Genomic DNA, 45,552 nt, shown 5'->3' on the forward strand with positions numbered 1-45,552 from the left:
GATACTGCTATGACTTGTTTATTAAAAGTGCATAAAGACAGTCCTAAAAATGACCATTACTATAAGCTTATGGTTACTACAAGCTTATGGATTGCATATAAAGAATAGTGTTTACAGATTTTATGGGTTGCAATCAACTTGCATGAGTTAAATTCGCAAAAAGGAAGAGCTCTCAGTACCCTACATCTAGTTATAAAAGTCAGCAACGCGTCCGGGATAATTCTAGCAGGGTGACGGTCTTGTCTTGTATGGTGATCTACGTGTGAATATCCTCCCCGGGTGCGGGTGACTGCGTCTTTTTACGATGTGGCAGCTCACTACTTTATGAAGCGGAAAATTAGTAATAGAAGCATAACAAATAATACCGAATAAAGAGTGATATCCATCTAACAGGACTCTCGCGCAGTTGGGAAACTACAAACCGAGTAGGCCTATCCAATAACCGAAGATACTAATCACAAAAAATCCGGCAATAATCAACAACGAGTTCACCTTACGACGCAGTAGCCACATACATCCTAAGGTAAGCAGCAGTGGCACAACACCTGGCATCAGTTGATCGAGGATGGATTGTATTGTAGTGACATTGATTTTCCCAGTTTGGTCGGCGACGCGTGATACCACCACAGGAATATTGATGTGCGTCCACTTATTAACCAATGCACCCATCACAAATAATCCGAGAATTGAAGCGCCCTCTGTCAGTTTTTGCAAAAAACCGCCACTCATATCACTGACGATATTAATCCCCTTACGATAGCCATAAGTTAAACCGTAGTAGCGGGTGAGCAGACGCACCAGGTTAAATAAAATAAAGAATAATAGAGGGCCTAGCAGGCTACCTCTCATGGCAATTCCTGCGCCCAGAGCAGCAAAAACTGGACGAACTGTTCCCCAGAAAATCGGGTCGCCGACACCAGCTAATGGTCCCATCAGGCCTACTTTAATGCTGTTAATAGCACTATCATCAATCTTGGCACCGTTTGCACACTGTTCCTCCATCGCCATCGTTACACCTAGTATCGGTGCGGCTGCATAAGGCTGTGTATTAAAGAACTCTAGGTGGCGTTTAATTGCCTGTTTTCGAGCCTCGTTATTTTCCGGGTAGAGACGGCGTATTACAGGCACTATTGAAAAACAGAAACCCAGCGCCTGCATACGTTCAAAATTCCAAGAACCTTGGAAAAGGTTAGACCGTAAAAATACGCTACGCATGTCATGAGAATTAAGTTTTTTATGTATTGTTGTTTTATTAACCATGTTGTCATCCACTCCTTAGTCGAGCTCATCATCACGATCTTTATTTTCTGGGAGAGCTGTACGAGCTTCAGTTGTACAAGCTATACGGTTATATTTCGGCGATAATTGTATATAGAGCACCCCCATCACCACACCGATCACGCCTAACGCAACCAGGTTAAAGTTAGTGAATGCTGTGATGACGAATCCAAGATAGAAAAAAGGCATTAAGTAACTCGCGCGCATCATGTTAATGACCATTGCATAACCAACTACGACAATTATACCACCAGCAATATTCAGGCCACTAGTAACCACTTTAGGAATAGTGCTAAGCAGTAAGTGAACTTTGCTGGTACCGACGGAAAGCGCCACAATAAGTGCTGGAATGGTGATACGCATTGCCTGTAATACTAGTGCAGAGATATGGATCCAAGAAATCGCCGTCAGATTTCCTTTTTCCGCCGCCTTATCAGCAGCATGCTGAAAAGCCACAGTAATAGTACGCACGATAATAGTTAGTACTTGGCCTGCAGCAGCCAGTGGAATCGCCAAAGCGATACCAGCGCCGATGCTCTGCTTCCCAGCAATGACTAAAATAGTAGAAATAATTGAAGCGAGCGCCGCATCAGGAGCCACGGCAGCGCCTATGTTCATCCAGCCCAACGCGATCATTTCTAGTGTGCCGCCAATGATAATACCGGTTTCCATATCCCCTAGTACTGTACCAATAAGAGTGCACGCTACCAATGGACGGTGAAACTGAAATTCATCTAAAATCGAACCCATACCTGAAAGACAAGCTAAAAAGAATATTAGAATGAGTTGTAACGAGGTTATTTCTAACATATCCTTTCCTTTCTCCCTACTATCTAATAAGCGAGCGTTAAATAGTTCACAGACGTAGCTAGTGATGTTTCACGAGTTGACCTTTGCAATCAATTTTATGATGTCTAATTTTGGGTCATTAGAAACTTTCCGTACTTCTAGTTCTATATTAAGTTCGTTAAGCTTATGGAACGCGGCAATATCTTTTGCATCGACCGATATAGCATTATTTACTTGTATTTTGCCTTGGCAAAATGCCATACCTCCGATATTGACCGACTTTATTTCTACGCCCTGTTCAACGATACGCAGTACGTCAGTCGGATTTGTAAATAGCAGCATCACTCGGTCCTGGGAATACTTAGGGTTATTCCAGACTCGTACCATCTTGTCGATGTCTACCACATGCGCACTGACCCCGGGGGGGGCGACCTGACTTAACAGAGTTTTGCGCACCTGATCTTTGGCTACTTCATCGCTCACCACGATAATGCGTGAAACATTGGTCTCTCTGGTCCAACGCGTTGCTACTTGGCCATGAATCAGTCGGTCGTCGATACGGACCAGTACGATTTTCATATGCTCGTCCGGTGTTAATTGTGTTGAAAGCAACGGCTGGACTGGAGCCGTCGTGTCAGTAAACTGTTTTTTTTGTGTTTTAATACCTTCACGTCCAGTTTCAACAGCGATGGAGACTAACTTATCAAAGGTAGGATCATCATCGCGTGCCATTAGCGTTTCCAGTAGCATAGGGATATTCACTCCAGATATAACATCATGATTTTCTTTGCCTACAACAATATGACTGGCTGCGTTAAAGGGGCTTCCTCCCCAAGTATCGACTAAAAAGAGTATGCCTTTTAATATATCCAACTTCTTTATCTGTGTTTGATATTTTTTAATAAGTGTTTCAGTATTTTCCCCTGGTACAAAGTCAACCCATTCAATATTTTTTTGCTTGCCTAACAACATTTCTGCTGTTTTAAACAATTGCTCGGCTGCCAATCCGTGCATAGCAATTACTATAGCAATAGTCACTTGCTACCCTCCGTTCTAAAGAGATTCGTCTGAAACATACGAATTCTTCTTCTGATTTTTTGCCTAGGTTATTTTCTGACAAGCTCGGTTAAATAACGAAAATAATTACATCAAGCTTTTGATTTGATAAATTCATCATAAGATGGAGTTATTTTAGTGCGAGAAAAAATAATTTATGTGACAATCATCAGTAATCGAAAGGTTAAGGATAGTAGAATGTCATTTTTAATGAGATGTTAAAATCTACTTATTTGTGATTTTTTGGTGAAACATATTAACTATTATATTATAGTTACCGACAGTTCTAGGATAAAACTATTTAATTTTTTGTCAGTGTGTTGTTGTATAGTACTCTATGATGGATTTTTTCTTTGATTTCTCTCCCCTTTAACTACAACTAAATCAGTTTATTAACTCTTATTGTTATGATGCACTCGTGCTTGGTATCTCTAACTCGTCTACTTATTTACCACATATAATATTACGTATAACAACATTTTAATCACCAAGGGGTGCCTTATCAACCTTCTAAAGTGCTGGGGGGGGGACAATCTACTTTGCAGACATATATGCTCTGATGCTTATACAAATAGCGCATTAGCAATAAAGTAAGGCTTGCTTCAAGATAACAGATAGCAGCCATATTGACCTGGTGGTTGTCCGCCTGCTTGTAGAATCAAAACAAGCAATAGAGACTTTGTTTATGTTGAGTATTCTTATTTGATATACCTAGATAGTATAGGTAGAATCCGACTAACTTTGTGCAGCGTTTCTTGATATTCGGCCGTTAGCTCACTGTCCGCAACCAAACCGCCTCCTGCTGCACAAAAGAGCTTCTGTTGTTCAGCTATCAAAGTTCGGATGGCGATACTAGTATCCATACGACCGCATAGACTGAGATAACCAATACTGCCACACCATGCATTACGGCAATGCGGCTCTAGTTCTTCTATAATTTCCATTGCGCGAATCTTTGGTGCACCAGTAATGGAACCTCCAGGAAAACAGGCACGCAATAGATCACTAGCATGTAACGATTTTAGCAAGCGAGCACGTATCGTACTAACCAAATGATATACTGCCGGAAATGATTCCACTACAAATAACTCTGGCACACTTACCGAGCTTGGCACAGCGACTCTTCCTATATCATTGCGCATTAAGTCCACAATCATCAAATTCTCTGCGCGATCTTTCTCCGAAATCTCTAGCGATAGCGCCGCAATCCGATCAGCCTTTGCATCGTCAGAGCGTGGGCGGGTTCCTTTAATCGGTCGGGTTTCAATTTTATCTCCTTTGAGAGACACAAAGCGTTCCGGTGAGAAGCTCAGAATAGCGCTTTTTGGTAAACGCAAAAAAGCACTAAATGGCGCGCGATTCGTCACATTAAGACGACAAAACGCCTGCCACTCATCGCCTTGATAGGGCGCTTGAAACCGCTGGGATAGATTAACTTGATAACAATCGCCTGCCTGGATATAGCCTTGTACCTTCTGAAAGCGCTGTGCATAGTCACCGTAGCTTAAGTTTGATTGCCAGTCTCCGGTCAGAGAGAAGGGTATAACATCGCGCTGATTCCACTGAGAAAGCCATCGGAACCGCGCCTCTGTATCACCTAGCGATACTAACGTTAGACGGTGTAAGTGGTGGTCAGCAATCAGTGCCCAGTCATAGATGCCGATCGCCATGTCTGGTGTTTGTAAGTCATCTACAGCGAGCTGTGGTAGCGTTTCAAAGCGGCGACCCAAATCGTAGCCGAAAAGACCAAGTGCACCACCCTGAAAAGGTAGAGATTCCCGGCTAGATGGGTGTATGTCGAGTGCATCGCACTGCTGCTGTACGAGAAGCAATGGATCCTCTGATGAATGAATCACTAGGCCTTTCGCCTGAAGGGTCGTAATTGCGCCTTCAGTTAATAGAGTGGTGCATGGATCGGCGGTAAGAATATCGAATGTGTTATCAGCGTGATCGGCATTACCGGAGGTGAGCAGCATTGCCCAAGGCAAATGCGAAATTGGGCCAAAGTAATTAATAAGTGCATTCTGCGTATAGTGTAGACTGAGTGTTGAGATCATTAATCCAGCAAAACTAGCTAGCAAACAGGGCGCTAGCCTGACATATTTTTCCTCAATTTACACCTGTTTATTATGCAATAAGGTAAGGAGTAATACCTACTTTGCAAGTAGCGATGAATTATATCTACAGGTCTACTTGCATTTTCTGATACAGATCAGCATACCAAAGTGGACAAGCTATATACATATTATTAAAGTGATAAACTAAACTGTATTAGGGGGAAGTTGATATGAGGCGCTTTGAAGTGAACGAAAGATGCTAAAACTTATTTTTCCAAATCTCCTGATTATGAGATCACTTGAATCAAAGTACTATGGCTTGTAGTCTAGTAAATAAAAATCAGTTGATAGCAAAAAAAGCCGCTATCGTTAACCCAGTATAGAAAATAATGATACTATTATCGAGTTCTCAAAAATTGAGTACTTTAAGACAAAGCAATATTTTTAAGTTGTTTACTTCAACATAAGACGGTTTTATTGAAAGTGGGCAGTGAGCTTAATATTTAAATACTAGGAGTGATCGCATCGCGTACTCAATTGTTATAATTTACACAAACTTAATAGATATATACAGCATATGTCATCCAGTCGCGGCACGTTTAAAATAACCGGGTTAATGCTAAATATAGGGAAAAGCCAGACTGTATCGGTTGCTTAACTTATGTGTAGATATAGGTATAATGCAATCAGCAGTTTTTGTAAAGAAGTTGTTCAACTGATCACCCTTTAATGATATTCAGCAGTTACGATTGAGATGGTTACACGAGAGCAAATTTTCTAGAATTGATCGATATTACATATCGATATTTAATAGAGAGGGTAACACAGCTTTCTGGTAATATGTAGTACTTAGTGTTTTTACTTTATGGCACATTTTTCCTAAACAGACTATCGGATAATATGATAGTCCGCACTTACTCAATAAGTAAAAGAGTGATTTTCCCTTTAGTCCTCTTAAAATATTATGTTTTGAAGGTCGTTATGTGTTTCAGAATCTTAGCGTTAGACACTGCGACGGAAGCCTGTTCAGCAGCGTTGAACAACAAACAACAGGTCAGTGCTTGTTTTGAAATTACTCCCCGTGAGCATGCTCAGCGCATTCTTCCGCTGATAGACGGGCTGTTACATGCGCAGAATCTAGATTTGGCAGAGCTAGATGTACTAGCATTCGGTCGTGGTCCTGGTAGCTTTACTGGAGTACGTATCGGCATAGGAATCGCACAGGGCCTTGCGCTAGGCGCAAGGTTGCCAATGATTGGTATCTCAACACTAGTGACTTTGGCGCAAGGTGCTTACCGTTTACAGGGTGCTACACGTGTACTATCAGCTGTCAACGCACGAATGGGCGAAGTTTACTGGGCTGAATATCAGCGCGATGAGCAGGGTTTTTGGCAGGGAGAAATGAGCGAAAGCATCTTTTCAATCAAAACCGCACTATGCCGTATGCAGTCTCTAGAAGGAGAATGGTTTATCGCTGGAAGCGGCTGGCAGGTGTGGCCTTCACAGCTGCATAAGGAGCACTCTTTGATATTAAAGGCCAGCGGCGTAGAACTACCGACAGCTGAAGATATGCTACCTCTAGCACAACAAATGTGGCAGCATGGAAAAACTGTGTCACCGGAGGAGGCTTCTCCTTCCTATTTACGTAACAAAGTAGCCTGTAAAAAAAATCTCAGACGCGAATCTCTGCTTAACTTGGTTCAGTAAGCTTTTATCTAAAAAAATATATTTCGGGAAAATATTTATGTTCTTATTTCACAAGGAAATTTTAAGGGTATCGTTAATTTGTATGCTGTTGCTAAGCGGTTGTTCAACGGTACCGGACTCAATTAAAGGAAGCTCAGTGCCTCTACAGCAAGATCTAGTTCGCGTGATGAATAATCCGGCGCTCTATGTCGGTCAACAGTCTCGTTTTGGTGGTAAAGTAATGAAGGTGATGAACCTCAAAGACAAAACCCGTATAGAAATTGCTACTCAGCCATTAGATAACGGTGCGCGTCCACGCATTAAGAACAACTCGGTCGGACGTATCTATGCTGATATTAATAAATTTGTGGACCCAGTAGATCTGGATGGCCATTACGTTACCGTCCTAGGTACTATCAAAGGCACGGAGAAAAATACTATCGGCCAGTCCCTCTATAACTTTTTGGTCGTTGACATAAAATCCTATAAGCGTTGGCACACTACTCAAAGAGTGATTATGCCAGTGCAGTCGATGAATCCTTGGATGTTTTATAATCACCCGTATAATGAGAGTGGGAGCCGTTCAAATTATTGGATATTCGATCCTTACTGGACGATGAGCAAGGAATGTGATCAGGTGGTGGACACTATACTTACAAAATAATTTATATAGTAATATAGGTACTGTGCTACTCGTTCGAGTACATTCTTCTTGCACTGATGATAGTGAACTACCAGCTGTAGAAATAGCAGGCAGTTCGCGATCTATTGAACACAAATTTTTGCGATATCCTTAGTTTCGCGAGCTCGGTTCTAATTTTTTATTTAGATTCTATTAGTTACATCTCTGTAGTAATTAACCTATCTTAAATAACAAAAATTTTGAGAAATTCAATTTCTCAATGCTGTACCTTTCGGCAACGCGATAGTATGTAATAGTGCTGAAAACAGGAATATTTTTTTGAAAAATTTACAAGAAAAACCTGCTAAAGATATATAAATTAATAGTATATCGGTAAAATCTCGTCATATCATTCAAGTATACAGGCAGCGGCTAAACGCAGTAATGAGGTACTTAAGATAACAATCTTATTAAGATTAATATTGTTACCATTGATAATTAATGTTTTGTACAACTTATCGAGTGTAAAAGGATATTATATCCGTTTTGGTTTTAACGTGTATCCCCACAATACAGAAAAAATTTAAATGCGATACCCTAGTGTAAAAATGGTAACCGAGCTAAGATCGCTCTCACTCATCGCTGTTAAATAACATTTTCCTGAAATTATTTAGTGTCTTAATATGCCACATAAAAGTAACTGCGGGAAAATTTTACGATACGAACTACATGATGCGGTTAGGTGTGGAGCGCTGTGTACAATCTCTAGCGGTGAAAAAAAGACGTGAACTATTCCCTGATCGAACAAAATGATCAACTGGTAACTGTATGCCACCAAGCTAGCCAGCATACAGCTGTAGCACTAGATACAGAATTTGTCCGTATTCGTACTTACTATCCTCAGCTTGGCTTAATTCAGCTATTTGATGGCGAACAGCTAGCATTGATAGATCCGCTCAACATCAGTGATTGGACTCCGTTTATTTCTTTACTAAAAGATAAACAAGTAAAAAAACTTTTGCACGCAGGCGGTGAAGATCTTGAAGTTTTCTTGCATCGTTTTGGAGTACTGCCTCAGCCAATGATAGATACGCAGATTTTAGCAGCGTTTAGCGGTCAGACGGTATCATGGGGATTTGCTGCTATGGTTGCGCATTTTACTCAGAAAATTCTGGATAAGAGTGAAGCGCGCACTAACTGGCTGTCTCGACCACTGACACAACGTCAATGTGACTATGCGGCGGCTGACGTACATTACCTATTGCCAATCGCGCGGCAGCTGATAGTAATGACAGAAGAAGTAGGTAATATGGATGCAGCGCTCAGTGAGTGTGAGATACTATGCCAGCGTCGTCTCGACGTGCTGCAATCGCAGGAAGCTTGGCGTTATGTAACCAATGCCTGGCAGTTACGTCCTCGTCAATTGGCAGCACTGCAGTTACTGGCTGAATGGCGCCTTAATTTAGCACGTGAAAAAGATATAGCGCTTAATTTTGCCGTACGTGAAGAGAATTTATGGAAGGTGGCTCGTTTTTTGCCACAATCAATCAGCGAACTAAACCACTTGGGACTATCAAGCCACGAAATATGTTTCCACGGTAAAACTCTGCTCTCGCTAGTAGATAAGGCTAGATCGCTATCAGAATCGGTATTACCGCCATTGCTTGAAAACTTAGTAGATCATCCACATTATAAAAAAGTCTTTAAAGCTATTAAAGATCTATTGCGGCAGGTGAGTCAGGAAACCGGTTATAGTCATGAACTACTAGCGTCGCGTCGCCAAATAAATCAGGTACTAAGCCACCACTGGGGACTAAAACCGCAAACGCGTATACCGGAATTGTTGGCAGGATGGCGCGGCGACCTTTTCAAAGCACGGATTGAAGCTATATTAACAAAATTCTGAGCCGAATCTTTCCGTGATACAGGAAAATCATTTATTTGTGTCTTCCGTGTCAGGCAAAGTCACGTTTAGTTCTAGAATAGAAATATCATCGCCCTTCTGTTCAAGCTGAACCGTTACCATATCTGGATCAATCTTCACATATTTGCAAATCACTTCCAAAATATCTCGCTTAAGCTGCGGAAGATAGTGGGGTTCACTATCGCCCTTTCTACGCTCTGCTACGATAATTTGAAGCCTTTCTTTAGCAATATTAGCAGTGTTCTTCTTCTGGGATAAAAAAAAATCAAGTAATGCCATTGTTTATCCCCCGAATAGACGTTTTAGAAAACCCTTCTTTTCTTCTTCAATAAAGCGGAAGGGACGGTCTTCGCCGAGTAACCGATCTACGGTATCAGCGTAGGCTTTACCAGCATCAGAATTGCTATCTAGGATGATGGGCTCACCTTGGTTAGAGGCACGCAAGACTGACTGGTCTTCCGGGATAACACCTACCAGCGGAATACGCAGAATCTCAAGTACGTCTTCCATACTTAGCATATCGCCACGATTCACGCTGCCGGGGTTATAACGGGTTAACAGCAGATGCTCTTTAACCGGCTCATCGCTGTTTTCGGCGCGTTGAGACTTAGAAGCAATAATACCAAGAATACGGTCAGAATCGCGAACTGAAGATACCTCAGGATTAGTAGTAATAATAGCTTCATCAGCGAAGTAGAGAGCCATTAGAGCACCAGTTTCGATACCTGCAGGGGAGTCGCACACAATGAATTCAAAATCCATAGAGGCTAGATCTTTGAGCACTTTCTCTACACTTTTACGAATTAGCGCATCTTTATCGCGAGTCTGAGAGGCAGGTAAGATGTGCAGCATTTCGGTACGCTTATCTTTTATTAATGCTTGGTTCAGCGTGGCATCACCCTGAATTACATTGATAAAGTCATAAACTACGCGGCGTTCACAACCCATGATAAGATCAAGATTACGTAGGCCGATATCAAAATCAATCACGACTGTTTTTTTGCCTTTTTGTGATAAACCGGTCGCTATGGCCGCGCTTGACGTAGTTTTGCCTACGCCCCCTTTGCCAGATGTAACTACAATAATGCGTGCCATAATATTAACTTCCTTAACAGAATAAAGTAGCCTAATTGAGTATCTGAATGTTCAGCGCGCCTTCGGAAAGGTATAGATGGATAGCTTTACCAAAAAATTCCTTCGGTATTTGATCCATCATCCAGTATTCACCGGCGATTGAGACTAACTCTGCTATTAGATTGGTACAGAAAATCTGGCTGCTACTATCGCCGCTAGCACCTGCCAGCACTCGTCCTCTCATTACACCATAAATATGAATGTTGCCGTCGGCGACCAGTTCAGCACCAGCGCTAACGCTACTAGTAACTATTAGATCTGTATTGCGTGCATAGATCTGTTGGCCGGAGCGTACTGGCGTGCTGATAATCCGCGTTTTGCTGGCTAGCTGCTTAACGGGATGAACATTAATAAGGTTGGACATTATACTACTTGTTTTGTTTTCTTTACCTTCAAGCAATAATGGTAAACCAGAGCGGGTAATCATGTGCTTCAGTTCTGCATCTTTACAACCACTAACACCAACGACACGTAAACCAGTCGCGATGATCGCCTGCTGCATCTTTTTCCAATTAACACTACTGCTAAGTGCTGCTACATTAAGTACCACCGGGGCATTTTTTAAAAAATCCGGTGCTTGATCAATTTTGTCCTGCAGCGCCTTACGGATTACTTCAGGCTCAGGATGGTGTAAATGAACAACAGACAGTGTAAAATTACTGCCTTTTAGTTCGATTGGTGTTTTCGACATGACACTTGTCCTACTAAATCATGTTTTCTGCCTAAATGAATAAGCGTCGATAAAATGGTCATGTCAGTCCGTCCTTTGTATAATGAAAGTTCTACAAGTATGTTATATTTACCGCTATTTATAGGCAAGCTACTATCTAGGTTTATTCTAGTAGAAATTGGTTCTGATGAATTATAAAATATTAAGCTGTGACTAAATCTACCTTAGGTTGAGGAAATGAGTATTTCCCCGAGTTCCAAATTCTCTATTACAAGGTTTCGGTAATCACTATGGTCAATGGAGCTAAATCTCTTCTAGTAAGATGATAGATATAGCTAACATCTACATTATTATCCGTGTAGTGGGACTAGGTTTACTAAATAAAAACATCAACATTGAGATTACAGAATTCTTTTTGAGGAAGACCTGTTAAAGAACTTTTTCTCTAAAAACCCTTTACAGCGCTGCTCTTGTCATTTTAAAGTAAGCGAAAACAAAGCTTATATATTGAGAAGGCATTATAGGACCTACAACCTTAGGTAAGATTTATAACATCCTGTTCTACTCAGGATCGTCATGCTTTCTGGTGCTCTGAAAAACATCAACAGTTAAGAGGAATTAGGATGGGAATGCAGCATGTTACGCGATAGGATCATTACACCGCAATCTCTAGTATTAGAGATGTTAGAACAAATAGTAACTATGCTGTCAGTGTACGTAAAAATTATCTAAATATAGCAAAATTTTATTTTTTGCCGAACACTATAACAGTGGTTATATATCCTGTTATTAATTAATAGCAAGACAAACTACATAAGCAAATAGTAGCAAGAAAAATCAGGAATAACTTTTATATACCAATATTTGACTATTTAGGAAGTCAGATCTGTCTGTTTAATGCGCAGCATCCGGCCTGAATATTATTCAGGCGTTAATACAACTAGATCATAACAGACGATGATTAATGGCTAATAACATACTGTTATAGTATGTGCCTATATTGTCTCTATTCTCATTAGAAGCTTCTATATAATAACCCTCTGATCAGGTGATCTCCTTTAACACAAATTTAATGGGCTTGATTATTACAATGTTTAAAAGATTTTACACCTGAGATGGTAATAACTATTACTCCAATCTGGATGCCAGTTAAGTAAACTAAAAATCCGAACGGCATCAACTTTTTTAGTTTTTTAGCCTTTAGAGTGTATCGCCACGCATCGGGCAGACATTTAATATTTCAACGCTCCCATCCTCGTTCTGCTGCTCTAGAATTATTTTAAATCCCCATAATCGATGCACATGCTTTAAAACCTCACGACAGCTCTTATCAAGAGGTGTACGGTTCTGCGGTACATAGCGCAATGTCAATGAGCGATCACCACGTAAATCTACATTATATATCTGAATATTTGGCTCTAGATCACTCAAATTATATTGCGATGAGAGCTGCTGGCGAATAGCGCGATACCCCGCCTCATCATGAATAGATGTGATCTCTAGATAATTATTACGATCATCATCCAGCACAGTAAACATTCGGAAATCGCGTGTTACCTTTGGTGATAAAAATTGACTGATAAAGCTTTCATCCTTGAATTCACGCATTGCGAAATGCAAGGTTTCTAGCCAATCTGAACCAGCAATATTGGGGAACCAGTAGCGATCTTCTTCAGTTGGAAACTGACAAATACGCTTGATATCCTGAAATATCGCAAAACCTAGCGCATAAGAGTTAATCCCACTGTACCAAGGGCTATTATAAGAAGGCTGAAACACTACGTTAGTATGGTTGTGTAGAAATTCAATCATAAAGCGCTCAGACACCCTTCCCTCATCGTAGAGATGATTGATGATAGTATAATGCCAGAAAGTTGCCCATCCTTCGTTCATCACATGTGTCTGTTTCTGCGGATAGAAATATTGGCTTACTTTACGTACAATGCGCAAAATTTCACGTTGCCACGGCTCTAAAAGCGGCGCGTTCTTTTCCATAAAGTAGAGCAAATTCTCCTGCGGTTCTAACGGGTAACGGGTCTCCTTGACATGTACCGTCTCTTTCTCATTTCGCGGTAAGGTGCGCCATAGCGTATTAACTTGACTCTGTAAGTACTCTTCACGACTCTGCTGACGCATCCTCTCCTGCTGTAAAGAGATTTTTTGCGGACGCTTATAACGATCAACACCATAGTTTATTAGCGCGTGGCAAGAATCTAGCAGCTGCTCAACTTCCTCAACGCCGTGACTCTCTTCGCAATCGGAAATATATTTTTTTGCGAATAGCAGATAATCTACAATAGAGCTAGCGTCTGTCCAGCTACGGAATAGGTAGTTATTTTTGAAGAATGAATTATGACCGTAACAGGCGTGCGCCATGACTATTGCCTGCATAGTCATAGTGTTCTCTTCCATCAGGTAGGCGATACAGGGATTAGAGTTGATAACAATCTCATATGCTAAGCTTTGCTGTCCATGTTTGTAGCGCCGCTCAGTTTCTATGAACTTCTTACCGAATGACCAATGAGCATAGTTAATAGGCATACCAATGCTGGAGTACGCATCCATCATCTGTTCAGATGTGATTACTTCAATCTGGTGGGAATAAGTGTCAAGTTTGTATAATTTAGCTACACGATCTATCTCCGTAAGATAGACATCAAGCAAATTAAATGCCCAGTCCGGTCCATCGTTTAGCTGTTTTTTATTGTTCATTAGATCGTCAAAGATTGTAGTCACAGCGCACCTCTGTTTTAAGAACAGTGCTACCTACATGTAGGTAGCCAGTTCCGGTAACTTTAAGGCTACTTCCCAAGAAAATAGAACACTAGCAAACACTCTAATGATAGTGCACTGTTGCCAATCTAATCTATCTAACAGTAAAACTGAATTGCATAATTCGGCAGAAAATAATCTATAATTATGTGCAAAGAATTCGATAAATTAAATCATCATATAGTGATCTGATTAAGTTTAATATCTTGTTATTCACATATTAATTTGTGCTAACTGACTTCTTATTCTAGACTGAATCAGTATTAAACTTTATTTTTAGCATTAGTGTAATTGGATAGCACAAATACTTGTCCGTACCTCACAGAAGTGCTCCTCAGCTAAAAAGAAAATAAAGAAAGTATTGTGCATGAAAGTACGTTAAGGAACTATCTTACATCAAGACCAAAAATGAATATACTATCATTTAACAATGATAGTGAGCTTGTCGTTACGTAAAGAAGCGTCAAGTGCTGCAGCAATGAGCGCTCAAAAAAAGACTGCTAAAGTTGTCTATGCCGTAGCTTTTAAAAGCTTACTCCACCGTAAGACTACCACTTGACTATTCCATTTAAAAATTTAGATAGTGTGCTCATTATCTATTATCCTGGATAATATCTATAAAGTCACAGTGAGCCGCTGTAATAATTATGTTCGCATTGATATCATGGCATAAATTAATTTTCTATGTTGAAAACAAACCTTTAGTTCTGCGTTAGACAATACAGGAAATAAAGGTTAAGAATATCCATCCTAATAAAGGCGACTCTGTTAAAACAGCAAAGGTTGCTCCTCATCCTGAGTGCTATCATGACACTAGACGGCACATATATTCATCATTAATTACCCAGCTATCGTTTAGTTAACGGCCGATTTGATCATTTTTGATCATTGTTAAAGTTCATAAATTTTTAGTCACAACCTATCAGTATTCTACTATCTGTAAGGTTAGGACTTTACTACGTTGTCTTCATAATTTACGAAAAGCAACATTGCGAGTTAATATTTAGGGAGAGTCAGTATGCCACGTCCGGTTTTAGCCACCATCGATCAACAAGCCCTGCAGCATAATTTGACTATCGTACGCAAAACAGCACCTAACTCGCGTGTTTGGTCAGTAGTGAAAGCTAACGCTTATGGTCACGGTTTAACGCGCGTCTGGAAGAGCTTAGAACAAACTGATGGTTTTGCGGTGCTAAATATGGAGGAAGCGATACTGTTACGTGATCTCGGTTGGCAAAAACCGATTTTATTGCTTGAGGGCTTTTTTCATACTGCAGATCTAACTCTAATCGATCGCTATCGTCTTACTACTAGTGTGCACAGCAACTGGCAAATTAAGGCGTTAGAAGAAGCCCATCTATGCTCGCCAGTGAATATCTATCTAAAGGTCAACAGTGGTATTAACCGTCTTGGTTTTTCTCCAGAGCAAGCCTATACGATGTATCAGAAGTTGCACTCGCTGCCCAGCGTGGGAGATATTACACTGATGTCACACTTAGCCGATGCAGAAAATCCAAAAGGACTCATTGAGCCGTTACAGCGTATCGAACGTGCGGGGAAAGCATTAGCTATTCCACGTTCTCTATCTAATTCCGCCTGTACTCTCTGGCATCCTGAGGCTCACTACAATTGGGTGCGTCCTGGAATTATTCTTTATGGAGCATCGCCGAGCGGCGATTGGAAGAATATCGCCAATACCGGTCTAAAACCAGTGATGACGTTAGTTAGCGAAATAATAGGCAACCAGCAGTTAGCCCCTGGCGATGGAGTTGGCTACGGCTATCGTTATCGTGCCCAACATGCACAGCGTATCGGAGTAGTGGCATGCGGATATGCTGACGGTTATCCACGTCACGCGCCTAATGGTACACCAGTGTGCATCGATGGGGTAAGGACACAAGTTATTGGTGCGATCTCAATGGATATGATGACCGTTGATTTAACACCTTGCCCACATGCAAGAATTGGTTCGAAAGTCGAATTATGGGGTACGCAAGTGAAAATTGATGAGGTAGCGAAAGCTGCTGGGACAGTAGGCTATGAGCTAATGTGTGCACTTGCACCTCGCGTTCCAGTTACGCTTATTTAAGCACTATCATGAAACAGTATTTTCTTAACTACAGCAGCTCTAGACATAAATGCAAGTGATCAGCTAACATCATAATTAGTAGAAAACCTAGTACCATGCCCCCCATAGATTCCAAATAGGATCATAATATAATTTCAAAAGGGAGATAATAAGATTGCGTGATAGTTATAATTTTTTATCCAACAGTTAGACTGTGAAAAAATCTTGATCTACTCAAGAAATTATTTTGACACACCAGTGGTCTTGTTGTTTATCATAATGTGCTATTTGCAAATTAACTGGTTCACCATCAATCCAAGCCGGTATGCTGGTGTCATGATCCCAGCCGTCAAGTTGATAGCTCAGGCTAGGATTAGTTTGGCAGGGAATTCTGACTATTTCTAGATTATCACCATCTATCTCGGCATCAATAATCTCATAACTACCAATTTTAATAAAATGTTCCATAAATATCTTATCTCTTGCTCGCTAGGTTAAATATGAGCATAGCTGCTTTCAGAGAAATATCGAGCCACATAGCGTAAGATTATTCTCGATCTTCCGCAAAACGAACCCCAATTTTCAAAATGCGGTTGTTCTCCTTCTCTGCTACAGTCCATGTAATATGATTCCATTCCACTTGATCGCCAACTACAGGAGTTCCGCCTAGCATACTTATAATAAATTGACCCAAAGATTGCTGATCATTAGTTTTTTCATCCAGTTGTAACCCATAAATTTGAGCTACATCTCGCAGGCATGCTTCAGAGTCGAGAATAAAATCTCCAAAGAAACGCTCATCCAGCGTCAATGACGCTGACTGGCTAAACATTTTCCCGAGCGCAGGTAAGTCCCGTTCGCGACCGATAACGCAAATCACATCGCCTTCTTTTAGGCGAGTGTTGCCATTGAGTGGCATTAGGATGTTATTGCGAAAGAGCGCTGTTATTCGGGTTGCGCGAGGCATCTGTAAATCTCGTAACGCTGCACCGACACACCACTTATCTACACTAATCTGGTAAATGAATTGCTCCCAGGGGTTTTCCGGATGAATATCTAGTCCTACGCGACTAATAGGCCAGGCCATTGGGGGAATTACCACTCTAGCTTTTTTTGCTGCAATACCGAGTGAGGTGCCTTGAAGTATCAGCGATACCAGTACTACGAAAAAGGCAATATTAAAATAAAAAGAAGCATTTTCCAGGCCGGCCATCATCGGAAATACAGCAAGAATAATCGGTACTGCACCACGTAACCCGACCCAGCTAATAAAAATACGTTCACGCCCGGTAAAACCGCGAAACGGCAGTAGACCAACTAAAATAGATAAGGGACGTGCCACTAGTATTAGCCATAGAGAAAGAATCATCGCTGGCAGCGAGATATGCCAAAGATCTGACGGAGTCACCAGTAAACCAAGCACTATAAACATACCGATCTGGCTCAGCCAAGCCATCCCATCGAAGGTCTGTAAAATACCGTGGCGATTGCGGATGGGGCTGTTGCTAAGAAGAAATCCGCACAAGTAGACTGCTAGAATACCGCTTCCTTCCAGGATAGTGGTTAACGCAAACACTAGAATACCACCGCTCAGAGCTAGCATGGGATAGAGCCCGGAAGCAAGGCTAATACGATTAATTAATTGCTGCAATGCCCAGCCTCCACTTAACCCTAGTACGATCCCTAGACCAAACTGCTGTATTAGATGTACCAAAAAATCCCAATCCAGCATATGTTCATCTTTTTGAATCATTTCAATTAACGTAACTGTTAAAAAAACAGCCATAGGATCATTACTACTAGATTCAAGCTCTAATGTAGCACTCACGCGTTCGTTGAGACTTTTATCTCCAAGTAGAGAAAAAACTGCTGCGGCATCAGTTGAACCTATTATCGCGCCTATAAGGAACCCCTGTATTAAATCTAAGCGAAACAGCCAAGCAGCAGCTAATCCAGTCAGTCCGGCGGTGATCATTACTCCGACTGTTGCCAGTGAAAGCGCCGGTCCTAGTGCCACTTTAAATGAACTAGCTTTGGTGCGCATTCCACCGTCCAGCAGAATAACAGCGAGCGCTAGGTTAGAAATTAAGTAAGCGGCGGGATAGTTATCAAACGCGATTCCTCCAATGCCATCAATACCAGTGAACATGCCTAACGCAAGAAATATTAATAGGATAGGAATACCTAGACGTGATGAAAAAGAACTGAGTAAGATGCTTGACGCAACCAGAACAGAACTAATTATTAAAAGACTGTAGATAATATTGTGATTCAATGTCTTCTCCTGCGGTTACGCCATTCAATATAAATTTGGCGTAACAACAACTCTGTATCATACAAATAGAATTATTAATCACTAAGTTACAGATGATTAATTTTGTTTTTTAGAATTGATTTTTCTATTTGTGAACAGAATGAATGTGCAAAAAAAAAGGAGTTGTTCGTCAAGATGATTAATGGCTGCTATTTTAACAAGTATTTACAAAATAAAATAAAAAGCCGGTCACTGACCGGCTTAGAGAGTTAGGCTTCCGTCGCCTGTTTATGAAATATCTCGCGAAAAACCGGATAAATATCCTCCGGTTCATGAATATGCTGAATAGCAAAATTATCAAAAATCGACTGCAAACGTTCATACTCACGCCATAGAGTCTGATGTGAACGTTTTGTAATCTCAATATAACTATAGTAACGTACTAAAGGTAGGATTTTTTTTGCTAAAATGACGTGACAAAGCGGAGAATCATCCGCCCAATTATCGCCGTCCGATGCTTGTGCAGCATATATGTTCCATTGCAAAGGGTCATAGCGCTCTTTTACTATTTCATCCATCAATTCAAGTGCGCTTGAAACAATGGTACCACCCGTTTCCTGTGAATAAAAGAATTCGTGTTCATCTACTTCCTTCGCTTGTGTATGATGGCGAATATAGACTACATCCACATTGTTGTAGGTTCTGCTTAAAAATAGATAAAGCAGAATGTAGAAACGTTTCGCCATATCCTTTGTAGCCTGATCCATAGAACCAGAAACATCCATCAGACAGAACATCACAGCTTGACTGGAAGTTTTGGGGCGTTTTTCAAAATTTTTGTATCTTAAATCAAAGATGTCGATAAAGGGCACACGTTCAATTCGTACACGTAGTTCAGCAATTTCTTTACGTAGACGTTCCTTTTCGGGAAACTGTGCTGGTGCTTTTTCAATATCTATCAGCTTCTCTTCAAGTTTACGCATCATACGCTTTTTACCAGCCGTCATAGCAGTGCGCCTTGCCAGGGAGTTTTGTAGCGAACGCACTACGCTAATATTAGCCGGTACGCCATTTGAAGTATACCCGGCACGATACGTTTTGTACTCATTCGATTGAAAATATTGATTTTTACGTAAATACGGTAGTTCCAAATCTTCAAACAGCAGATCAAGATACTCATCTTTGGAGATATGAAAAACAAATTCATCTTGACTTTCACTATTCAGGCTAGTGTTGCCTTGACTACTATCACTTTCCTGAGGGCGCTCGATATGATCGTTCTGCACGAAGTGATCATTACCAGGATAAACGCGATAGCGGCTGCCTCCGCACCCTTGACGGAAAATCGGTTCACTAATATCGTTAATCGGTATCGATACGGACTCGCCACTTTCAACATCGGTCACTGAACGTTTATTGATAGCATCTGAGATAGACTGTTTGATTTGCGACTTATAGCGACGTAAAAAGCGTTGACGGTTTACCGCATTTTTGTTCTTGCCGTTAAGTCGCCGGTCAATGAAATAGGCCATAGCATACCCTCAAACGTTGTAAGCAGGTCGGGCAGTTAGTGATCCGCCTTACAATGTTGTGTTAATACCAGTGCATCAACGTGCTTACATAGTGTAATTATGACGATTTACGCACGCGCAAATACCATTCACACAGCAGGCGCACCTGCTTACGCGTATAGCCTTTTTCCATCATGCGATCGACAAAATCATCATGCTTCTTTTGTTCGTCCGTAGATGTTTTTGTATTGAAAGAGATAACTGGTAACAGCTCTTCAGTGTTTGAGAACATTTTTTTCTCAATCACAGTTCTTAATTTTTCATAGCTAGTCCAATTAGGATTACGGCCGTTATTCTGCGCACGAGCGCGTAGTACAAAGTTCACTATCTCGTTACGAAAATCTTTTGGGTTACTGATCCCAGCCGATTTTTCTATTTTTTCTAGCTCTGCATTTAGCGACTCTCGGTCAAATAATTGTCCAGTATCAGGATCGCGATACTCCTGATCTTGAATCCAAAAATCGGCGTAGGTCACATAGCGGTCAAAAATATTTTGACCATATTCAGAGTAGGACTCTAGATAGGCAGTCTGAATCTCTTTTCCAATAAACTCGGCGTATTTGGAAATCAAGTAACCTTTCAGGTGTTCTAGATATTTTTCTGCTTGATCCTGTGGAAATTGTTCACGTTCAATCTGTTGCTCAAGTACATAGAAGAGGTGCACCGGGTTAGCGGCAACTTCAGTATGATCAAAGTTAAAAACACGAGATAGTATCTTAAACGCAAAGCGGGTTGAAAGACCGTTCATACCTTCATCTACGCCTGCATAATCACGATATTCTTGCCAAGATTTTGCTTTGGGATCAGTATGTTTTAAACTCTCGCCATCGTAAACACGCATTTTAGAATATATGCTAGAATTTTCTGGATCTTTTAAGCGAGATAGAATAGAGAAGCGTGCTAGTGTTTCCAGAGTGCCCGGCGCACATGGTGCGGTAGCTAGTTCACTATGTTTAAGTAGTTTCTTATAAATTTTTATCTCTTCAGAAACACGCAGGCAGTAAGGTACCTTTACAATGTAAACACGGTCAAGAAATGCCTCGTTATTTTTGTTGTTGCGGAATGTAACCCATTCCGACTCGTTAGAATGCGCTAGGATAATACCATTGAAAGGCAGTGCAGAAATTGCCTCGGTACCGTTGTAGTTACCTTCCTGGGTTGCGGTTAGCAAGGGATGCAGCACCTTAATTGGTGCTTTAAACATCTCAACAAACTCCATAATACCCTGGTTAGCATGGCACAGTGCGCCGGAGTAGCCATATGCATCAGGATCGTTTTGCGCATGGTTCTCTAGCTTACGGATATCTACTTTACCTACTAGTGAGGAGATATCTTGATTATTTTCATCTCCAGGTTCAGTTTTAGCTATTGCTAGCTGTTCAAGGATAGAAGGCCAGAATTTTACTACCTTAAAGCGGGCAATATCACCGCCAAATTCATGGAGTCGCTTAGCTGTCCATGGCGACATAATTGTCCCAAGATAGCGAGGTGGGATACCATACTCCTGTTCAAGGATATTAGCATCTTCCTGAGGATTAAATAGGCAAAGCGGATGATCGTTAACTGGACTACGTTTGTTATCCGCGCTCAGTGCATAAATGGGGATGCACTGCATCAAAGATTTTAGGCGCTCTGCTAAAGAAGATTTACCTCCCCCCACTGGACCCAATAGATAGAGAATTTGCTTCTTTTCCTCCAGACCTTGCGAGGCATGTTTCAAATAAGAAACTATCTGTTCTATGGCTTCCTCCATACCATAAAATTCCTCAAAGGCTGGATAACGGCTAATCACACGGTTAGAGAATATTCTGGAAAGGCGTGGCTCCAGAGCAGTGTCGACCATCACTGGCTCACCAACCGCCATCAAAAGTCGCTCTGCGGCGTTGGAGTATGCACTACGATCCTGCTTGCATATTGCAAGAAATTCCTGTAACGTGAATTCTTCTTCCTTAGAAGCTTCATAACGCTGACGATAGTGATCGAGTATATTCATAGCAATGCCCGTCTCTTCATTCTAGCACAGATAACATAAGGATCGTAATTAGGGATAAGGATTATGCAATTTCCGGAAAATATTTCCGTTTGAATCCATCAAACTCCTTAGGCCAACTTGATGTATTTTTATCAGGATAAATAATTCTTGTAATCACTTTACTCGTACTAATACTCAGGCTTACTGTTAAATGTAGTAAGGCATTCAGAAAATTTCCTCAGCATAATTTTGATATTTAGGATATATCAATAAGAAAGTTAGATGTTTACAAAGTCGGGTTATCTTAAAAAGTAAAGAAAAAGTGCCGAATCCAGCAAATGTACAGATTACTAAAGCTCAGCTAAAGGATATCTCAAGACAGGTTAAACTGTCGCGATTAGAAATCACCATACTTACCGAGTGATTTCTGTATTTTGTGGATAAAAACTTATGGAATAGTTTAGTATTGAAGTTCTGTCTCGCGTGACTCTTTATAGTTTAGTTTGTTGAAGGCTGTTTGTAGCCGATTTTTTTCTCTCCTGTTATATCAGTAAGTTATGCTCAGATTCCTTCTAGGCTTACTCTTCTGATCTCCGTGTCTATCATTTATCATAAGCGCAAAAACTTCTTATTCCTTAGCCAAGGTTAGGTTAGAAAGAGATTAGATCTGATGATCTTTATTTATGTTGTTTGAGCAATACTACTTAAGGTAAAACAACCTGGGCACCATAAACACTCCAAACTAATATACATGACTTTGATGAGTGGGAACTCCATACAGGCACATGGCAGCACATTCTCCCATGCTTACGGCGCTGCTGCTAGGTAATGTACCCTATAAAAAAAAGCAAAGGATACTTCAATACTTAATGTGTAAGCTACTACGTAGTTTCTAATTAACCAATTTCGTGACTGCTTGGCTTAAGCGATAACACAATGAGAAATTCTTACTATGTTAATAGTAATATATACTTAGCGTGAAAATAGAATTTTTACTGAATTGCCAAGAGAGAAAATAAGTGCTGTTTTGCAACGAACGCACGAAGTTTAAAAAATGGCTCTCTACTACCCGCAGTAGTAACATACTTTGATGAGAGTTTGCTAAAACAGGTAAATAAGTATCTTATTTAAGATACAAGATACAAGGGCGATTTGAGTTGCCCTTGTGGTCCGTCTTAATGGATATGCTTACTGAGCAATAAGAGAGATCAGATCAAGAACTTTATTTGAATAACCAGTTTCATTGTCGTACCAGGAAACTAGTTTTACAAAGTGATCGTTCAGCGCGATGCTAGCTTTCATATCAAACATAGAGGTTAGCACTTCGCCATTGAAATCCGTTGAAACTACGTCGTCTTCAACATAACCAAGCACTCCTTTCATTTCGCCTTCAGCTGCAACTTGAATTGCTTTACAAATTTCTTTGTAAGATGCTGACTTTTCCAAACAAACGGTTAGATCGATTACAGAGACATTTGGGGTAGGTACTCGGAATGCCATACCAGTCAACTTACCTTTTAATTCCGGTAGAACTTTGCCCACAGCACTCGCTGCACCTGTTGAAGATGGGATGATATTTTGAGATGCACTTCTGCCACCGCGCCAGTCTTTATGAGACGGGCCATCGACAGTTTTCTGCGTTGCTGTAGTAGCATGAACAGTGGTCATTAAACCTTTAACGATGCCGAATTTATCATTAATAACTTTGGCCAGAGGTGCTAGGCAGTTAGTAGTACAGGAAGCATTAGACACAATATCCTGACCGGCATATTTGTTAAAGTTAGCTCCGCGAACAAACATTGGAGTATCATCTTTAGAAGGACCAGTTATAACAACTTTTCTCGCACCAGCAGTAATGTGTTTACGTGCAGTTTCGTCAGTTAGAAAGATACCGGTTGCTTCAGCGACAATATCCACACCTACTGCATTCCATTGCAGGCAAGATGGATCTTTTTCGGAAGTAACACGGATTTCTTTACCATTAACCACCAGTGACTCCCCCTGCAATACTTCAATAGTACCGTCAAAGCGCCCATGAGTTGAATCGTACTTCAACATGTATGCCATATAGTTAGCGTCCAACAAATCGTTGATTGCAACAATTTCGATGTCAGAACGCTTCTGGGCAGCACGGAAGATTATACGTCCGATACGACCAAAACCGTTGATACCTACTCTAATAGTCATATACTCCACCAGCTATTTATTAAGAATGTTTAGGAAAAGTGGATTGTAAAATTACAAAAACCTTACTAGACGTCAAGATGAATCGTATCAATTAATGTGAAGTACTAATGTTAAATACAATGCCACGATGTCGGCAGAAGATGATTTTAAATATAACTACCATTGTTGTTACTTAAGTAATGAAATACTGAATCATTCACGATCGCTTAAAGAGATAAGCAAATTAAACTTAAAGCCAAAAACTTAAATACAGCACTAACATTATATCCTCCACTGATGCGGCGTTAAGTTAAATTTTAGTAGTGCGCTTTTGTGCAATAAATGAAAGATGCCTATCAGGCTATTTTCTGACAGCCTGAAGCTAATTAACCAACGTTATTGTATCAACTCAGTATCGTGCCCAGAGTTACCGATCAGTAGTATGAGATTGTTTAGTAAATAAACAGGTAAAATGAATTGAAAAAACTATCCCAGCGTAGTAAGTACTTGTCGGAGTCAAGAGCGACCTTTAATCAGGCTCTGTGTGGCTCTTTTAGTAAGATTCGTCGGTTATAATAATTAATAATTGGTAGAAGATTCTGCAATGAATTATATCCTTATGTCACTTACATGAATCCTTGAGTAGGGACATAGGCATTATCTAACTGCTGGATATTCACGAGTAACCAGCGTAATGCCTATTTAATATAACAGAATATTCTGTGTGACGTTGAGTGTATAAAGATGAAACGGCATCCGCATTCCTAAAAATGTAAGATAGCGACGAAATCATGTCAATATCCATCCCGTGCTATTGCTTAAAGTGCGATTTTATCGCGGTAGGGACGACCCACCAGCGTGATATCTTGCAGTCCTCTTATTAGTATTACTATTGGCATATTTAGAGAACCTGATTTTCCACTTACAAGTTTTACTTCTGCTAATACTGCAATGTGCGATTGTGTTTTATTAACCACTATTTATTAATTAATCTAGTACTTAGGAGGAGGAACATAATGGAGAACCTGCTAATTGACAAAAATATTATTATTGACGATAAGGTTATTCCTTATTTTATAGTACATCACTTACTTATCAGCACTCAGTGCTAGTACATTAAAGACTATGAAAATACTAAGCATGTCTTCACGGAATTAAATATCTGCAGTGGAAACAATAAATATAGTTCTTTGCCATCTAGAAATACAATTCATGAATGGCATCCAATCTAATGAGTAGATATGTATTATTGATCATAATGTTCCAATTCTAATTGTTTTGGCAAGGGAAAGCATAGAAGATATCACATAAGCAAGATTTTCTGCTTAACTTTTTGAAAAAAATAAAGAGTTTTTGTCAGGCGGACTATGTGTGTATTTTAGGACACAACCAGTGGGGCTGCCGGAATTAAATAGCTTATTACGCCATTTAAATATATTGGTACGTCAAACCAATTTAAGATGATAACTTCCAGTATTAGTTGGTTATTATCATCGTATCTAAAAAAATCTGATCCTGGTTTCAGTTGAGCTAATACCACACTTCATATTGACGGTCATCAAATTAAACTGATTAATAATATTCGCCTTGGTAATATGGGAAGTACACATCTTCACCAAATTAGTCAGCGCGTGGATAACTGGCAATGCCATACCTGAGAGGCTAACAGCAGCATCTGCCTGATGTTATCGGCTAAAAAAATAGGCGAAGATATAATCTCTTCTGACGATGAAGACAGGTATAACTAATATACTCATTTCAGACTTTTCATTGAAGTATCAATGATTAATTTGCAATGCCTAGTGTTAAGAGAGGTATCTTGATGTCTGCCTGTAAATCTAAAGTAAAAAAAGCAGTAATCCCGGTTGCAGGTTTGGGTACTCGTATGCTTCCTGCGACAAAAGCGATACCTAAAGAGATGTTACCGTTAGTTGATAAACCATTAATTCAATACGTTGTTAATGAGTGCATAGCAGCAGGAATTAATGAAATTGTGCTAGTTACACACTCTTCTAAAGATTCTATTGAAAATCACTTTGATACCAGCTTCGAACTGGAAGCGATGCTAGAAAAACGCGTTAAACGTCAGCTTCTGGACGAAATTCAATCTATCTGTCCGCCACATGTGACCATTATGCAAGTACGTCAGGGTATCGCGAAAGGCTTAGGGCACGCGGTCATGTGCGCCCATCCGCTAGTCGGGGACGAGCCAGTGGCAGTTATTCTACCAGATGTGATTATTGATGAATATGAATCCAACCCGACAACAGAAAACTTAGCAGAAATGTTGAGACGTTTTGATGAGTCAGGCCATAGCCAGATTATGGTTGAACCAGTTGTCGATGTAACATCTTACGGTGTAGTTGATTGTCAAGGTGAAGAACTACAGCCGGGTGATAGTGCACCGATAATTGGCATAGTTGAAAAACCAAAAGCTAATGAAGCTCCATCCAACTTTGCAGTAGTGGGTCGTTATGTTCTCTCTGCAGATATCTGGCCGCTGCTGGCGAAAACCCCTTTAGGTACAAGCGGTGAAGTACAGCTCACTGATTCTATCGCCATGTTAATAGAGAAAGAGACTGTAGACTCTTATCATTTAAAAGGTATAAGCCATGACTGTGGTAATAAACTAGGTTATATGCAGACATTTGTTGAATATGGTGTTCGTCATCCAGTGCTGGGCAAAAATTTTTCTCAATGGCTCGATAGTGCAGTCGGCAATAAAAAGTAATCTATAATTATAGGATCATTCAATGAATGTTACTGTATTTGGTGTTGGCTATGTTGGTCTAGTGCAAGCTGCAGTGTTAGCTGAAGTCGGACATGAGGTTCTGTGTATTGATGTAGATACAAAAAAAATAGAAAACTTGAAAAAAGGTATCCTCCCTATCTTCGAACCAGGTCTGACATCCTTGGTGAAGTCGAACTATGCGAGCGGTCGCCTCAAATTCAGTAATAATGCGGAAGAGGGCGTCAACCATGGCCTCATTCAATTTATAGCTGTTGGCACGCCGTCTAATAAAGATGGTTCAGCTAACCTTAAATATGTGACTGGTGTTGCACATACCATAGCGCAGCATATGCAAGATTATAAAGTTGTACTTAATAAGTCTACAGTTCCAGTAGGCACAGTAGACAAAATGCATAAATTAATGCAAGACACCTTGTGGGAACGCGGTCTCAGTTTAATGTTTGATGTAGTATCTAACCCAGAATTCCTCAAGGAAGGAGCGGCCGTAAACGATTGTATGCGTCCTGAGCGCATCATTGTTGGCACAGACAATAAAGCCGTAGAAGAGCTATTATGCGAACTCTATGATCCATTTAATCGTAACCACGCACGCATGATTGTAATGGATATTCGTAGCGCAGAGCTGACCAAATACGCGGCAAACTGCATGCTCGCGACGAAAATCAGTTTTATGAATGAAATTTCCAACCTTGCCGAACTTCTAGGAGCAGATGTCGAGAAAGTGCGTCAAGGCATCGGCGCTGATTCACGTATCGGGTACCACTTTATATATCCAGGCTGCGGCTACGGTGGTTCTTGCTTTCCGAAAGATATTCAGGCAATCATCCACACAGCAGAGTCTATTGGCTACAAACCTCATCTGCTACAAGCGGTAGAATCAGTCAACGACATACAAAAAAATAAGTTATCTGCGTTTATTAACCACTATTTTAGCCACGACCTAAGCGGAAAAACTTTCGCTCTGTGGGGGTTGGCGTTTAAGCCAAACACTAACGATATGCGTGAAGCATCCAGTCGAGTCCTAATGGAAGCTCTATGGAAAGCAGGGGCAACCGTACAAGCATTCGACCCGGAAGCAATGAATGAGGCACAACGTATCTACGGTAACCGTAGCGATCTCAAGTTAATGGATACTAAAGAAGCAGCACTGCAGGGAGCAGATGGCCTGGTTATTTGCACTGAGTGGCAGATTTTCCGTGCGCCTGATTTTGATATAATCAAAAATTCCCTGAAGCATCCCGTGATCTTTGATGGTCGTAACCTGTATGATCCAGAACGTATCAGCGAACGTGGTTTCGTATATTACGCAATCGGTCGCGGAGCATCCACTATTCAAATTACATAATTAATGAGGGAATAATGAATATTCTGGTCACAGGTGCTGCAGGTTTTATTGGATTCCATGTGTCTCAACGCTTGCTAACTGCTGGTCATCATATTGTGGGCCTGGATAATCTTAATGACTATTATGATGTTAAACTGAAGCAGAGCCGATTAGGGTTAATCACACAGCATCCTAGTTTTACTTTTATAAAAATGGATTTGTCAGATCGAGTAGCCGTCGCCTCAATTTTTTCACAATACTCGTTCAAACGGGTTATTCATCTAGGTGCGCAGGCTGGAGTGCGATATTCTATTGATAATCCGCACTCCTATGCAGATACGAATCTAATCGGTCATTTAAATATTCTGGAAGGATGTCGCTGTCATAAAATTGAACATCTGCTCTATGCATCTTCCAGTTCTGTTTATGGACTAAACCGAAAAATTCCTTTTTCTACAAATGATAGAGTGGATCATCCTGTATCGCTTTATGCAGCAACAAAAAAAGCCAATGAGCTGATGTCTCATACCTACTCGCATCTTTATCAACTTCCCACCACCGGGCTACGCTTTTTTACCGTTTATGGTCCATGGGGACGCCCAGATATGGCACTTTTTAAATTTACAAGAGCAATAATTGCAGGTGAACCGATCGATGTCTATAACTGTGGTGAGATGAAACGTGACTTTACTTATATCGATGATGTTACCGAAGCCATTGTACGTCTGCAGAATATTGTTCCACAACCAGACCAAAACTGGACGGCAGAGAGCGGTTCACCGGCAACCAGTTCCGCTCCTTATCGTGTGTATAATATAGGGAACAGCCAGCCTATAAGCTTGATGAAATATATTGAAGCGACTGAAAAAGCACTAGGTATAAAAGCGAAGAAGAACATGTTACCTATGCAACCAGGCGATCTGCTAGAGACTAGTGCAGATACAAAGGAATTGTATCAAGCTATTGGCTTTAAACCACATACTAATATGGCGGATGAAGGCGTAACAAAGTTCGTCAGATGGTATCGCGGATTTTACAACGTCTGAAAAGAAGTAAGAACAAGCTTTCTTTTTAGCACCCCCCCTTATATCGCAGATAATTTTAATGCGTCACATATCAGAGATCTACAAATCTATCAGAATAACTAATATTAGTTTATCTGAAAATATGCCATCTTTATTTTTACTTTTTTAGGAGAGGCTATCTCACAATAAGAATCACTTAATTTTTAAGTCCGCCTTTTCCAAAACTACATCCTATATAATTTTGATATCTTCATTCTATATTTATTTAGATGACTGAACGCTATGATTGGCGAACGGCGCACGAATAGTGGCTCTCCATTAAGTATGTCGAATTAAGTCACAATAGCAGCATATTGTTACCGAGTGAAGAAAATAATTTCAGCATATATTTAAAGAAAAAGTGTTGTTTTTTAATAGGAAATGATGATCTATAAATGAGGTATGTGGATGTTTAATGGTTATCAATTTCATACTGAAACTATTCCATTTGATATACCTTTTTTAGCCTATGAACCAGAATTAAATATGTGCCCTTTATTGCATAAAGTATGACTTTAGCATTATGTATACTTACTGGCGTAACAATTTGTCTAAATTTTACTATTGCATCGGAATTTTCTGGTTTCCTCGCTGGTTAACCGGCTGTTTTTTGCGTAAATTAAGCGCGATTTCCATTCCCTCATCGGAGCGAACTGTGCACCCTGCTTCTTTACTAGATTTTTCAGGCTATATAAAATTCTTTGTTGGTCTATTCGCCTTAGTAAATCCGGTTGGTATTATTCCGGTTTTTATCAGTCTAACAAGCTATCAAGCAGTAGCTGAACGCAATAAAACTAATATGACTGCCAATATAGCAGTTGCAATTATTCTATGGACATCGCTTTTTCTCGGCGACGCTATTCTGCGTATCTTCGGTATTTCCATCAATTCCTTCCGAATTGCGGGTGGTATTTTGGTGGTGATCATCGCTATGTCGATGATCAGCGGCAAGCTGGGAGAAGACAAACAGAATAAGCAAGAAAAATCAGAAACTGCGATTAGGGAAAGCATTGGCGTTGTGCCACTTGCCTTGCCGCTTATGGCGGGGCCAGGTGCTATCAGTTCCACCATTGTTTGGAGTACGCGCTATCATAGCTTACAAAATTTACTTGGTTTTAGTGTGGCGATTGCGCTTTTTGCTTTCTGTTGCTGGTTGTTGTTTCGTGTCGCTCCGTTGATGGTACGACTGCTGGGTCAAACTTGTATTAACGTCATTACACGTATCATGGGTTTGTTATTGATGGCTCTTGGTGTTGAATTTGTGGTCACCGGAGTTAAGGGAATTTTTCCTAATTTGCTAAACTAGTATTTTTTAATTTTTCTGCCTGGACGAGTCCATATAAAAATAACAATAGTGCGATTCTATCTTTCTATATTAGAGAATAAATCATTAAGGGAATATTGTGCTAAAGGGCTTCTCATATTATTAAGTGAATTATATGAAATGATAGAGCAGATGTTTTTTTATTAATCGAGTTCGATTACGTAGTTTTTCTAAACTTTAACTGTCATTACCATAGAATATACCAATTAATCACATCGTCCCGTTAATTTTAGGGGTAGTGATCAATGATCCATCAAACTTTTCCTCACATGATGTTCGATAAGCTACCGAGCAAAGTGTGCTAAACATGGCACATTCAGCTTTATCTTACATCGAGCAGTCTATTGCGAAAAGAGAAACATTCTGGTCGGAATACTGATGCACATTGTCTCTTGTATTACCGATACGTAATAAATAGCATCGTACAGCTTATGATCTTCATCACATTCTAATTTCATTCCATTCTACAATAAAGGACTAAAGAAGTAGAATAACCGTTCAACGATACGCTGCCACCAGGCACGCTTTGTCCAACGGTTAGCATCTAGTAAACACGAACGTGCGATGTAGTCGTCCTGTACACAGGCTATATCATTGCCAAAACTTGCATCATCTACTACTAGCGTAATCTCAAAATTGAGCCATAAACTACGCATATCGAGGTTTACGGTACCTACTAGACTAAGTTGTCCATCTACCAATACACTCTTTGTATGTAATAAGCCATCCTCAAACTGATAAATTTTGACGCCGGCATCTAGCAATTCGCTAAAAAAAGCGCGGCTTGCCCAGCTAACTAGCATCGAATCATTATGACGCGGTATAATGATACTAACTTCCACGCCGCGCAGTGATGCTGTGCAGATAGCGTGTAGTAAATCGTCGCTTGGCACAAAATAAGGGGTGGTCATACTCAGCTGCTCGCGTGCCGAATAGATGGCAGTTAGAAGGGCCTGATGGATCATATTTTCCGGAAACCCGAATCCAGAGGCGATAAATTGCACCGTATGGCCACTTCCCTGCTCAAAAGGCATAATATTGCCGTCAGGTGGGGGAGGTAGAATGCGTTTCCCCGTTTCGATCTCCCAATCACAACTGTAGACGATGCCTATGGTAGTTGCCACTGGCCCTTTCATACGTGCCATGAGATCAGTCCACTGACCAACGCCTGCATCTTGTTTAAAATAACGAGGATCTACTAAGTTCATGCTACCGGTATAAGCGATATAATTGTCGATCAGCACCACCTTGCGATGTTGCCTCAAGTCCATACGGCGTAAAAATACGCGTAGTAGACTAACCTGCAGTGCTTCTACTACATCGATGCCCGCATTGCGCATCATACCTACCCAAGGACTGCGGAAAAAGGTAATACTACCTGCAGAGTCGAGCATTAAGCGACAATATACTCCGCGCCGAGACGCGGCTATCAAGGATTCAGCAACATCATCTGCTAACCCTCCAGGATGCCAGATATAGAACACCATTTCGATATTATGACGTGCCAACTGAATATCGCGAATTAAAGCTTGCATAACATCATCTGAACTGGTGAGTAACTGCAGTTGATTGCCTTTCACCCCAGCAATTCCTTGACGGTTCTGGCATAGCTGAAACAAAGAACGTGCTACATCACTGTGTTCGGTAGCGAAGATATGCCTGAGTTGTTTTAGATCATTGAGCCATTTCTCCGTAGCAGGCCACATAATACGCGCACGCTCTGCGCGGCGTTTGCCTAGGTGAGGCTCACCAAATGAGAGGTATGCTATGATGCCGACTAAAGGAAGGATATATATAATCAACAACCATGCCATCGCGGATGGCACTGTGCGGCGTTTTATTAAAATCCTCAGAGTAACTCCGGCAATCATCAACCAGTAGCCAAAAATGAATAAAAATTTGATTAAATTATAAAAAGTATTCATTAAGTGAACATCCTGCTCGCTCTTGGTCAGAGGAGTTTATGCGCTGATAATCGACAGTAAAACTCTAAATCACTGTTGAAGTTTGATGAAAAATCAGAGTTGGCATCGACGTGAAAAGATTTACGAAGTGATGTAGTACACATGAGGGAATGTTTTGCTAGGTCTGTGTTTTCATTGCATATGCCAGTTAGGAACAGGATGGCGTTATTGCAGCCTAATTCACGTGCTATAATATTATTCGCATAAACTGGCACAGATGAACTCTGAAGAAATTGCAGATTTTAAAAAATGCGTTTAAAAGGCCTCACGACTACGTTTTTATAAACTTCAGCCGCAATATATGAATCAGCCGTCACCCAGGACTGCGCAGTCTCTAGCGAGCCAAACTCTGCAATAATCGCTGAACCGATAAAGCCAGCCAGACCTGGATCACTGCTGTCAACAGCAGGCATCTCTCCGGCAACGATCAGTCGGCCTTCATTGCGCAACAGTTGTAACCGCGCTAAATGTTCCAAGTGCTCCGACTGGCGGCTTCCCAGAGAATCTGTATTATCTTTATTAGTATAGATGATATACAGCACTTAAAGGCTCGCATTAGTTCATCATGTAAGTGGATACTCTAGGGGATTAACGATAGGTGTGCAAATAAAATATAGTTTTTTTAACAACGGAAAATGATACTTTTATTCTTTCTGTAAATATTTAATCACTATATTCACAATATCTCTCCTAAACAAAGTACTCCTTATCACGTATGACTTTCTATTTATGTTGTATGGTTCCATTATCACTGGTATTTGCTCTATTGAATCTATCTATATTGCGGTAGTTGAATTCTCCTACTTTGTCATTTCTTAAAACTAGCACACTTAGAGCATTTTGCATTAAGGGAAAGTGCGGTAGTCATGAAAACCGCTGTGCTCTTATTCACGTAAATTTACGTTATAACAGCAATAACGCTTAGTGTAATCTACTGTTACTTAATTTTATTTTGTTGTAGTATTTGTCTCCAGATGTAGAACCCGCTAATAAAGGTAAACAGCAAGTTAAGGCCAGTCAGACCGAAAACCTTAAAGTTAACCCAAGAGGATTCTGGTAATCGGAATACAACGTAAATATTTATCAGGCCGCAAATAAGAAAAAATAGAGTCCAAGCAATATTAAGCCGGCGCCAACTCGTTTCTGGTAACTGAATCTCCTTACCTAGTAGACTCTTAATCAACGGTTGCACCATGAAAAATTGGCTATAGAGAAGAACTAAAGCGAGCAGGCTATAGATCACCGTAATTTTCCATTTAATAAATTCAGTGTTATTAAAAACTAGTGTTAAAGTTCCGAATATTGTCACCACTACAAAGGAGATGATGTTCATCTTTTCTATCTTACGATAGAAAACCCAGCTTACTGCTAGGGCAAGACCAGTTGTGATTATCAGTAGAGCTGAGGCAACAAAAATATCGTAGATCTTGTAAAAAATAAAAAATACTAATAAAGGTAGGAAATCGAGTAACTTTATCATAGTCAATCCTATTGAAACTAAAGTAAAGGTCATACGGCCACAGTATGTGTGGCATGCTTAACGCACTAGCATATAAAGCCGGAAAAGATAAATAATCAACAACGAAAAAACTATATTATTAAAGGTAGTAATCACCACAGCTAGCACGTTATCCGGCAGATTAGTCAATGATGAAGAAGCAAAAATAATCGCCATTTTTGCCAAAAGCCAAAGAATAATCGCAGGAGCTATTAGTTTCATATTTTTCCATGCTAGGCGACAGCTGGCGCGCATCGCTGCAATTACGCCAATTTTTTCGTGAGCTAAAATTATCGGAGAAAGTGATAGCAAAATTGCTGGAATAATACTAGGTAACATAAGCACCATAAAGCCTAGTTGTACGACTAAAGTGATTAGAAAAGTTTGTAGTAGCAGTTTTGGTAACAACGGCGCAGAACCTCCTAAGGCACGTACTACACTCACGCAATGACCGGAGGAAACCATAGTAATTAAGCACAACATACCTCCTAAAAGTAACGTATTACCGATCAGAGTGGAGAAGATACTGGCTACTGAGGTACAAAGCAGAATACGCTGTTTCTCGGGCGACATATCGTGTACTAACTCAAATAGTGATGAAGTGCTAGTATCATTTTGATGTAACTGCAGTTGCGCTATTTGATCACTACTAGGGGTAAAAGTATGCACCAGAATAACCGTGATAAAAGCTGTCATTAAAGACATCAAAACGATGGTAAGTAGCTGGTGTCGGAAAAAATTTCCTGTGTCACGGTATAACAAGTTTGCCGTGATGTACATGTACGCTCCTTGGTGGGACCGGGTTAATTAGCCAGGAGATTGTACATGTTACGGCCTGAAGCTAGCACATGCAGCAAGATAACTTTCTGTCATGGAATGTAAAGAAGAATGAAAGTGGCATACATGCGCAGTGGTACAAGGCCGCCATGCATTATGGATGCATGAGTACACAATAACCACGCCAATGATATTTTTCAAAAGACATTAAAAGTGTGATGGCTATTTTGTCAAACCTCTAAAATATATTACATTTTTGTACCTATTTCAACGAGGCATCGACAATATGCAAGATTAAATAATCTTAGCATGTAATGTTTCTATTTTGATTTCTTAAATACGCAGTTTATAAAAATGCACTCCCACTATTGACAGAAACAGCGGGATATTATCGTCTACATCATAGTTAAACATCTCGGCAGAGAACTAACAAACTCTTTTCTTTAATACTGCAAAATAATTGCAAAGTTTTAGTCTGTCTATCACTCTCCTTTTTATCAAACAGGAAAGGTTTCTTCTATAAAATATGTAAACTAAATATTAGTACGAACTGAGAATAGTAATATTTAGTTATAAAAAAGGATAAAAAATAAAGCATCAAACTACACACAAATCGATAAGCAGGTTGCATCTTTCAAGCTACTGCTAAAAGAAGTTAGCATCATCAGCATATCTTCTGGCTTTAGGTAGTACTGTTCGATAATTTTCACGATGGCAGAGCCAGAGATAACGCCTGCCGCACCTGTGCCAATCGCCTCTTTAATTTGTACGGGATCAGAGATGCCGAATCCCTGTACAGGAGGCGCTGCGTTATATTCGCGCAGCATGTCAATTAAGTGATGTAGCTGCTGGCTACAGACTCGATTCTCTATTCCGGTTACACCTGCACGCGACATCACATAAGTGTATCCAGAGCCATATGTAGCAATTTTACGCAGCAGATCTTTATTAGCGTTGGGAGGGCAGATAAAAATCGGCGCGATACCATGACGTAGCGACATTAGGCGAAAAGGCACTGACTCCTCAATCGGTACATCCACTACTAATACCGAGTCTACACCCACTTCAGCACAACGTGCATAGAAGGACTCAATACCGTTGGTAAATACCAGATTAGCATACGTTAGCAAGCCGATCGGTAAATCAGGGTATTTCAGTCGTATGTTGTTAATAACATCAAAACATTGTACTATCGTTGTACCTGAAGCAAAGGCGCGTAGTATAGAATTTTGTATCGTTTGACCGTCTGCCAAAGGATCGGAAAAGGGGATGCCTAACTCTAGAGCATCTGCTCTGCCCTCTATTAACGCGTCGATAATTTGCAGTGACATTTCCGGTGAAGGATCGCCCAATGTTACAAAAGGAATAAAGGCGCCCTCATTATCAACATTTAGCTGATTGAAGAGTTGTTGATAACGTTCCATCAGATTTCTCCCTGTGCCATTAAAATGTCGTGAACGGTAAAAATGTCTTTGTCGCCGCGACCTGATAGATTCACTACCAACAATTGTTCTTTCTTAGGATTTTCACGAATGAGCTTTAGAGCATAGGCAATAGCGTGAGAAGATTCCAAAGCGGGAATAATACCTTCTGCGTAACAAAGTTCTTTAAACGCAGCAAGTGCTTCGTTATCAGTAATCGATACATATTCCGCACGACCCACGTTATTGAGGTGTGCATGTTGCGGTCCAACGGAAGGGAAATCTAGTCCTGCAGCAATTGAATACGACTCTTTAATCTGGCCCTCTTCAGTCTGCATGATGGGTGCTTTCATGCCAAAGTAGATTCCTACGCGGCCATGCTTCAACGGAGCACCGTGCTTACCAGTTTTAATGCCGTGTCCTGCTGGTTCAACTCCAATTAAACTAACTTTTTTATCGCTAATAAAATCAGCGAATATGCCAATGGCATTCGATCCTCCACCGATACAAGCGATAATCGCATCTGGTAGACGACCCTCTCTTTTCAGAATCTGCACTTTAGTTTCCTCACCAATCATGCGCTGAAACTCGCGTACAATAGTAGGAAAAGGGTGCGGACCTGCAGCGGTGCCGAGCATATAATGTGCATTTTCATAACTACTGGACCAGTCGCGCAGAGCCTCATTGCAAGCATCTTTCAGAGTGGCAGATCCACTGTTCACTGGGATTACCTCTGCCCCCATGAGGCGCATACGGAAGACGTTAGGAGATTGACGCTCAACATCTTTCGCACCCATATAGATACGGCATTTCATGTCAAGCAGTGCACATGCTAGTGCCGAAGCCACACCGTGCTGGCCCGCGCCGGTTTCCGCAATGATTTCATTTTTTCCCATGCGCTTTGCCAGCAGCACCTGGCCTAGTACCTGATTGGTTTTATGTGCTCCGCCGTGTAGCAGATCTTCACGCTTCAAGTAGAGACGGGTTTTAGTGCCTTTGGTAAGGTTTCTACATAATGTTAATGCTGTAGGACGACCTGCATAGTTTTGTAACAAATCTGTAAATTTGACTTGAAATATCGGATCTTTTTGTGCATCTACAAAGGCTGCTTCTAACTGGCATAGTGCAGGCATTAGTATCTGCGGAACATACATACCGCCAAATTCACCAAAATAGGAATCCATTAGTGTCATAATCACATCTTCTCAGGGCCAGTAACACCCTTGAACTGATAAATTAAATTAATATTCACGTAGTATACGAAATACTAGTGCTATTTTGTGAGCCTCTTTAAAACCATACACGTTCTCTACTCCAGAATTAAAGTCAAGACCTACACAGCCGAGACACGCCGCTTCCGTGCAATTATCCGCACTCAAGCCCCCGGCGAGTAGAACGTTGCTCATATTCTGATTTTTTAGAAGAGACCAGTCGAAGCTCTTACCGCTACCGCCGTTGCCGTTATCAAAGACATAGCGATCAACGTATGGCCAGTCACGTGCAGGTAAGGACTGTTTAATGCTTAGTGCTTTCCAGATAGCAATTTGAGGAGGTAGTGCGGCGTGCAGTGCAGAAACGTAAGAGCGGTCTTCTTTGCCGTGAAGCTGCACGGCAGCTAATTCTAATGCTGTTGCTTTTGTAAGAATATCACTTATCTGTGCGTTGCGGAATACTCCAACATAACGTAGCATAGCCCCTGACATCACCTGTCGCGCCTGATCTATTCCGATGTGACGTAGTGACTCTTCTGCAAAGATCAAACCGCCATAAATGGCGCCTGCTTCATATGCAGCGTGTGCGTCTTCTTTACGTGTCAGGCCACACACTTTATTTTCGCCAAGTAATACACGACGTACTGCACCCTCCAGATCCTGTTCTTCCATTAGCGTAGAGCCAATGAGAAAACCATTAACAAAATGGCTCAGCTCGCGCACTTGAGCATAGTTGTGAATGCCTGACTCGCTGATAATAGTGACGTCATGAGACAAAAGAGGTGCTAAATGGCGCGTACGGTTAAGATCGATCGACATATCTCGTAGATCACGATTATTAATGCCAACCACCTTTGCTTTTAGGGCAATGGCGCGCACCAGTTCTGCCTCATTACTGACTTCAGTGAGTACCCCCATTTTTAGGCTGTGTGCAATGGCGGTAAAATAATGATACCGCTTATCATCCAGCACTGACAGCATGAGCAAGATAGCGTCCGCTTGATAATGGCGCGCTAAATAAATTTGATACGGGTCGATTATAAAATCTTTGCACACTACCGGTTGAGTGAGTGATGTACTGACGATCGGTAGAAAATCAAAGCTACCCTGAAAATATTTCTCATCAGTCAGTACCGATACGGCAGAGGCATATTGGCAATATATGCTTGCGATACTCGATGGATTGAAACATTTACGAATTAATCCTTTCGTGGGCGACGCTTTTTTACACTCAAGAATAAAAACGGTACGAGTATCATGCAGGGCATGATAAAAGCTTCGGGTTGAATACTGTACTGTATTCTGAAAGGTTTTCAGTGGTTGTTGTACTTTACGATCCTCCACCCATAGAGCTTTGTCCTGAAGGATTTTCTCTAAAATATTACTTTGCATAGTTATCCTTTTCTGCTAGAGAAACAATAAGCTCGTAAGCATGTCCACTACGGATGGCCTGGAGAGCACGCTGCGCGTTCTCACGCAGATCTGAGTAGCCAAATACTTTTAGAAGCATTGCTACATTGGCAGCAACTGTTTCCTCATGGGCTCGCTGGCCATTACCCTGAAGTAATGCGGTCAGAATGTTACGATTTTCTTCCGGTGTACCGCCGGCGAGGGTCTCTTTAGAATGATAACCAAAACCAAAGTCTTCAGGTGTTAGCTGATAGTGGGTGATTTCGTCGTCCCATAGCTCAGTGACATAGGTTTTGCTATGTAGTGTGATTTCATCCATACCCCCACAGTGCACTACTACTGCGCGCCGATAGTGACCGAGCACTTTTAGCGCCTGGGCCATCGGGGCTAATAACTCAGGTTTATAAACTCCTATCACGGCCAGTGGTGGCCGAGCTGGGTTAATCAATGGTCCGAGCACGTTGAATAGCGTGCAAGTTTTTAGTTGCCGGCGTACTGAGATCGTATAACGAAAGCCAATATGGTACCGTGGCGCGAATAGAAAACACACGTTAAGATTATCCAGTGCTGAGCGAGCCTGATCTGTACTCATATCTAAATTGATGCCAAACGCCGCCAAAAGATCGAAAGAGCCGGATTTGCTAGAAACACTACGGTTACCATGCTTTGCTACTTTCAGCCCACAGGCAGCAGCAACAAAGGCGCTCGCAGTGGAAATATTAATGCTATTGGTGTTGCTGCCACCTGTGCCAACGATATCAGCAAAAGCATAAGTTGGGTGCGGAAAAGGCTTAGCATCTTCCAGCAGCGCACTAGCTGCACCTGCGATCTCCTGTGGCGATTCACCACGTACCTTAATGGCAATCAAGGCGGCCGCCAACTGTGTTGATTCTAGCTGTCCATTAATAATAGCGCTGAATAGCTGGTGACTTTCACATTGTGTTAAGGTCTGTGCTTGATACAATTTTTCCAGAATGGCATGCATTATCATGCTCCCTTTGATGTCTCTAGTGCCCAAGACAGTGTCTGTTCCAGTAGACGGGTGCCTTGTGTCGTCAGTAGAGATTCAGGATGGAACTGGAAACCACAGATGCGATCGAAGTCGTGACGCACAGCCATTACCATACTATTAAAGCTAGCATTAACAGTTAGATTTACCGGTGTGTTACTGCCTATCAGAGAATGATAGCGTGCCACAGCTAGAGGATTACTGAGCCCAGTGAACATTGCTTCGCCATCGTGATCCACCCAAGAGGCCTTGCCATGTAGAATTTCACCCGCTTGCCCAACATTTCCTCCGTAAGCTTCTATGATGGCTTGATGACCGAGGCAGATGCCTATGATTGGCATTAATCCGCGTAAAGTTTGTAATAATTCAGGCATGCACCCTGCGTCTTTCGGCGCTCCTGGACCAGGAGAAAGCATCAATACCGAATTTTCCATGAACTGTAGACGCTCAATGACCAGAGATATTGGAATATTATTACGGTAAATAAATACTTTATGACCAAAGAATCTCAGTTGATCAACGAGGTTATAGGTAAAAGAGTCCATGTTATCAAGTAGTAAGATATTAGCCATCAGAAAATTCCTTGCAATGATGGGCAGTCGCTATGGCACGTAATACAGCGAGCGCTTTATTACGGCTTTCATCAGCTTCGTCTTGAGGGTTAGAATCAAGTACTATACCAGCGCCAGTCTGTACCGTAGCTATACCGTCTTCTACCCAAGCAGAGCGGATCACGATACAAGTATCAAGATCTCCATGTGCAGTAAAATAACCAACTGCACCACCGTAACTACCACGTCTCGTGCCTTCAGCGTCGGCGATCAACTGCATGGCACGTACTTTCGGCGCACCACTCAACGTCCCCATATTCATACAGGCGCGATAGGCATGTAACGCATCGAGATCTTCACGCAGCGTGCCCACTACGCGAGATACAAGATGCATGACGAAGGAATAGCGGTCAACTTTAGCCAGATCTGCTACATAACGACTGCCAGGCACGCAGATACGCGCCAGATCGTTTCGTGCGATATCTACAAGCATAAGATGCTCAGCCAGCTCTTTGTGATTAGTACGCATTTCTAGTTCAATACGGCTGTCAAGGTCATGATCTATTAAGCCTCCAGCACAGTGACCGCGCGGCCTTGTACCGGCAATAGGATAGATTTCAATTTGACGTGAGGTGGCGTCATATTTTAGAGAACTTTCTGGAGAAGCGCCGAATAAAGCAAAATTGTGATCCTGCATAAAGAACATATAAGGGCTAGGATTACTTTTTTTTAGTGTTTCATAGGCAGCAAGCGGTGACGGACACGGCAATGAAAATCGGCGTGATGGTACTACCTGAAATATTTCGCCGATACGAATTGATTCTTGCATCCGACGCACTGTATCACAATAAGCTTTATCACTCTGGTTAACACTTAGCGTCATTTGATCAACCGGCTGAAATGGCAGAGTAGACAAAGGTTGCAGCATCTGGTTATATAATTGTCTAATACGGTTTTGCAAGCGCTGAAATTCACTGGTGGAGGGACAAAATAAACTTGCCTGCAACTTTGCACTGCGGGTTTGATGGTCAAGTACTAGCAGTGTTTCTGCTAGATAAAAGCAGTAGTCTGGGCAGCACTGTGCATTCTCCAATACAGGCAGATCTTCAAAATTTGCTACTAGGTCGTATGCAAATAGGCCGCCGAGAAGCATAGCTTCACGCTCGTTATTAGGAGCATTAACAAGATAGGGGATTAAACGGAGCGCATCGAAAACCGATATCTGTTGTAAGCGGGTGTCTTCATCCTGCATCGCATCCGTAGGTGGAAAATGAAGCACACGTCTATTGGGAAACACCTTAATTTTTACAGTTACGGGCAGCACTGTATCTAGCAGTGGTAATAGCGCACAGCCATTTTCCGACAGAGCCTGCACCGTAATGCAGAAATTGAGTGTGCTGATACGCAAGGCGCTATCGATGATCATCAAGCTTTTCAGATTACGTTTGCTCTTGATATCCGCTGATTCAAGTAGCAGAGTTGCCGGACGTATACCGCATAGCTGATGAAAAACTACAGCTGGATCTTCCCGGTAAGGTGCCTCGCTGGTAATCAACTTCACTGTTGGTTTAACATTTTGCATATTAGACTCTCTTGAAAGTCTCTTTTAAAGAGACTGCCTCTGAGCGGGTTCGTGTCCTCTGCAAAACGTTAATTAAGATGTGCTTGATGTTACCTTTCTCAGGAAACTTCTTGCTGCCTGTATTGCAGAAAACATAAAAATCATCGCTATGATGAATAATCTAAATCTCATTAATAATGAACTCATGTACTAGTTAAATAGTTCACAGCGAGAAAGTCAATATACTTTTTTACATATGCGTAAAATCATTATAATGCGTACTTTCTTAATGAATTTAGTAAGGATCGCTTGTCATCAAACCTATTCCCGTAGGTGGAGATTGCCCCATAAGCTATGACTTCCGACTGAAATGTTAAACGGATGTAGGACTTTGCTGACCACAATATTTTCAAAGGGGTATGTATAGATAATATGAGGTTTTTATGAATCAACTTTTTCAAATACATCCAAATAATCCGCAGCAGCGCCTCATTTCAAAGGTTATTAGCTATCTTAACAAAGGTGGGGTAATAGTCTATCCTACCGCCTCTGGCTACGCGCTAGGATGCCGTCTGGAAGAAAAAAACGCCCTTGACCGCATTTGTCGCATTCGCCAGTTAGACAATAATCATAATTTTACTCTGATGTGCCGCGATCTATCGGAAATTGCTCACTATTCTCAGGTTGAGAACAGCGCGTTTCACTTACTAAAAAAGAACATATTAGGCAGCTATACTTTTATTCTGAAAGCAACTAAAAAAGTACCACGTCGTCTAATGAATGAGAAGCACAAGACTATTGGGCTTCGCGTAACGTCTAACCCGGTTACTCTAGCTCTGCTAGAAGCACTTAACAATCCGATAATGTCAACTTCGCTGATACTACCCGGCAATAATTTTACTGAATCAGATCCTAAAAATATTCAAAATAATATTGGTACATTGGTAGATCTAATTATTGATGGAGGCACGTTAGGTCAACAACCAACAACGGTAGTCGATCTCAGAAATGTACCAGTGGTGGTGCGTGAAGGCTCGGGAGATCCTGGACCTTTCCTGTAACAATCAGCTGAGGAGTAGAGATTAATTGCTTTTGTGCAAGCAACTGCCAATTCGGCTGAAAAGCTGTAAGATTACCATATTATAACCTGTAATAATCACAGCTACTATTAACTCACCTTAAAGACGACACCCTACCTAGTTCTACATTTCATTCAAGAAAGTCTGCCATGAAAAAGCAAATGACACATGTACAAGGTATTTGTAAAACCAGTAAATCTTACCAAGAATAGCTTAGGAAAATACAGTGAGGTATTTATGAGTGAGAAATTACAAAAGGCACTTGCACGAACTGGACACGGTTCCCGCCGTGAAATCGAAGTTAAAATCTCCGCTGGGCGAGTCAGTATTAACGGTAAATGCGCAAAGTTGGGCGACCGCATTGAGAATGATCCATCTCTGAAAATACGCATCGACGGTCATTTGGTATCTGTATCCCCATTAGGGGCCTCGTTATGTCGTGTTATTAACTATAACAAACCTGAAGGAGAAATTTGTACACGTAGCGATCCTAAAGGTCGTCCTACAGTATTTGATTGTCTTCCACGTCTACATGGGTGCCACTGGATAGCAGTAGGACGACTCGACATCAACACTAGTGGTCTACTACTGTTTACTACAGACGGGGAACTAGCAAACCGTCTAATGCATCCCAATTGGGCAGTAGAACGAGAATATGCCGTACGAGTATTTGGTCAAGTGGATGAAGATAAAATTCGTCAATTAAGAAAAGGAATACAGCTAGCAGATGGCTTGGCAGCATTCAATAAATTACGCTTTGAGGGTGGTGAAGGGGTTAATCAGTGGTATAGAGTGACTCTATCCGAAGGACGTAACCACGAAGTACGTCGTCTATGGAAGGAAGTTGGCGTGCAGGTAAGCCGTTTAATGCGCGTTCGTTACGGCAATATTCATTTGCCAAAAGGACTGAGCCGGGGAAAATGGATAGAGTTAGATATGGCCGAGGTCAGTTGTTTGCGTTCTCTAGTTGGTATGGAAGATTATGGGATGACTACATTGGCAGTTAATAAAAAATGCCATCTTACCAAACTGAATCAGAATCGGCTTTCTACAAAAAAACATATACAAAACATACGCAGTAACCGCAAATAATATCATGTAATTTATGAGTTATATTTTTTTATTAGTCAATGACTACACCATACCTCCTCAGTTCTTGTATTAAAATTATCCTTATAAAGGAGTATCTTAGTTATGGTATTTAATATCTGCTTCATTAAATATAATAGTTATAGCAGTCAACTCTATAAGTATCTAGATCTTCCAGCGGAAGGTCATCATGTTCATAAGTAATATAATAATTTATTAAGTAGACCCAGAGCGGTCCGAACGACTTTTAAGCATGTTAAGATACTGAAAAACATATGATATTATTGGTTAAAAATTTTTTTATCTTATAAGCAGTAAATGTGAGGTGATACCATCACCTGAATGTTTCACTAACATGAATGGTTTCTTGCATCCAGCGTATTGTATGGCAGGAGACTTATAATCTTGAGTTGACCTTAAATTCATCAGACAAATTGGTTGTTTAATAAAAAAGTAACATTGATGTTTATTTCATTAATTTTTACCAAATTTATGGAGCCAGTTTGACTAAAAAATTGCCGTTTTTTTAAAGCACAGATGAAAAGAATCATATGGTGTTGTGTTAGGCCTCTTTTAAATGGACAGTCCACAATGATATTATTCTTTATGTAAAAATGTTAGGTTTTTACGCCTTAATTAATTAAAGGCTATCTGACAATTGCAGAAGCGCTGGCATTTTAAAAGATGTATGGCACTAAAAAGTTAATCTTACTGACTAATGTTAGTTCTCTATAGTAAGAGGGCGATAAGATGGATTTACTCTCCAATTATGGACTTTTTTTGATCAAATTAATGACAATAGTGGTAGTAGTTTTTGCCGTAGTAGCGATTATTGTGAATGCTAGATTGCGTAAGCGCTGTCAGCCTGCTGGGCAACTGCAGTTAATGCACCTGAGCGATGAGTACCAGCAAATGAAGGAATATCTGCAGTTGGCAAAAATGAAACCAAAGGTACAAAAAGTCTGGTTGAAACAGCATAAAAAAGCAAAAAAACAAAAGGAAGAAGCAGAAAAGCACGCCGTAAAGCAGGGTATCAAAGATAAACAGAAGTCAACGCTCTACGTCATCGATTTTAAAGGCAGCATAGATGCCTGCGAAGTGATGGAACTGCGTGAAGAGATTTCCGCTGTATTGGCAATAGCTGAGAAAGGTGATGAAGTACTGATAAGACTGGAGAGCCCTGGCGGCATCGTGCATGGGTATGGACTAGCATCTTCACAACTTCAACGTCTGCGTGATCGCGGAATATACGTTACAATATCAGTAGATAAGATAGCTGCTAGTGGCGGCTATCTTATGGCATGTGTAGCGGATCGCGTTGTCGCCGCGCCTTTCGCCATTATCGGCTCTATCGGTGTAGTGGCACAGCTCCCCAATTTCAATCGTCTGCTCAAGCTCAACAATATTGATGTAGAACTGCATACTGCTGGCCGGTATAAGCGTACGCTTACACTTTTTGGCAAAAATACTGAGGAGGGAAGAGAAAAATTTCAGGAATA

The 45,552-nt window shown here is 41.0% G+C and carries 33 protein-coding genes and 2 pseudogenes; 12 read left to right on the plus strand and 23 right to left on the minus strand.

Features of this window, described 5'->3' with window-relative positions:
• Positions 1-414: 414 nt before the first annotated feature.
• From FD729_RS02730 to pabB, 4 genes are all read right to left on the minus strand, one after another.
• Positions 415-1,260, minus strand: coding sequence for a PTS mannose transporter subunit IID (locus FD729_RS02730; protein WP_159931751.1), 846 nt, complete (start codon positions 1,258-1,260; stop codon positions 415-417).
• 15 nt (positions 1,261-1,275) lie between these two features.
• On the minus strand, positions 1,276-2,088 hold the full coding sequence (locus tag FD729_RS02735; protein WP_159931752.1) for a PTS mannose/fructose/sorbose transporter subunit IIC: 813 nt from the start codon (positions 2,086-2,088) through the stop codon (positions 1,276-1,278).
• 69 nt (positions 2,089-2,157) lie between these two features.
• Positions 2,158-3,105 (minus strand): PTS mannose transporter subunit IIAB, encoded by a 948-nt coding sequence (manX, locus tag FD729_RS02740; protein ID WP_159931753.1) that lies wholly within the window; start codon positions 3,103-3,105, stop codon positions 2,158-2,160.
• A gap of 716 nt (positions 3,106-3,821) precedes the next feature.
• On the minus strand, positions 3,822-5,180 hold the full coding sequence (pabB, locus tag FD729_RS02745) for an aminodeoxychorismate synthase component 1 (protein WP_159931754.1): 1,359 nt from the start codon (positions 5,178-5,180) through the stop codon (positions 3,822-3,824).
• 981 nt (positions 5,181-6,161) lie between these two features.
• Here pabB and tsaB point away from each other — a divergent pair.
• From tsaB to rnd, 3 genes are all read left to right on the plus strand, one after another.
• The gene (gene tsaB / locus FD729_RS02750) at positions 6,162-6,887 is read left to right on the plus strand and encodes a tRNA (adenosine(37)-N6)-threonylcarbamoyltransferase complex dimerization subunit type 1 TsaB (RefSeq protein WP_159931755.1); all 726 of its coding nucleotides are present in this window, start codon (positions 6,162-6,164) and stop codon (positions 6,885-6,887) included.
• Between the two features lie 82 nt (positions 6,888-6,969).
• Positions 6,970-7,530, plus strand: coding sequence for a Slp family lipoprotein (locus FD729_RS02755; RefSeq protein ID WP_304622076.1), 561 nt, complete (start codon positions 6,970-6,972; stop codon positions 7,528-7,530).
• A gap of 742 nt (positions 7,531-8,272) precedes the next feature.
• Positions 8,273-9,394, plus strand: a complete 1,122-nt coding sequence (gene rnd / locus FD729_RS02760) for a ribonuclease D (protein ID WP_159931757.1) — start codon at positions 8,273-8,275, stop codon at positions 9,392-9,394.
• 27 nt (positions 9,395-9,421) lie between these two features.
• Here the strand turns inward: rnd and minE are convergent, their stop codons facing one another.
• The 4 genes from minE to FD729_RS02780 all read right to left on the minus strand — a co-directional run bounded on the left by minE (position 9,422) and on the right by FD729_RS02780 (position 13,952).
• Positions 9,422-9,691 (minus strand): cell division topological specificity factor MinE, encoded by a 270-nt coding sequence (minE, locus tag FD729_RS02765; RefSeq protein ID WP_159931758.1) that lies wholly within the window; start codon positions 9,689-9,691, stop codon positions 9,422-9,424.
• Between the two features lie 3 nt (positions 9,692-9,694).
• Positions 9,695-10,507: a septum site-determining protein MinD gene (minD, locus tag FD729_RS02770; RefSeq protein ID WP_159931759.1), complete on the minus strand. Its 813-nt coding sequence runs from the start codon at positions 10,505-10,507 to the stop codon at positions 9,695-9,697.
• 31 nt (positions 10,508-10,538) lie between these two features.
• On the minus strand, positions 10,539-11,237 hold the full coding sequence (minC, locus tag FD729_RS02775; RefSeq protein ID WP_159931760.1) for a septum site-determining protein MinC: 699 nt from the start codon (positions 11,235-11,237) through the stop codon (positions 10,539-10,541).
• A gap of 1,179 nt (positions 11,238-12,416) precedes the next feature.
• Complete coding sequence (locus tag FD729_RS02780; RefSeq protein WP_159931761.1) at positions 12,417-13,952, minus strand: SpoVR family protein; 1,536 nt, start codon at positions 13,950-13,952, stop codon at positions 12,417-12,419.
• 1,054 nt (positions 13,953-15,006) lie between these two features.
• Between FD729_RS02780 and dadX the strand changes: the two genes are divergently transcribed.
• Entirely contained in the window at positions 15,007-16,077 is a 1,071-nt protein-coding gene (gene dadX, locus FD729_RS02785; RefSeq protein ID WP_159931762.1) for a catabolic alanine racemase DadX, read from the plus strand.
• Positions 16,078-16,290: 213 nt separating this feature from the next.
• Here dadX and FD729_RS02790 read toward each other — a convergent pair whose 3' ends face one another.
• The 6 genes from FD729_RS02790 to FD729_RS02815 all read right to left on the minus strand — a co-directional run bounded on the left by FD729_RS02790 (position 16,291) and on the right by FD729_RS02815 (position 24,996).
• On the minus strand, positions 16,291-16,524 hold the full coding sequence (locus FD729_RS02790) for a DUF1480 family protein (protein WP_159931763.1): 234 nt from the start codon (positions 16,522-16,524) through the stop codon (positions 16,291-16,293).
• Positions 16,525-16,603: 79 nt separating this feature from the next.
• Positions 16,604-18,331, minus strand: coding sequence for a potassium/proton antiporter (locus tag FD729_RS02795; protein WP_159931764.1), 1,728 nt, complete (start codon positions 18,329-18,331; stop codon positions 16,604-16,606).
• A 248-nt stretch (positions 18,332-18,579) separates the two neighbouring features.
• Positions 18,580-19,842 (minus strand): YeaH/YhbH family protein, encoded by a 1,263-nt coding sequence (locus FD729_RS02800; protein ID WP_159931765.1) that lies wholly within the window; start codon positions 19,840-19,842, stop codon positions 18,580-18,582.
• A 97-nt stretch (positions 19,843-19,939) separates the two neighbouring features.
• A complete protein-coding gene (locus FD729_RS02805) occupies positions 19,940-21,874 on the minus strand; it encodes a PrkA family serine protein kinase (RefSeq protein WP_159931766.1) in 1,935 nt (644 codons plus the stop codon).
• A gap of 1,167 nt (positions 21,875-23,041) precedes the next feature.
• Positions 23,042-24,040, minus strand: coding sequence for a glyceraldehyde-3-phosphate dehydrogenase (gene gapA, locus FD729_RS02810; RefSeq protein WP_159931767.1), 999 nt, complete (start codon positions 24,038-24,040; stop codon positions 23,042-23,044).
• Positions 24,041-24,837: 797 nt separating this feature from the next.
• Positions 24,838-24,996: a hypothetical protein gene (locus FD729_RS02815; RefSeq protein WP_159931768.1), complete on the minus strand. Its 159-nt coding sequence runs from the start codon at positions 24,994-24,996 to the stop codon at positions 24,838-24,840.
• Positions 24,997-25,417: 421 nt separating this feature from the next.
• Here FD729_RS02815 and FD729_RS05390 point away from each other — a divergent pair.
• The 5 genes and pseudogenes from FD729_RS05390 to FD729_RS02835 form a co-directional block, all read left to right on the plus strand.
• Positions 25,418-25,677, plus strand: a pseudogene (locus FD729_RS05390) (two-component system response regulator RssB); the annotation flags it as partial.
• A gap of 164 nt (positions 25,678-25,841) precedes the next feature.
• On the plus strand, positions 25,842-26,750 hold the full coding sequence (gene galU, locus FD729_RS02820; RefSeq protein WP_159931769.1) for a UTP--glucose-1-phosphate uridylyltransferase GalU: 909 nt from the start codon (positions 25,842-25,844) through the stop codon (positions 26,748-26,750).
• A 22-nt stretch (positions 26,751-26,772) separates the two neighbouring features.
• Positions 26,773-28,116, plus strand: coding sequence for a UDP-glucose/GDP-mannose dehydrogenase family protein (locus tag FD729_RS02825; RefSeq protein WP_159931770.1), 1,344 nt, complete (start codon positions 26,773-26,775; stop codon positions 28,114-28,116).
• A 14-nt stretch (positions 28,117-28,130) separates the two neighbouring features.
• Positions 28,131-29,141: an NAD-dependent epimerase gene (locus tag FD729_RS02830; RefSeq protein WP_159931771.1), complete on the plus strand. Its 1,011-nt coding sequence runs from the start codon at positions 28,131-28,133 to the stop codon at positions 29,139-29,141.
• Positions 29,142-29,814: 673 nt separating this feature from the next.
• Positions 29,815-30,465, plus strand: coding sequence for a YchE family NAAT transporter (locus FD729_RS02835; protein ID WP_236421734.1), 651 nt, complete (start codon positions 29,815-29,817; stop codon positions 30,463-30,465).
• A gap of 482 nt (positions 30,466-30,947) precedes the next feature.
• Here the strand turns inward: FD729_RS02835 and cls are convergent, their stop codons facing one another.
• From cls to FD729_RS02885, 9 genes and pseudogenes are all read right to left on the minus strand, one after another.
• The gene (gene cls / locus FD729_RS02840; RefSeq protein WP_159931773.1) at positions 30,948-32,408 is read right to left on the minus strand and encodes a cardiolipin synthase; all 1,461 of its coding nucleotides are present in this window, start codon (positions 32,406-32,408) and stop codon (positions 30,948-30,950) included.
• A gap of 281 nt (positions 32,409-32,689) precedes the next feature.
• Positions 32,690-32,989 (minus strand): YciI family protein, encoded by a 300-nt coding sequence (locus FD729_RS02845; RefSeq protein WP_159931774.1) that lies wholly within the window; start codon positions 32,987-32,989, stop codon positions 32,690-32,692.
• Positions 32,990-33,384: 395 nt separating this feature from the next.
• The gene (locus FD729_RS02850) at positions 33,385-33,927 is read right to left on the minus strand and encodes a septation protein A (protein WP_159931775.1); all 543 of its coding nucleotides are present in this window, start codon (positions 33,925-33,927) and stop codon (positions 33,385-33,387) included.
• Positions 33,928-33,984: 57 nt separating this feature from the next.
• The gene (locus FD729_RS02855; protein ID WP_159931776.1) at positions 33,985-34,725 is read right to left on the minus strand and encodes a YciC family protein; all 741 of its coding nucleotides are present in this window, start codon (positions 34,723-34,725) and stop codon (positions 33,985-33,987) included.
• A 599-nt stretch (positions 34,726-35,324) separates the two neighbouring features.
• Positions 35,325-36,146, minus strand: coding sequence for a tryptophan synthase subunit alpha (gene trpA / locus FD729_RS02860; protein ID WP_159931777.1), 822 nt, complete (start codon positions 36,144-36,146; stop codon positions 35,325-35,327).
• Positions 36,146-37,336 carry a tryptophan synthase subunit beta gene (gene trpB / locus FD729_RS02865; protein ID WP_370461861.1) on the minus strand — a complete coding sequence of 397 codons (1,191 nt, stop codon included), beginning with the start codon at positions 37,334-37,336 and terminating at the stop codon, positions 36,146-36,148. Before trpB ends, trpA begins: the two co-directional genes overlap by 1 nt.
• Before the next feature lie 48 nt (positions 37,337-37,384).
• A complete protein-coding gene (gene trpCF, locus FD729_RS02870; protein ID WP_159931778.1) occupies positions 37,385-38,746 on the minus strand; it encodes a bifunctional indole-3-glycerol-phosphate synthase TrpC/phosphoribosylanthranilate isomerase TrpF in 1,362 nt (453 codons plus the stop codon).
• Positions 38,736-40,345: pseudogene (trpD, locus tag FD729_RS05290) on the minus strand (bifunctional anthranilate synthase glutamate amidotransferase component TrpG/anthranilate phosphoribosyltransferase TrpD). Before trpD ends, trpCF begins: the two are co-directional and overlap by 11 nt.
• Positions 40,338-41,906, minus strand: coding sequence for an anthranilate synthase component 1 (locus FD729_RS02885; RefSeq protein ID WP_159931780.1), 1,569 nt, complete (start codon positions 41,904-41,906; stop codon positions 40,338-40,340). Before FD729_RS02885 ends, trpD begins: the two are co-directional and overlap by 8 nt.
• 422 nt (positions 41,907-42,328) lie before the next feature.
• Between FD729_RS02885 and FD729_RS02890 the strand changes: the two genes are divergently transcribed.
• From FD729_RS02890 to sohB, 3 genes are all read left to right on the plus strand, one after another.
• Entirely contained in the window at positions 42,329-42,946 is a 618-nt protein-coding gene (locus tag FD729_RS02890) for an L-threonylcarbamoyladenylate synthase (RefSeq protein WP_159931781.1), read from the plus strand.
• Positions 42,947-43,201: 255 nt separating this feature from the next.
• A complete protein-coding gene (gene rluB, locus FD729_RS02895; RefSeq protein WP_159931782.1) occupies positions 43,202-44,056 on the plus strand; it encodes a 23S rRNA pseudouridine(2605) synthase RluB in 855 nt (284 codons plus the stop codon).
• Between the two features lie 747 nt (positions 44,057-44,803).
• Positions 44,804-45,552: protease SohB (sohB, locus tag FD729_RS02900; RefSeq protein ID WP_159931783.1), on the plus strand; the 749-nt coding region annotated here is incomplete at its 3' end.

It is taken from the genome of Pantoea sp. Nvir (genome assembly GCF_009829915.1).
Lineage (GTDB): Bacteria > Pseudomonadota > Gammaproteobacteria > Enterobacterales > Enterobacteriaceae > Pantoea.

Excerpts from the sequence above, each read along its gene's own strand:
- dadX (WP_159931762.1), top strand. The coding sequence starts at position 15,007 with ATGCCACGTCCGGTTTTAGCCACCATCGATCAACAAGCCCTGCAGCAT.
- FD729_RS02890 (WP_159931781.1), top strand. The coding sequence starts at position 42,329 with ATGAATCAACTTTTTCAAATACATCCAAATAATCCGCAGCAGCGCCTC.
- trpCF (WP_159931778.1), bottom strand. The coding sequence starts at position 38,746 with ATGCAAAGTAATATTTTAGAGAAAATCCTTCAGGACAAAGCTCTATGG.
- FD729_RS02830 (WP_159931771.1), top strand. The coding sequence starts at position 28,131 with ATGAATATTCTGGTCACAGGTGCTGCAGGTTTTATTGGATTCCATGTG.
- FD729_RS02885 (WP_159931780.1), bottom strand. The coding sequence starts at position 41,906 with ATGCAAAATGTTAAACCAACAGTGAAGTTGATTACCAGCGAGGCACCT.
- minD (WP_159931759.1), bottom strand. The coding sequence starts at position 10,507 with ATGGCACGCATTATTGTAGTTACATCTGGCAAAGGGGGCGTAGGCAAA.
- FD729_RS02730 (WP_159931751.1), bottom strand. The coding sequence starts at position 1,260 with ATGGTTAATAAAACAACAATACATAAAAAACTTAATTCTCATGACATG.
- FD729_RS02855 (WP_159931776.1), bottom strand. The coding sequence starts at position 34,725 with ATGTACATCACGGCAAACTTGTTATACCGTGACACAGGAAATTTTTTC.
- FD729_RS02825 (WP_159931770.1), top strand. The coding sequence starts at position 26,773 with ATGAATGTTACTGTATTTGGTGTTGGCTATGTTGGTCTAGTGCAAGCT.
- FD729_RS02805 (WP_159931766.1), bottom strand. The coding sequence starts at position 21,874 with ATGAATATACTCGATCACTATCGTCAGCGTTATGAAGCTTCTAAGGAA.
- FD729_RS02755 (WP_304622076.1), top strand. The coding sequence starts at position 6,970 with ATGCTGTTGCTAAGCGGTTGTTCAACGGTACCGGACTCAATTAAAGGA.
- FD729_RS02735 (WP_159931752.1), bottom strand. The coding sequence starts at position 2,088 with ATGTTAGAAATAACCTCGTTACAACTCATTCTAATATTCTTTTTAGCT.
- FD729_RS02800 (WP_159931765.1), bottom strand. The coding sequence starts at position 19,842 with ATGGCCTATTTCATTGACCGGCGACTTAACGGCAAGAACAAAAATGCG.
- trpA (WP_159931777.1), bottom strand. The coding sequence starts at position 36,146 with ATGGAACGTTATCAACAACTCTTCAATCAGCTAAATGTTGATAATGAG.
- galU (WP_159931769.1), top strand. The coding sequence starts at position 25,842 with ATGTCTGCCTGTAAATCTAAAGTAAAAAAAGCAGTAATCCCGGTTGCA.
- pabB (WP_159931754.1), bottom strand. The coding sequence starts at position 5,180 with ATGATCTCAACACTCAGTCTACACTATACGCAGAATGCACTTATTAAT.
- minE (WP_159931758.1), bottom strand. The coding sequence starts at position 9,691 with ATGGCATTACTTGATTTTTTTTTATCCCAGAAGAAGAACACTGCTAAT.
- FD729_RS02850 (WP_159931775.1), bottom strand. The coding sequence starts at position 33,927 with ATGATAAAGTTACTCGATTTCCTACCTTTATTAGTATTTTTTATTTTT.
- cls (WP_159931773.1), bottom strand. The coding sequence starts at position 32,408 with ATGAATACTTTTTATAATTTAATCAAATTTTTATTCATTTTTGGCTAC.
- gapA (WP_159931767.1), bottom strand. The coding sequence starts at position 24,040 with ATGACTATTAGAGTAGGTATCAACGGTTTTGGTCGTATCGGACGTATA.
- trpB (WP_370461861.1), bottom strand. The coding sequence starts at position 37,336 with ATGACACTAATGGATTCCTATTTTGGTGAATTTGGCGGTATGTATGTT.
- tsaB (WP_159931755.1), top strand. The coding sequence starts at position 6,162 with ATGTGTTTCAGAATCTTAGCGTTAGACACTGCGACGGAAGCCTGTTCA.
- minC (WP_159931760.1), bottom strand. The coding sequence starts at position 11,237 with ATGTCGAAAACACCAATCGAACTAAAAGGCAGTAATTTTACACTGTCT.
- rluB (WP_159931782.1), top strand. The coding sequence starts at position 43,202 with ATGAGTGAGAAATTACAAAAGGCACTTGCACGAACTGGACACGGTTCC.
- FD729_RS02790 (WP_159931763.1), bottom strand. The coding sequence starts at position 16,524 with ATGGAACATTTTATTAAAATTGGTAGTTATGAGATTATTGATGCCGAG.